This is a genomic window from Halobellus rufus (genome assembly GCF_000739575.1).
Classification (GTDB): Archaea; Halobacteriota; Halobacteria; order Halobacteriales; family Haloferacaceae; genus Haloquadratum; species Haloquadratum rufum.
On sequence record NZ_BBJO01000022.1, the window covers coordinates 1 to 57,671 of the forward strand.

Below are 57,671 nucleotides of genomic sequence, written 5' to 3' on the forward strand. Positions count from 1 at the left end.
ACACCGCCCCTCCAATTTTTTGACTGACTGCAAGCACCGCTGAAGGGCCCTATCTTCACTTCCGAGCAAGGGGGTCCCGACCGCTTCAGCTCAGGTGGTCAATCTGTGCGGACAGATACTCTTGAAGAGTGGTGACCGTCTCTTCTGAGACAGCTGAAGCCCCGAAGTCACTCCGATACCCGTGCTTGAGTTCGTCGCTCTCTGTGATCTCCAGTCCACGCTCCAGCTGCTCCCGTAGCGCATCGTCGTCCCCTCGCCGAAGGTGAGGCGTGACAGTGTCGAGATCGATTTCTTCTGCCACTGCCAGGACGTCCCGAAGGTCCGTTTCGCGACCGCTGTGGAGCTTTGCCGCGACGAGGACTGCCCCATCGATGACTCTAGCCGTCGTCGTCACTGTGCCCCCGCTCACCTCCTGTTGGTGGCTGTGGTCGTACAGGTAGTCGAACGACCACTGTGCCTCCGTCTGGCGACACCCGAGTCCGTTTACCAGGAGATCGAAGCCGATCGGCTGCTGCGGTGTGAGCCGCTTCTCGTACTCGATTACTTCGGTGTCGTAGAACCATTTCTTGGCGTGACTGTCCGTTTCCTCGAAGTCCCGACGTTCGAGGAATTGGACGAACTCGGCCTTGGAGTCCGGCGCGACGACGATATCGAGGTCCGTGGAGAAGCGAGCATTGAACGCTGAGACAGCGTAACCGCCGACAAGGACGTACTCATGGCCCTCTTGGGTGAGTTCCTCGAGCAGTTCGATGAGCGCGTCACTTCGGTTGTTGAAGCTTATGGCTGCGCCCGTTCGGTCTCTCGATACGTGACGCCGAGGTCGACGTCCTCGTACATCCGGTCGAGCATCGCCAGCCCCGACTGGAACTGGGCGTAGTTTTCGCGCATATACTCGATTGTCTCTGCTCTCGGGATCACCGGGTACCCTTCGACGTGCTCAATATCGAGTGACACGCGTGGCTCGAGGACGATCTGCAGCGGTCCGTCCAACTCGTCTCGGGGCTGTCGTTCGAATGCGGTCGGGAGGTCGAACCACTCGAAAAATGTCTCCCAGGCGTCGACGTCCTGCTCACGAACAGCGAGGAACAGTGGATAGTCGTTGGGCTCGCGACCGACCTGGTAGCCGCCCTGGGTCCACACGTAGACGGCGTCGATCCGCGTGAACGCGAACGGCCAGTCACTGAACTGTGGGATGACGTACGTTTCCTCGATGGAGGGTGGACTGACGCCGGCGCTGGCAGCGACGAGCTCGAGCGCTGCGTCGTGTACGCGCTCGTCGACTACAGTGAGGCCGTCATCATAGGAAACGTAGCCTGCGTCTTCCAGCCGATTGACGGCCTGTCTCACTGTTTCGTAGGGCGTGTGGAGGTGTTGGGCGACACGGCGGATGGAGTCACCACTCTCGATGGCGAGGATAGTCTGTGCCGCCGTGTCGTCGAGCACCTCATACATCTGGTGGTTACCAATAATCCGGTAACAGTTAAAAGTCTTACTCGACTGGCCGTAAAGCACGATCTCCCCACTTGTTTCGAAGGTAGTCCAGATCCCCACTGAAAACACGCGGAACGACTATAACGAATTCAACGAGCAAAACGAATAGAACGAAAAAAAATGAATGGATTGAACGCATTCTGAGGAACGAACTGGTTGGGGATGAGCTGGCCGGCTTCTACTCGATGAACAGAACGAGTGAAACGAACGTAACGAATAGAACGAATGCATTGATGGTAACGATAGTATTTGCCTCAACGAGCGAAACGAACAATTGGTTTTAACATCGTAGTATTCCTCTCACCGAGTGAAACACCCTCACCGAACCAAACGAACAGAACGACCAAAACGAACGGAATGAACACAACGAGGCAAACGAAAGAAATGACCGACACCAACACCGCACGAATCACCGTGGCGAATCAGAAGGGAGGCGCGGGGAAGACAACCGACGTCATTCATACTGGCGGCGCACTCGCTGCCCGAGACCACGACGTCCTCCTGGTCGACATCGACTACCACGGAGGGCTCACCTGCTCGCTTGGCTACAACGATCTGTACTACGATACCGACCGCACAACGCTGTTCGACGTCCTCGACTTCGACCAGATGGAGTCGGTGAACGACATCATCGTCGAGCACGAGGAATTCGACATCCTTCCCGCCAGCGAGAAACTCGCGAACAACAAGAACATCCAGACGCTGCTTGAGGCGCCGAAGAGTCGCGAGCGGTTGGAGATGACTCTCGACGAGCTCGACAAGGACTACGACTACATCATTGTCGACACGCCGCCATCCCTGAACGTCCTCACCGACAACGCCCTGGTCGCGACCGGCAACGTCGTCATCCCCGTCATTCCCGAGAAGCTCAACGCCAACAGCCTCCAGATTTTCGCGAAGCAGCTGAGTTCCCTCGAACAGGCGTACGGAGACATCAATCGGCTCGCCATCGTCTGTAACCGTGTCGAGCAGAACGCCGAGCACCGTGACACCATCGAGGAGATCAAGTCGGCATATTCTCTCCCGGTGTTCGAGATCCCGAAGCGGACCGACCTCTCTCAGTCGATTGGCGAGGGTGTGTCCGTCTTCGGCTTCGGCAAGGAGAACCAGCGCGTCGAGGATGCACGCGATTTGTTCAACGAGATTGCCGACCTGTTTGACGAGACGTTTGAGAAGACCGCACCTGAGGAGGTGGAAGCATGACCGACGGCTGGGGCGATGCTTCCGGCATCGAGGGCAACTACGAAGAGGAGGACGACGAGGCTGATTCCAGCGAAACGAGTGAGGTGAGTGAAACGGTGGAAACCAGTTCATCGACCGAAACGACCGAATCGACTTCAACGAGTGAAACGAACGGAACGAGCAAAACGAAGACGAACATCAAGGACGAGTGGAATGGGCGGACGATCTACATTCCCGACGATGTCCTCGACGAGATGGAGGACACTTACCTCGAGTCCCAGCTGAAGCTCCGCAAGGCGGGCCAGGACGAGTTCAAGAAGAACCGCCACTTCTACCCGCTACTCGTCCAGTTCGGTATCGAGGCGCTCTCTGATGCGGATTCTGAGGAAATTCAAGCTCGGCTTTCGGAACTCGGAGACGAATGACCTCGCGCAGAAAGAGGACCGACAGTAGTTGCGACTGGTCGTCTCAATGCATATAGTTCTCAAACCGCTTTGTGGCTAGAGGTGAAGTATCCCCTTCGGTATTTTCGTGTCTTTCACACCTAACACTCTTCACAGTGGAAGTCGTATCTCTGTTCAACGATGTCCATCGACCGAGATACCTTCGAAAACACGAGCGAGGGGGAACTCGCCGATCTTTCCGTCCCTGATCAAGTCCTGGGATTTCTCGCTATCAACGAGGATCGGGCGTTCAAGGCCCGCGAAATCGCCTCTCAGATCGACATTGACGAGGGCGCAGTCAGTACCGCACTCTCGCGGCTGAAAGATCGCGGCCTCGTTGAACACAAGGCGACATACTGGGCAATAACCGACGATACTGATCGACTTGAAGGATACAGTGGCTACGAGCGAGCGACTGCCCTGTTCAACGAACAGTTCGGCAAGGAGGATAAAGAGTCTTGGCGGGAGCACGCGCCCGGCGAACCACATCCGAGTGTGGAGAACGAACAGTGACCGATGGCGAGACACCAATTTTCGAACGTGGCGATGTCGTCTACGGCGATGACCCGTTCAAAGGTGAAGAGGACACTCGGCCCTGGCTCATTCTTTCGAATCACCAGGGACGTCTGTTCTACGGCGAGCAGTATATCGCAGTAACACTAACGTCGAAGTCTTGGATGGATGGTCTCATCGCCATTCCTGAGGAGAGCTGGCTTCGTGGCGGGACACCGGACGAGAGTTGGATCGTCCCGTGGGGTATCCAATCCGTTGACCACGAGGATATTGACTTCTGGCAAGGCCGTCTTGACAGCGATCTTGTTGACCAAGCGGTGGCTGCCCTCATCAAAGAACTACAATAGCTTCTCAGAGATTTCGTTCAACTAGCGATTTGGTAAATGGCTGTTAGATAGAGCACGCAGACTGAGCAATCACAGCCAGTCATTGGGAAACTCGTCGGCAGAGTTTCGCACCGCCTCAAGGAGCGGACGGATTTCGTCGAACTTCGGCCCTTTTGCCACTTCGTCAGTATCTCGGTTCAAGCGGATGAGTCCCGCTTCTTTCAATTGAGGCAGATGCGAGTGGTAGAATTCTGTCTGAAGGACCTCTAACGGCTTTTCTCCCTCATAAACGTCCTCTGGTACGGTTACGGTTACATCATTCCGCTGTGGGTTGTGGTCAAGTAAGGCGACGAGTAGTCTGCGACGGTGAATATTCGCCAACGCCTCGAAATACTCGTCCATCGCAGGCATCAATTCAACTTATTAACATATATATGAGGTGTCTCTGTTGAACGATAGACGTACTACCACCCATACGCTCCGCAGAAGTTAAGACTGGCCGTCTCAATGTATACGGTTCTCAAACCGCTTTGTGGCTAGAGATGAAGTATCTCCTTCGATATTTTCGTGTCTTTCACTCCTAACACTCTTCACAGTAGAAGTCGTATCTCTGTTTAACGATATCCATCGACCGAGATACCTTCGAAAACACGAGCGAGGGGGGACTCGCCCTCGAATGTTGTTTAGAGCCCAAGGTTCTATCCATACAACTTGACGTCGCTTCAGTTATTGCCCGGATTTTCTGGCGGCCCTCTCCCGGGATTATCAGTCGTATGACCTCTTCCAGGTGTGTCTGATGGTATCTCAGGGATTACGAGATGAGAGGGAGTATTACCTCCAGTGTGAATCGTATGCTCCCCCTCATTGATTGTTTCCCAGGCGTACGGAGTTTGGCCTGGTTCTCTTGCGGGGTATTGGACTTCCAGATCCTCTTTGCCAAGGTACGTGCCCGAGATCTCTAACTGGAGTGTCTCACCTTCGCTGTAATGGGTGGATGAAGGTCGGATCGGTATATGACACTCCACCATTTCACCAGGATCTACTTCTCTGGGTTCAGCCTCGTAATCAAGGTACGGTTCCCAGATGGTGGACTTCTCTTCGTTCAGCTTTCTACGAGAGAGTCGTAACCATCCGAGGGCGACCGGATACTGCAATGGAGCCCCATAACCAGTGAATTTTACTTCCTCACCATCGGTATCGAATTTCCGGATTGTGACGAAGAGATCGCCATCAGGGGCGTCTTCAGGCGTCACCCACAGTTTAAGACTCTGATATCCAATCAGCGAAGTGTCTTCTTCGAAGGTGAAATCGAAGATCACGCTATCCTGTTCTGTCGAATCGTAACTGATCGAACTCTGACTGTTGGTTGGATCGTCACCCAGTCGGGCATCTCCAGCATCCAGGTAGAGTTTCTTGTACTCCGTTCGAGGAATGGGGAAGTCTTCCTCTTGACTTACAGTCCAGTTTTGTAGAGTCTCACGCGTTTCTATCCTCACCGGTGGGACATTTAGAATTCTATCGTCTGTGCCTTTCAAGAAATGGTCAAAGAACATTTTGCGAAATACCTGGGCTTCCGACTGATAGAATGTCGCCCATTTACCTCGGCCGTGAGTGAACAACCACTTCTGGTCCGACGAGATGTTACGGAATGCCCTCATATCGCGGCGAGTAAACACCCCCTGACTTGACCACGTACCGCAGACAAGGGCGGGTGTTGAAACACCGGCGAAATATTCATCCTCCTTTTTTTCCATTGGCTCCGGGGGATTCTCAGCCTCCGGAGCCCCCCAAGCTGGATTGCTGGGGGCAGGGAAGGTACCCGTGATATCAGGTGAGGTTTGCGGACCTACCCCCTCGTGGGTCGGGTAGTCAGTGAACGGACCACCTTCCCACGGACAAATAGCCTCCAGGTGTGGTGGATTCAGGTTGGCAGCATAGTATTGCGATGTCGATAAAATTGAAACACCACTCAGGCCCACGTTTCCGTTACTCCAGTCCTGCTGTGCAGCCCACTCGATTGCATCGTACATATCCCGTCCCCAGGAAGAAAAGCCGGTAAATGTTCCCGGGGATCGACCAAACCCACGCGGATCGACAACGATGACGACGTACCCAGATGGTACCCAATATTCTGGGTTCTCAGCTTCAAATGTACAAGCCCCCGTGATCGGCGGGCCCCACGGTTCGTACGCGACTCCATCACCAGGCCAAGGGATCCCGAATTCATCCTCACCCTCCGTCCAGTAGATATCCTTGCCATATGCAGTAAACGCTAGCAGTACCGGATATTCTCCGGAGTCTTCTGGCCGGTGAATATTTGCTGCAAGTTCTAGATCGTCCCGCATAGGAATAGCTACGTCTGTTTCACTCACGATCGAATGGGCTACCCCATCCTCCCGATATTCCCATACTTGCTCAACGTCCGGGTCGGTAGGGTCGCCTTGGTTTGATGCAACCACTGTGCTGCTCCCTAATGAGGGGACGAGCGCTGCACCGATACCGATACCTCCAGCTTTGAGCATCTCCCTCCGTGAGGGAGAAACTCCATTGCTATGGTTAGACATAGCAATATAATTATTAATTGAAATACACTTCAATCCATCGGTTACTCAAGTAACGGACCCCGCGATCCCACGCAGGTTGACGTCCATATAGTCTGTACCACCAAAACGTTCATTATCTATAGACTAGTATGTTACCCTATGCCTCACTGTATCCGATTCAATGATGAGGATTGTCACTCTGAGGCCGTCGACTTAGTGGGTGGCAAAAACGCATCCCTCGGCGAACTCAGAGCCGCAGGCGTCCGTGTTCCTCCAGGCTTCGCCGTAACGACCGACTTTTATACTCGATTTCTCGCAAGTGCCGGCTTGGAGGACATAATTCAGGACGAATTGAACGCCAGCGACCTCACAGACGCTGCTGCGGCAGAAGATGCCGGTGAGGACATTCGGTCAGCCATCAAATCGGAGCCGTTCCCGGAGGACCTAGACGAAGCGCTTGAAGTTGCGTGGAATAAATTAGAGGAAGCTGTCGACGGTCAATCCCTTGAGGTTGCCGTACGATCTAGTGCGACCGCCGAGGATCTGCCGGATGCAAGTTTTGCCGGACAACAGGACACATATCTCCACGTTAGCGGATTCGAAGACGTCAAAGAACGTGTACGCGACTGCATAGCGAGCTTGTTTACGGCAAGGGCGATTTCGTACCGCGAGGAAAACGGCTTCGATCACGACATCGTCCAGATTAGTGTCGGCATTCAAAAGATGGTGGACGCGCGGGCGTCGGGCGTAATGTTTACTGTAAACCCCGCAAACGGAGACCGGTCGAAGGTTCGGATCGAATCGAACTGGGGACTCGGGGAATCCGTCGTTGCCGGGGAAGTCACCCCCGATAGTTTTCTGGTCGACAAACCGCCTGGAATTGTCGTCGAGCGAAATATCTCGACGAAGCAGGTGATGACGAAGAAGACTGACTCTGAAGTGGAGAACGTCCCGGTCCCCGAAGCAAAGCGCGAGGAAGCGAGTATCTCGAACGCTGAAATCGAACGGTTGAACGAATATGCGAAGAAAATCGAGAAGCACTATGGACAGCCCCAGGACATTGAGTGGGCAATCGAAGGCGGTCTCGACGACGATTCCACGATTTACATCCTTCAGAGTCGCCCAGAAACGACCTGGAACGACGGTGAGTCTGGAACCGAGAGCTCCGATTCAGAGACAACCGAAGCCACCTCGAATACGACCAACGCTGTCGATCAGATGGTGAACGTTCTCACCGACAGTCAGTAAGCGACACGAACCATCTACTACGCAAATTTCATATTACCTTCCTCAATAACGATTACTATGAAAATTGGTCTAATAAGCGACGTCCACGCGAATCTCCCCGCGCTAGAGGCAGTTCTAGATGCTGCTCCCGAGATCGATGTCTGGATTCATGCCGGGGATATCGTCGGCTATGGACCGTGGCCATCAGAGACGATCTCGGTCTTCCAGAAGGAAGGCATCGTATCCATTCAGGGAAACCACGATCGGGCCGCGATTGGCGATTTCCACGATGGATTCGTGGGAATCCCGAGACTGATGGCAGAATGGACCGCGTCCCAACTGTCCGACGAAGAATGCCAGTATCTCGAATCGCTGCCGGTAGAAACCAATTACGCGGACGGCCAGATACACGTCGTTCACGGTGCTCCTGACGCACCAAACAGGCGCCTGACACTGGATGACATCGAACCATCACTACTTGATGGTGGGGATGTTCTCGTCTTGGGCCATACCCACGACCAGATCGTACGCGAGTTCGACGCCGGCACCGTTGTGAACCCCGGGAGTGTCGGTCAACCGCGTGATGGCGACTGGCGGTCCGCATTCGCCATTTTATCCCTCGATACGATGGACGTGGAAACACACCGAATACCGTATCCTTACGAGCGCGTCCAGGAGACGGCCCGGTCGTACGGTTTCCCAGACCCGATCGTTACTGCGTACGAACGAGGGAGCATCTCTTCCTCTGAACTCGCTAGCTGGACTGAGGACGTGGACCCGCAGGATCTCGGCCTGGACTGACCGACCGAGTTCGTTCCGATCTCTGGTTCGGCATTAACCGCTTCCGGCGTGAAGAACGGAGAAATAGACAATGAGGCTAGTCCGCCCGCTCTACGATTTCGACAGTTCCCTCTTCGCCATCGACACGGATACGATCGCCAGTTTCGATTTCGGACGTTGCTGCACCCGTTCCAGTAACAGCGGGCACGCCGTACTCTCGACAGACGACCGCAGCGTGGCTGGTGATGCCGCCGTCGTCAGTAACGGCGGCGTTGATACGCGGGAAGACGGGAGCCCACGCTGGGTTGGTGTAGTGAGCGACGAGGATTTCTCCGTCTTCGAGTTTATCGAGTTCCTCTGTACTTGACAGCACGCGGGCGTTCCCCTCGACGACACCCGACGAGGATCCGAACCCGTCAAGGGAGTCCCGCGGCCCTTCCTGCGATTCCGCCTTCAGTTCGTTGTACACTCTGTCTGTCGTGATCCCCCAACTCATAATGAGGGTTGGATCGGTGATCTGTTCCGGCGGCTCACCTAGGAACGATGGTGGCGTCCATTCCTGCGCCGCTTCTAGGATTTCTCGCCGTTTTTCAGCCATCTTCTTCCACTTCGTTGGGGTGAATCCGTCCGGACCGAGCGCCCACGTTTCACAGACCTCTTCCAGGAGTTCTGCCACCTCGAACTTGGTGAACATAAAGATGTCATCGGGTTCTTCGATGAGCCCTTCATTTGCGGCGAGTTGGCCGAACTCCCGCATCTTGGCGAAGATCTCCGTTCCGAGCCAATGTTCGATCCAGAATTGATGATCCTCAGCATACTCATAAATGCTGAGGCAGGTTTCGAGCGCCTGGTTGAACTGTTGGAGTTCCTCCTCGGAGTCGCAGTAGGTCCGGTACTCGTCGATCAATTCGTTCCGCTCCTCGCGTAGTTTTTCGAAGTCGCGGCCGACGTCCTTGCCTTCCTCAAGGCGTTGAACCTTAGCTCGAAGGTGTTCGAACGGTGCGACCAGGTCATCGATCCACGACCCGTCCTTGTGGCTTAGGCCGTCCCCGTAGGAGAGATGGAACCAGGGGTCTTTGGCCTCATTGAATGCTTCCACGAACTCCCGACCATTCTCGGATTCCTCCAACCGCGATAGTTTCGCCTCGGGTTCGAGATCCGATTTCAGCACGGACACCACGTCGTCTCCAAGTTCTACTGCCAGTTCCGCGAGGTCGTTCAGTTCTTCGTCGGGGCGAATGAGATCCGGTTCGAACCCGGATACCATCTTACCGATGGTGTCTTCGGAGATTCCGGGGAATAAGTTCTCGCAGGTCTCCCGAAACGTCAAATACGCTAGGAAAGACAGATGGAGGAACTCGAAGTGGCGCTGATACCCCTCGAACACCAGTTCGGTCAACCGGTTGTAGTTCTCGACGATAGCGAGGGTGTCCTGACTCTGCCCTTTTGCTTGAATGACGGTTTCCTCGGGTACGTACCTCGGGAGCTCCTCGGGGACGTGGAGGTCACGGATTTCGTGACCTAGCTCTCTGACCGCTGGCTTCCAGACGCCTTTCGCTAGTCCGTCGTAATTCTCGTAGACGTATTCGCTCCGTTCGGCGAAGATCTGTTGACGCTCTTCAAGGAGTTCCGGATCGTCGCACTCGATCGCTGCCCAGAACATATACCCACCTAGTACCCGAATTTCGATCGACATCGCCGGTGGGACGGCGAATACTCGACTCGGATTCTGTCCCATTGTCATCTGCCACGCTTCCGCATTGACGGCCATATCCCACGGGGCAACTGGTTCGTTGCAGTGCGTCTTATCCCAGAACCAGAAGAACTCGTGTTCGTAGTCCGATCGTTCTTCCGTTCGATCGAATTGGAAGTAATCTGGGAAGAGGTCTTCCCATCCCTCCAGTTCCTCCGGTATCTCCACTTCGTCCGGCCATTTAAATCGCTCGCGGTCTTCGGTGTCTCCACCTGTGACATTCGATGCCATAGTACACCAGTATGTGAATAATGATAGAAGATTATAAATTTAGTATAATACAGATTTCATCTTCGAGGGCGCTGTGTAAAGAAACGTATAAACGAAAAATGCTCCATTGGCCTCTCGAAGCGTCGAATATAGGAAAATAGATGGACGAAGAGGTGGCCGAGTCGGAGAAATACTCGGCCAATTAGATAGGACTACTTACCGTTCGGCCGTTCCGACCTGTCTACGATAACATCATAGGTCTCGCCGACCGCCTTGAACGTACGGCGCGGGAGCGACCGTGGCGCGGACTTCTTTCTCGACGTGACGCTCTACCTTCCGCTTCTTCGAGTTCTCCTCGCCCCAGGTGATCGTCACCTCGGTCCCAGGCTCTGCGTGCTCGGTATCGATGAGCCCGACTGCCAGCATCTCGCGCTCGTTGTAGAGGTAGCCTTGCCAGTTCGTCACGCCGACGAGCTCGCCATCCTTTTCGACTCGGTCGTAGTGGGCCTTCGACCAGTGCCGAACGTTGTCCGGCATATCGATGAACTTGTACGTCTCGCCCTCCCGGAAGAGCGACGCATAGATGTCGATGACGTCCTCCTCGTTCCAGACGAAGGTGACGCGCTCACGGGTCTGGTTCTCCGCGCGTTCCTTGAGCGCCTCCTTTCCGATGAAGTCCGTGTCGAAATCGACGACGCGGCCGTGACCCCGCTCGAACGGGTCCATATAGTACTCCGAGATATCGTCGGGTTGGAAGCTGCCGCCTATCGACATATTCGCCTCGATCTTGTCCATATCGAGCCACTCGCGGTACTCCTTCATTTCGGGGCTGTCGTAGATGGCGGGCACCGGGAACGGAATCCACCCCGATTCGAGCGGCGTCATCTTGTACCCCTTCGAGCCGAGCGCGCGGATGCCGTACTCCTCGCCGGCTTCCATAATAGTCTCCTTGACCTCGTCGTGGATCTCGTAGGGTCCGAAAATCTCGAGACCCGGCGTGCCGCCCATCCCGTGACCGAGCGCGTACACCTCGTGGCCTGCGATCGAGATCATATCCATCTCGAAGAAGCCGATTTCGGGCAGTTCCCCGTCGGTCACCTCTTTCATAATTTTCCGCGCCTCGGGACCCTGCACTTCGAAGCGGAACTGCGGCGGGTCGCCGTCTTCTATCGGACTGTACGGCTTGTCGGCCGTTACGTCGTAGTCGCCCGTCTCGGCGTTGAACTGGATCCAGTGGTTCGCGACCGGGGTGCCGAACGTCACGAACTCCTCCTCGTCGAGGTAGAAGAGGATCAGGTCCCGGACGGAATAGCCCTCTGGCGTGACAACTTCGACGTGTTTCGCCATCGGCGGTTCGCCCTTGCGGAAGTTGTCAAAGCCGTTGACCGTGACCCACTCGTAGAAGTCGATCGAATCGGGTCCCCGGATGTACAACGGTCCCATATGGTAGGACTGGTCGACAATAGAGGCAGTCTCTGCCATCGCCCGCTGCTCCTCGATCCAGTTTGTGAACTCGTCCGGAAAGGAGTACGACTGATCAGGGTGATTCCAGATCGAGTGTTCCAGATCCATATCACGAAACATCTGAGCGATGTTATCAGCATCGCTCACCATCTCCTCAACGTTCTCATACGTCATACTTCATAGGAAAAGTGAGCGGCCGAATACAAATAAATTATGGTGATGAAAACGCGTTCAACCCCATTGGTGACTTCGACAGATAATGATTCCCTCAGATGAGGGAGTCCATTTTCGGAGTCTCAGTCTGATGTCCTGGAGGGAGAACCTCGTCCCTGATTCTCGGACGGGGGGCCTCTACCTGGGACGTCGTCTTCCGGCGGAACCTCAGGAATCACAAGGTAGGAGCCGTAATCTCCTCCTGTGTGAATTGTGTGTTCGCCTTCATTTACTGACTCCCACTCAAACGGGGTCTGTCCCTTCTCTTCCGCAGGATACGTCACTTCCAGTTCCTCCTGTCCAAGGAATGAACCAGAAACCTCCACCTGCAGCGTCTCTCCTTCGCTGAACCAGGTGCCGGAGGGTAGTATTGGTACGTGGCACTCGACGGGATCACCTGGGTCCACTTCGTCCGGGGAGTCGCCGTACGAGAGATACGGCTCCCAGTCGGTGGACTTCTCCTTGTCGAGTTCTCTTTCGGAGAGTCGTAACCATCCGAGTGCGACGGGATAATGTAACGGGGCACCGTATCCGGTGAATTCCACCTCATCACCATCACGATCTAACTTCCGCACGGTGACAAAGAGGTCGGCGTCGCTCGCATCCTCCGGGGTGATCCAAAGTTTCAGACTCTGATAGCCGATCAGCGCAGTATCTTCTTGGAACGTAAACTCGAAGATTCCGCTTTCCGGTTCGGTCGAGTCGTAGCTTACCTCGCTTTCGTCCTCTGGAGCCTCGTCGACCAACTCACCGCCTTCTGCATCGAGGTACAGTCTCCGGTACTCCGTTCGCGGAATCGGAAAGTCGTCTTCGCCGTGCACAGACCAGTTCCGAAGGGTATCACGGACCTCTACTCTGACCGGCGGAACGTCGAGTATCCTGTCGTCGGTACCCTTCAGGAAATGGTCGAAGAACAGTTTCCGGAAGGCTTGCGCCTCCGTCTCGTAGAACGAGGCCCACTTCTCCCGACCGTGGTTATAGAGCCACTTGTGTTCCGAGGAGATCTGTCGGAAGGCCCTGAAGTCGCCACGACCGAAGAGTCCGTGGCTCGACCACGATCCGCAGATAAGCGCCGGTTGTGTGACCTGTTCAAACAGCTCGTCCTCCGTTCTGTCCATGCCCTCTGGAGGATTAGTATCACTCGGCGCATCCCAGGCAGGCTCGTGCGGGGGCGTGAATATCTGGAAGATGGGCGGCGATGTCTGCGGACCGACGCCGCCGTGTCGAACGTATCCGAATGGCGATCCCTCCCACGGGCAGATGGCTTTCAAGTGTGGCGGATCCAGCCGGGTCACGTTGTACTGGTATATGGACAGCGCAGAAACGCCACTTAGTCCCACGTTCCCGTTACTCCACTCTTGCTCTCCGGCCCACTCGATGGCGTCGTACATATCCCGGCCCACCGCTCCTCCTTCGCCCGGTGACCGCCAGCTTCCTCTCGCGTCGACAACCACGACGACGTATCCCTGCGGAACCCAGTAGTTGTGATCCTCCGCTTCGAACGCGCACGATTCCGCGACTGGGGGACTCCACGGTGAATATCCCACGCCGTGTCCCGGCCAGTTGGCAGGGTTCCCGTCGAGATCAGTAAAAATCTCTGGGGCGTCTCCCCGGTCGTGTTTAGTTTGGAGCATTGAACCAGGCGGCAAATGCTTGAAGCCACTTTTCGGCGGTTTGCAGCTCAACGTGGCTGAAACAGTTTGAGAACGAGGACGTTCGACGCTTGAGCTCTCGAAAGATTCGCTCGATGGCATTCCGATTTCCATTCCGTTCAGTTTGAAATCGGAGTGCTGCTCTGGCCAGCGCAGTTTGGAGGTGTTGAGCGCCATCGACCAGAAACACGGCGGATTCGACATCGTGTTTCTGGCGAAGTTCACGTAGGAAGATCTCGGTCAATACAGTCGTTGTCGTTGAAAACAGTCGCAGATGCAGCAGATCGTTTGTGTCGGGATCGGCTGCAGCGTACAGCCAGAATTGCTGATCGTTGATTCGAATCACAGTTTCGTCGACCGCAACGTGATTCGGGCTTCGACCCTCTGTGGGCTGTAGATCAGCCTTTTGGACCCAGTCGTGAATTGCTTTGCGCGATCGCTTGACACCCAACTCTTCGAGGATTGAGACGGTATTCGACAGCGACAGGCCCGCTAACTGCAATTGAATACCAAGTTTCATCGCTCGCTCGGGTGTCCGCTGTCGTTCCACAAAATCCAAATCAATCCAGTCCGTGCGTCCACTGAGGCGGGCGATTTCTGGCATAGATCACCAAGAAATCATCCCGCCTCACTCTTCATCCTTAACTAAACACGACCGTCTCCCCAGTAGATGTCTTTTCCGTACGGGGTAAATCCCATTATTACTGGATATTCACCGGCTTCCTCTGGACGGTACACGTTGGCAGCTAGATCCAGTCCGTTACGCATCGGGACTCGCCCGTCGACTTCTTTCACGATGTTGTAAGCGATCTGTTGTCTTGGGGATCCCCACACTTCACCTTCTTCTCCCATAACCTCGTCGTGTACAGAGGCCGTTGCGCTGCTTCCGAGACATCCCACTAGTGCCGCTCCCACTCCAACACCGGTTGCTTTCAGTACACTACGTCGCGTCGACCGTCTATCAGTGCTATGACTAACTATAGCACACAAAGTGACTATATGAAAGAGTAAAATAATTTCGGGAATGGAAGCAAGTATGTATAATCGGTAATCGGATCGCATCGTCGGGAGCATTTACCCTCGCCATCTACACTATCGCTGATTACCCCGAACAGGAGATCGACGAGGAAGATAGAGGGCCGCTTCAGTTCCGTTCGAGGATCTCTACCGTCCCCTCGTTGCCGTCGACGCGAATGTAGTCCCCGGTTTCGATCTGCTGAGTCGCCTGTCCCGTTCCCGTCACCGCAGGGACTCCGTACTCTCGACAAACGATGGCGGCGTGGCTCGTGATGCCACCGTCGTCGGTGACGGCGCCGGCGATCTGTGGGAAGACAGGGGCCCACGCCGGATTCGTGTAGGGCGCGACGAGGATGTCATCCTCCTCGATTTCGTCCAGTTCCTCCGTGGTGGAGAGGACACGAGCGGTGCCCTCGACCGCCCCTTTCGAGGATGCAAATCCTTCGAGCGAGTCCACTTCCTCGTCTGAACCCTCGAGGTCAAGCCAGTTGTCCACCTTGTCGGTCGTGATCCCCCAGAGCATAATGACCAGAGGATCCGATACTTCCTCCGGAGGGATTCCCATAGCCGGCGGCGGATTCCACTCTCGTGCAGCGTCCATAATTTGCCGTCGCTTCTGCGCTTTCGCCTTCCAGCGCGAGGGGACGTATCCGTCTGGTCCGAGACCCCACGTCTTGCAGAGTTCCTCGAGGAGTTCCTTGACTTGATGTTCGGTGAACAGGAAGATGTCGTCCGGGTCGTCGAGTACATCCTCGTTGACCAGCAGCTGTCCGAACTCCCGCATCTTGTCGAATATCTTCGTAGTCAGCCAGTGCTCAATCCAGAACTGGTGGTCCTCGGTGTACTCGTAGATCTCTTTGCACGTCGCGTAGGCCTGGTCGAACCGTTCACGTTCCTCGTCCGAGTCTAGATAACTCCGATATTCGTCGACGAGTTCCTTGCGTTCGGACTCGACCTGCTCGAAGTTGCGGCCGATCTCTTCACCTGCTTCAAGGCGTTCGATTTTCGTCTGCAGGTGATCGAACGGCGCTTCGAGGTCGTCGATCCACGAGTTGTCGACGCTGTGGTTGCCGTCACCGTAGGAGATGTGGAACCAGGGATCTTTCGCCTCGTCGAACGCTTCCTTGAACTCACGACCGGCCTCCGTCTCGTCCAGACGTGCTAGTTTCTCAGATGGACCGTCGTCCGATTTCAGAACCGTTGTCACGTCGTCGCCGAGCGAGACGGCGAGTTCCGCCAGTTCGGTGAGTTCGAGGTCAGGTCGGAACAGGTCCGGTTGAATCCCCGAAACCATCTTCCCGATGACGTCCTCGGAGATGCCCGGGAAGAACTCTTCGCAGGTCTCCCTGAAGGTGAGGTACGCGAGATACGCGAGATGGAGGTATTCGAAGTGCCGCTGGTAGCCTTCCAGAGCCAAGTCCGTGAGTCGATCGTAGTTGTTGACGATCGCCAGCGTATCCTGGCTTTGTCCCTTCGCCTCGATGATCGTCTCCTCTGGGGCGTATCTCGGTAACTCCTGCGGTACTTCGAGGTCCATTACCTCCCGACCGAGACGTTTGACTTCGGGCTTCCACTTGGCCTCGAACAACCCGTCATAGTTTTCGTAAACGTACTCGCTGCGTTCGGCGAACACTCCACCGCGTTCTTCGAGAAGGTCTTGGTCTTCGACGGGGTGCGCGGTCCAGTAGAGGTACCCGGCAAACGTCCGGATCTCTACGGACATCGCAGGCGGGATCGCGAACACCCGGCTCGGGTTCTGGCCGATGCCGATCTGCCACGCACGTACGAGCGTCGTTAATTCCCAAGGTCGCAGCGGTCTGTTCGAGTGGTTTTTGTCGTAAAACCAGAACTGATCTCGCTCGTAATCAGTGCGATCCTCACTCTGGTTGTAGAGGAAAAATTCCGTGTACATCTCCTCCCATCCGTCAAGTTCCTCCGGAACGTCAACCTCGTCCGCGAAGGGGAACCGTTCACTTCGACCATCGGGTCCCTCTACTGGGGACTCTTGCGTGTCATCAGTTGCCATTGTTTCGACCGATATGTAACGATAGATAAAACTTAAATGTACCGGCGATTTTGCACTGTAACCGACGGAATTGACGTGAGAGCGTGGCGACCCCAAAAGTGATGATTGAATACACTGGATGTAGGTTGTATGTCAGACCCAACAGGCGTCGCGTTCTTTCCGGTTACGACGTTCGACGAGGACGGTGAACTCGACGAGCGTCAGCTCAGAGATCACGTCTCTTCGACGGTGGAACGCGCCGAATTTAGTTGCGTCATTCCGCTCGGGAGCGTGGGCGAGTTCGCGTACCTGACGCTGGCCGAACGCAAGCGCGTCATCGAAGTCGTCGTCGATGAGGTTTCCGACGATATTCCCGTGGTTCCGGGTACGTCGGCGATTCCGACGAGAGAGTCCGTAGACGTGACTATGTTCGCACAGCGCGCCGGAGCACACAGCGTTCTTGTGACGCCGCAGTCGTACTTTCCTCCAACCGAAGAGACCGTCTTCGAATATTATCGCTCTCTCAGCGAGAAAACGGACATTCCGATCTGGGTGTACAACAATCCGAGCACGACGAACATCGATATGGGTACCGATCTCGTATCGCGGCTTCTGGAACTGGAGGGCATCGACTACGTGAAATCGGGAACGGGCGATATGCGGTCGTTCCGAAATCTGCACTGCCGAGTCGGGGACGACGTGCCACTATTCGCTGCCCCACCGAATATGTTCGAGAAGCTCGCGTTCGGTGCACACGGCTGGTCGGGGCCGATCGCCACGATAGATCCGGAGGCATCCGTCGAGATGTTCACCGCCTTTCGGAACGGTGACATCGTAGAGGCCAGAGAGCAGTTTAAACCGTGGCAGCCGCTCCTCGATTTCTTCGATGAGTATCCCTACGTTGCGACTATGAAAGCCATCCTCAACGAACAGGGTCGGGACGTCGGTTATCCCCGGGCACCGGTACAACCCCTTGATGGGGCTCCCCGAGAGAGGCTTCGGACTACCCTAGACGAACTTGACCTTCGCTGAAGCTTCGATATCGTCGACTATTCAGTAAAGCACCGCCGCATATCCTATGAACAAAAGGTCCGAAGCTGAGTTCTCTGAACCGTCAGTCGTCGGCTTCGATTTCTTCGTCCGGCTCTGGGTTCATTCCCTTGTAGCGGTCGCGGAGGTGGTCACACCCTTCTTCGGACCAGTCCTTCTCGTCCGTTGGGACGTAGTCGTACTGGCGGCGGGCGTGCTGTCCGGCCTTTCCACCCCACCAGACGAATCCGTCGGATCCGTCTTCGGGCGTCCAAGTGACCGTCTCCCACTCAGGATCGAAGATTAGATAACCGCCGGCGAAGATTTCGACCTTGTTTCCGGACGGTTCCAGGTAGTAGTTGAAGTGTGCCTGACTGATGCCGTGGCGGGCGGGCCCACCGACGAACTCGATGTCTCGCTCTCGCAGCATATCTGCTGCTCGCTCGAGTTCGCCACGGTAGCCGCCATCCATATAGTACGCGACGTGGTCAATCTTATCGACGACGTTCGCGTCCGGCGGCGGTGTGATAAATGCGACCTCGTGGACGAGTGGACTGACGCTCATCCATGCACCGACCTGATTGCCGTCGGGATCAAGCCCTTGCTCACGGAGATCGAACCCGAGGACGTCCTCGAACCACTCGACGCATTCAGGTACGTTGCTCACGTTGAAATTAACGTGGTCGATACGGCGGAAGCCGGCGCCACGTTCCGGCTTTCTTGCAGGCTGGTTCTTTAGCCGTGCTTTATTTTCATCCTCGACGGTTTCAAACGCCCGGTCAACGTCGTAGACGAGTTCCATATATTCGGGCGTGGCGCCCGGATAATCGAACTTGAGTGCACGCCCTTGTCCGGGCTCCTCACCTGCATCGACCCATTCGGTGTCGTATCCCGACTCTTGGATGCGCTCTTCGAACTCCTCGAAGTCATCTTCATCTTCGAGCATCCACGCGACATGCTTACAGCCCCACGTGTCGCCCTCCCGAATGATCAGCGTGTAATCCTGCCAGTCACCGAAGGCTGCCAGGTAGTAGGCATCGTCCTCCTCATGGCGGACGTACATACCCATTGTGTCGCGGAAGTGTTCGAGCGACGCTTCTAGGTCTGGACAGTACAACTCGGCGTGTGCAATCGTTGCAATCCCCATAATCTCCATTATCTATTCATATATAATAAATCTATGGCCAATGGTCTTTCTCAACTGATTAGCAGTGGAAGATATGGCAACTCTAAGTCATTCCAAGTGAGTAATATCGGTAATCTGATTGTATCTACGTATCCGGGATATTTACATAATATTTATTTTGCAATAACGCAGCGAACGGCTCTATTATTACAATACTAGTATTGTAATCCCCTACCAGATTGTCCTCAGTAGTTATTAGTGAACAATTCACGTACTTACTGTCTTTTACGGGAAATCGGTCAAAATTCAGAGGAGGAACTTCCGTGAAGAGGTTACAACTCCCGAGCCGAATATATGGGAGATATAAATAATCATTTTTGACTTGGAAGTACTGCAACGGAAGAATTCGAAGTTATTCTGACTCGCACGATCATTCGCGGGTAACCACTTTCAAAAAGCGCCTCAATCCTTCAGCTCTCGTTGCTATCCCTTTCTTCAATAGCGCAAAACATATTTCAAATCTCTCTGATCTCCCCTTCCCGAAAAGCAGTATCGCTGTACTTTACGACGGTCTAGCCGTGGCTGCCTCCACACCTAGTCGAGATTATTTTTGAAACCGACCCAGAAGAATTTAATATCAAACTGATCAGTAATAGAGAATCCGAATATGCGGTATCTTTAACTGTTTATCAGGAGAGGTATTAAATATGACGTCAAAGCAAGATCGAAAGGTGGTGAAAACGACCGAGACATCCATTCGGCTTATCAAGATAATGCGTGAGCGCGGTGGAGCAACAATAAAGGAACTAGCCGAAGAGATGGAGATGTCAACTAGTACCGTCCATCGGCACTTAGTGACGCTGGAGAAATATGGGTACGTGCGTCGGTATGGTGACGCGTTTCAGCCAGGGCTAAAGCTATTAGACCTCAGCGAGTACGTTCGCAGCCAGTGGCCGTTAACGGCGATCACTGACGCCGTCGCAGATCTCAGCGAACGGACTGAAGAGGAAGTAGATTTCTTCACCGTAGACCGTGGTCGACTGATCACTATCGACAGGACGTACCGGAAGTACCACCGGTTGATAAAATACGGAGAAGACGACACCAAAGAGACAGGCGACTACCACACGCAGGTCGGGAACTACTACCATATGCACGTGCTCGGAGCGGGCAAAGCTATCCTAGCGGAATATCCAGAAGGTCGAGTTAAACGCGTCATCGACCAGTGGGGACTCCCCGCGAAAACAGAGAATACGTTAACGAGCAAGACACAGCTCCTCGATGAGCTGGAACAGATCCGGGAGCAAGGGTACGCTATCGACAACGAAGAGTACACACGCGGGCTCCGGACAGTTGGTAAGGTGGTTCGTAATCCGAACGGGGGCGTCTTCGGTGCATTAAACGTAGCCGGACCGAGGTATCGAATGGACGGTGTCGTGTTGGAACAAGAGATTCCACGCGCGCTGGAGAAAGCGAGCTCAGAACTCGAAGAGGCGATAGCGGATGAAGCAATGATGGTGCAACAACAGCCGCTCAATCCGTATTAAGCACTTTATTGATCATTGCACCGCGTTGGCACTGTCTAGTTAGCGGAGTTTGAAGAATGAGCAGGTCGTTGAGGATCTTGTCCAGAGATGCTCGCAGACCTGCCCAACGAGAACTTAGACGGTGAATTAGATGAATGTTGGGAGCGTGAGCGGACGGCGACGTTGACGAGACGCGAAGCGTCTTGTTCGCACACCAGAAATCTCTGATTTCTGGGGACGCCCGTCAGGGCGTTCGCCGTCCGCCTCCACGCGACCGGTTGTTCGCTCAGGGAGACAATAACGATTCTCGCTGAATTAGGCGTTGAACGCTCACATCAAGCAGTTTGGCAGTGGGTACATCGGCTGGCTGACAGCGTTCCTGACCCGCCGTCGGCGCGGGTCGCGGTCGACGAGACCGCTGTCCGCATCAACGGTGAATTGTCTTGGGTATACGCTGCAATAGACCTCGACTCAAAGCTGTTGCTTGGCGTCGATCTCTTTGAACGACGAGGTACTGACCCAGCGACTGAGTTTCTTCAGCAACTCGCCGAGAAACACAATCTTTCAGACGCTGAGTTGCTGGTTGATGGCTATGGGTATTTGACTGCCCTCTTTCGAGTTAACTTGAGCGGTCATCTGGGCTATGTAGACCGAAACCTCATTGAAAAGTGGTTTCAGACCCTCAAAATGAGGATCGACCGCTTTCATCACTCGTGGGTCGGCAGTCGGCCTGCCGTCGCTCAGTGACTTGCACAGTTTGCGTACTACTATAACTTTCAACGACCGCACCAAGCGTTAGATAACCGAACACCAGCGGAGGCTGTTAACTAGACAGTGCCCAGAATCAGATAGTGTTTGAAATGGTGCAATAAGGGAGAAAATCAATATTGATGTGTGTCTGGTTTGGAAGAGTGGATTTTTCGTCTCTTAGATGACTCGACTCCACACATTAGAAATCGGCACTGTGCTTTCCGAGGGTGCACATTTATTATAGGCCCTGCTATGCGTAGAATATATGATCAACAATACCGACGGCGGCGACTCGTCGGAATCCATTGACCCCCGCAACGACTTGACAGCCATCGTGGACGACTATATTACCGCGCTGGTGGCGCACAATCCTGGTGCAGCACCAATTGCACCGGATGCTGACTTTGTCGAGAACATAGAACCGAAGACACTAGGTGAGGGACTGTGGCAAACAGCCTCGGAAGAACCGACCAGCTTCGAGATTTACGTTCCAGATCCAGTGGCTGGACAAGTCGGGTATCTGGGTCTCCTCAAAGAAGACGGCGATCCAGTACTGCTAGGGCTGCGCCTAAACGTCAAAGACGGCACAATAACCGAAATGGAGCATATGATCACACGGGATCTGAGTCCAGGTAGAGACGGCTACAACAATCTCAACAATCTAGATGCGCCGCGTCAGGTCTTTCGCCAACCCGTCCCAAAGGCCGAGCGCAACACCCGCGAGGAACTGCTGAAGATCACCGATACCTACTACGACGCCGTGGCCGAAGATGACGGTTGCTTGGCTCCATTCGCCGCGAACTGCGTGCGTATCGAAAACGGGTTCCAGACCACGTGTAAAACACCACCGCCGAATCCGGAGCCTGGTGATATCCTCTTGACGCTCGACGCTGCAGAACAACTCGACGCCGGGACCTTCAGCAATATCACGCGGATTGAGCCCCGGCGAGTCGAGATCGCCGACGTGGAGACCGGCCTTGTGTGTGGGCTCTCGCACTTACGGCACCCAATGGAGGAAACGACCCTCGACATCGAAGGTGTGCCCGAAGTTGAGACGGTCGAACGCGACTGGGATCCCTTTGATACGGTGGCTCTGCATATTTTCAAGATCAGCAGAGGCAAAATCCGTACTATCGAGGCTGTAGGATTCCGTGCCCCCTATAACTCGCCTACTGGCTGGGAATAACTATGGACAGAAAGTGTTGCCTTCGTGCCGCTTGCTTGACGAGGCGGTTGAACCCCTCGTCGACGACGCTTCAAGTACCTTTCGTATTGACGGCCTCGTTGAGTTCGGGTTCGTCGTCGCGAGTCACACGGTCTGTGGAATACCGAAGCCACATAAATCCGGGGCGCTCTCGGGACATCGCTTGTAGGCAGAGAGTGTCAATTGTACCCAATTAACGGATAAACCGTCACTGTAGGAGCTGAAGGACGAGGTTTGAATTGAATTGACCTCTCAAAAATGCATTCTGCATCTGATGGTCTGTCGATATCCATCCTCCGACTTGCTGCAACTTCTAGCTCCGCAGAAGCTGAGACCGGCGTTCTCAATGCATATGGAACTATCTTCCTTCGATGGCCCCAGCTGGAGTGTCTGCTCGACAAACTGCGACACAATACGGTCCTCGGCAGTCCGAAGCCGATACGCTCCGTCGCGTTCCAGTTGCCGGCACTGGTGATGTGTGACACCGAGGGTGATACACTATCACGAGGATGTGATTCCATCATATCGTACACATCCCTGATCGGAGAGTCACCAGTACTGAGCGGAGAATGGAACAACGAGAGGTTGGTGGGGTTACCCCCCGTAGCCCTCACCCTCAATTGGGCCGCTAAACACGCCGTAGAGGAATTTGAAGTACCACAGTACCAGCAGCAGGACCGGAAACCCGAGGACGGTCACGAGGTTCAGCGCTAGTGGCGACACGACCGCTTCTCTAACCAACAGCCCGGTCGGCGGATAAATCGTCGGGTACAGCAGAATTGCGACCAAGATCGTCAACAGTGTGGGCAGCGCCAGCGCGTTCGCGAGCCAGGCTCGGTACCGGCCGCGTCTGGCCAGTACGCTCCCACCCAGCCCAACTGCAACCGAGAGAGCGACGACTGCAGCGACGGGCAGCGAGAGCACCGCGTCGGCAGCGCCGCCCGCATCGGTCAGGACGACGGTTCCCAGCAGCACGACCACACCGCCAAGGTACGCCAGTGTCGCACCGATGCCGTACGGTCGCAGTTCCGATGCCAGACCGGGCTCGGTCTTGGCTGCGAGGAACGCCGCCCCCGTGACTATCGAGACGGCGACCAGGCCGACGCCAGTCAACGCCACTGGTAGCGTCGCCCCGCCGAACAGCCAGCGACCCGCGAGCATCCCCAACAGGAGCGGCGCAAACACGCTCCCGCCGATGAACGCGTAGTCGGTGTAGCGCTTCCAGCGCTCGTCGTCGCGCTGCTCGCGGAGTTCCGGACCAAGGCCGCGGAACACCAACGCGACGACGAACCCAAGCGCGAGCAGATAGTTGTCCGCCAGCAGGCGCGAGTACACGCGCGGGAACGCCGCCAGCAGCATCGTCCCGAAGGCGACGACCCACACTTCATTCGCGTCCCAGACCGGTCCGAACGCCGCTAGGAATGTCTCCCGCTCGCGTTCGTCCGTCCGGGTCGCGTAAAGCATCCCGATACCGAAGTCGAACCCGTCGAGGACGACGTACATCCCCAACGAGAACAGCACGGCGCCGAACCAGATCTCCGGCAGGGACTCAACGAGGTACGCATCGACGGGCAACAGCGGGTCAGTCATCGCTACTCACCCACGGAATCGGGCCGTGCCAGCGGTCGCCACTCGACTCTCGGAGGCCGAGTGACCGGAGTTCCTCCCGGACCAGCCACTTCAGGATGTACAGCGCAGTCAGTATCAGCCCAACGTAGAGCACGACGAACGCAACCAGGGTCAGTGTCGCCTCGGCCCCGGTGAGCGTCGATGACACCGCCTCGCTCGTCTTGAGCTCGCCTTGGATGACCCACGGCTGCCGGCCGATCTCCGTAACGTACCAGCCGGTGAGCAACGCAGCGTAGCCGAACGGCGATGCAGCGATCATCGCCTTCAGGTAGCGTGTGCTGTCGGACAGCCGCCCGCGGTACGTGAGGTAACCGCCCCACAGTGCCAACCCGATGAACAGGAATCCGAGCCCGACCATGAAGCGGAACGACCAGAACACGAGTGCTACCGGGGGGTTCTCCTCGTACTCGTTCAGTCCGATGACCTCGGCGTCGAAGTCCCCGCCACTGGCGAGGAACGACCCGACTGCGGGAAGGCTCACGGTGACGAGGTTCTCGGCTCGCGGGTCGGTGAGTGCCACAGGTGACTTCGGAAACGCGAGCAGGTGTAGGTCAGCCTGCCCCGTCTCGTAGTGAGCCTCCATCGCGGCAAACTTCTGTGGCTGGGTGTCCTCAACGTGGCGGCCATAGGCGTCGCCGTGGACCGCTTGGAACGGTGCGGAGATGATTAGGAGTACGACAGCCAGCTTGAGTGCGGTGTTCCAGGCTTCAGTGTCGGGCTTTTTCCAGACGATGTACGCCGAGACGCCCGCGACCAGCAGTGCGACCGCGATCACCGACGCGTTCATCATATGGACGTACATCCAGGGCATTCGCGGAGTGAGGAACGCGGCGAACGGATCAGTTAGTTTGGCGACATCCATCCCGTTGCGGGTGACCATCTCGTAGCCCCGTGGGGTCTGCATCCAAGCGTTAACGATCAGGATCCAGAACCCCGACAGCCAGGCACCGAAGCCGACGAGTACCGACGAGATTACGTATATTCGGTCTCCGACGCGGTCGCGGCCGTACAGCAACACACCGAGGAAGACGGCCTCGAGGAAGAATGCCATCTTCGCTTCGAAGGCTAACGGGCCGCCGATCAGTTCACCGGCCACCTCGGAGAACTGTGGGAAGTTCGTGCCGAACTGGAAGCTCATCGGGATTCCAGTGACAGTACCCATCACGAAGCCGGCGGCGAACACCCTCACCCAGAACGAGCGCAATCGCACATACTGCTGCTCGTTCGTCCGCACGTCTTTCCAAGTAAAGTAGATAATAAACGGTGCGAGCCCGATCGAAAGGGACGCGAAGATGATGTGAACGGAGATTGTCCACCCGAACTGCATCCGGCTCGCGAGTTCCGGAGAGAGGAACGCCACCCATACTGGATCGACGGCACCCAGTAGTGTGATTGGACCCATTCACCTTACGCTACGGCAGAATAGCTTATGAGTAGCCCAACGGTTCCCACTTTGGAGCATTCACCACAACAGTATTGTATTATTGGAATCATATTTTTTGTACACCTTAATCGCCGTATCAGTATACGATAACTGATCGATAGAGTTGACCGATCCCAGCGACGATCATCACAACGTCAGCGAGCCGCTCGAGCCATCTGGCACGAGCCATTACGCGATTTGCGTTACTGATGATACCGACTCCGGTTGCGACGGTTGTTGCAGCCATTAGTACAGCAACAACACCGGCATAGACTCCTAATACGAGCATCGCTGCTTCGGGTCGAGAAGGTGATAGCCCGGGCTACAACTGCGAGGAAGACTGGGGCGACGCATCCGGCACCAGCTAATGCGTATCCCGCGCCAAAAAGGCCGAAGCCGAGAAGCTTGATCGGCGCTTTGGAAGTGATAACGGCAGTGACGGAGCGCGGTCGAATGCAACAAGTAATCCGAAGATGATGAGCAATCCACCGACCAGCGTCTCGAAAATGGTGATATTTGACAGTGCCTCGTGGCCGACCCACGCCGTTGCCCCGCCTAGCAACGCAAACGTCGCAAGTACGCCCAAAGCGGCTGCCACACCTAGAACCCCGGCGCCTGCGACAGAAGCGCTTTCGGTGTCAGTAGAGTTTACGTAGAAGCCAACGTAGCCCGGTAGCAGAGGGGTAGGCACAAGGTGGAAAGAACGTTGCTACACCCGCTGTGAGCGCGAACGAGACATTTGTTAGAAGCGTCTCGCTGATCATGCGATCGACTGCTAGCTCCGTGGAAGATGAGACCAGCCTTCTCAATGCATACAGTTCTCGGACTGGTTTGTGGCTATGGACAAGGTGATCTTCGACATTTTCGTCGATTTTACTTCTAACTGCTTTGTTGAATCCGATGACGGCGTGGGGATCATTGTTTGAGAGCCTGTTCGAGGTTGTAGACTGTGGCGGTCAACACGAGCTCGCGGAACTCGCGGTACCACGCGCGAGGATGGACAGCGGGGCCAAACCGACGCTTGATGGCTGAAAAGGCGGTTTCGGCCATCCAACGCTGGCCGTATAGCCCGCTGTCCAACCGTGCGTTGTGGGCGTGATCGTACGCAGCGAACAGCCGGTGACGCAGCAGTGGCCGGACGCCCTCTGACCGGAGGGCGTCCCGGAGAGATTGGTCGTCATAGCCTTTGTCGCCGGCGAGACTTTCGATTTTCTCGGTGTTACGAAGGGCAACTCGACGGCCAGTTTGGGTGTCGTGAGGCCAGTGTGCCGAGCAGTGAAGATCGAGGATGGCACACGAGTTTGTATCGACGAGCGCCGTCGTTTTGAGCGTGCGTATGTGGCGATCCGAGCGGTGTTGGTAGTGTCTCGATGCCGTTTCGCGGTCGAAGAATGTGGCATCGATGGCACCGTGCGATCCCGGATCGCAGATGGTCGCTGACTCACGAAGGAAGCCGCGCCACACAGACATGGGCACCCTCTCAAACGACCGGTACAGCGTTGAGGGTGCGGGAAATGCCGTTCGAGCGAGCTGTAACAGCCCACGAACCCGATCCATCTCACTCGCCCAATCGACGATCTCGCGGTACGTCGCATCCATGTGAATCCGCAAAAAGTGAAGCGTGACATGCTTCCAACCGGGAAATCCGTGGCCAGTCGGATCACTCACCGCCGTTGGACTGGCGGCACAGCGCTTTTGAGCCAGCGACGCGGCTTGCTTAACGAAGCGGAAGAGGAGGTTAGGCACATTCGACTCTTCCGCTTCGCTACTGTCTTCAGAGCGACGCTATCCTGTCGCCTTCTGCGGATTCAACAGAGCACTTCTAACCACAGACAAGCCGGGAGGGCTACCCATTCCAAGGCGACCAGTACATCGCGCTGACGTTGATAGTAAAGTCGTAAACGTGCTGATACTGGTCCAACCGCCGAAATGTTCGCTACTCACTCCACGTAAGCTGGCCAACGGTTGGAAACTCAACCTTCGCTGTTTGGGGTGGGTTGTAGTATCGGGACTTGATGTCGTAGTATCCGAATTCGGGAGGGATACGAGCGCACGCCTTTGCCAGATTTTCGTCCGCTGTGTGAGTGATTACACGGATCCGAGCATTTGCGTCGAACAATCGAACTGCCAACGCGACCACCGCCGCATCCTGCCAGTTGTTCGTCTCCGGATACTTGCTCTGCTGGTTGAGAAACCAATCCGCAACGAACCGTGCTTTCTCAACCGGTCCAGCACTACTCTCAAATCCCTCTGTACGATCACCCGGGAGCGGTGGGGCTACCCGAAGCCATCCTTCCTCGATAGCCGTATCGAGGTACGGATTCGTCGGTGAGTCGGCACTCCCAGTATCCGCCAACTCGTGGTAGACCGCTGCTGGCACCCAAACTTCAGTTCCAGCCTCATATACGGCTGACTTGAGATTCTGTACGTCTGGACTGGGGTGCTTCCCCAAATTCCGAAACATCACCGTGTCCGCAATGTTCGCCGTATACATCCTCGCTCAGTTCACTTATCGGCGTATTCCTCGAGGAGATCGTCCTCGTCCGCATCGAACTCATCCGGTGTGTACGTCGTCGGAGTCGAATCGCCGTCACCGAGGTCGAGAACCGAGTAAAGCGCTTCGACGAGGTCATACGTAGTTCCAGGAGAGAGATCTGTGAGGCTCGCAATTTGCCGGATCGTAACATCGCCCTCACTGTGTGCTTTCACGAGATCGTATGCGAGCGCGAACGTGACGATGCCGTAGTCTTCAAGGACTCGTTCGATCGCTTCGTACTCGTTTTTCTGGGCGATTACCTCGATGATTTTGGGAGTGATCGAGACTTCCGTCTCACGAACCGCCAACGTTAGTTCGAACTCCTGAGCAGTGTATACGGCAGTCCCGGTTTCGTCGCCAACCTTGTTGATCAGGCCCGCCTGCTCCAGTTTATGCAAGTAGTCGTACACCGTCTTTTTGGAGACGGTCGTTGTTTCGACGAGTTCGGGACCTGTTGCAGTCTCTGCCCGTTTAATCGACGTATAGAGGTCAGCGAGAGACGGGTTCTCAAGTAATTCTGCGAACGTCGGAATTCCAGTGATGGTTCCCGGAGTATCCCCCGCGTTTCGCACGTGTTCTGTATCGTAGCTCATCTTGTATAGAGTTACGAAACTAGAAACCATAAACGTTTGCCACGGATATAAGCCACTGTCCTGTTCATAACCGGGCACAACTGCGGAGAATAGTTTTGATACATATCTTAATTACACGATATAAACATCCACAACGGCCATTGAGTAGATACACGAATCTATCAGTTGGGAAGGGATGGTGGCAGGAAGCTATTTAATCCAGACGAATCCACTTGCACGCTGAGTTCGTATGTTATAGTTCCGGTCCAAGTGATGACGAGTCCAAATCTTGCAAGTGCTGGATCGCGGTTGACTGCTTCTACCGAGATAGAGTCTCCAACCTTCAGGGTATTTTACGGTGCATCTTCCTCTGAGGGCAGAGACAAAATGTGTGTTTGTGAGGGAGAATCCACAGGGGAGAAGAGATTAGATACTTATATCAAGAGCTGGTAAATTTTCACAAGATGCCTTCTCGTCGGGCCGTACTCGCTGGAGCGTCAACGTCTGCCCTCCTCTTCTCAGGATGTACGAGCGTAGTTCGAGTCCAGCCAAAGATTGACAGAGGAATCGGGTTCCGAAGGGAGAATGTATTCTATCCTGAGCAACCAGATATTCAAGCAGAAAAACCGCTTGCGCGGGCCTACATTCTCAATAGTAAAGGCCAGGTATCTGCCCTCAACTGGGATATGCTGTTAGATCCGGCAGAATACAGGCAGACAAACTTTGATACACACAGCCTCGTATTAGTTGTCGGTCTCTCAGAAGACGGGACAAAAGTTGTTCTTGATGACCAAGAAGCGAGCAGACAGGCTATCACCTACAGACTGAGCGTTACTGAGGCGGACCACGAACCAGACCAGCCCAAATTCTCGTACCGCCTTCAGAAATGGCGGCACGGAACCTTATCTAATATCAAGTCTACTAATGTAGAACTATCAAGCGGAAATTAGTTTGTTTACATCTAACGATTAGCTGCACCAGTCTTGTTCGCGATTGAGGGATTCAACAGAGTCACAGAACTCTCTATACTGGTCGGTTGGACGAACTCTTGAGCGTCTCCGGATTATTCTTTTGTAGTGGTTGCGACTCGCGAGTCTCGGCGCAGCGTCTTTCCACGAATCGCACGCCAGCACGTCGAGTGGCCCGCATATGACTCGACACCGCTGTACGATCGCTCCTCACTCGGTGGGTTAGAATCGGACGTTCGAGTCGTCTCGGGTGTCTGGTTTACGCATCTAAATCATAACTCACTCGAACAGTTCGTTTGCTCGATTCCTCTGGCCTACTTCCGTTTTGAGGCCCACGACTGCTATGGAAGTTCGACATGCTACGAGATGGATATTCTCTTTCGCGTGTTCATGCTGAAAGAACTCCACGGATGGCAGCACGAAACATCTCTCGTCGAGTACCTCGATAGCCACCCCGAACTTTGTGAACGCCTGGGATTGGAGTCAGCCCCTAATCAATCGACACTGCGGCGCACCTAGAACGAGCGCTTCACGGGAAATATTCGGGAAACGATCCAGAAAGCGGCTCGCACGATCCTCATCAAAGCGCAGAACGCGGATGTCGCCGTGCCACGCGAACCAGAACGAGACCTCCCGGATCGAGGCGACGACGCTACTGAATCGGACCCAAACGACCAAGCCATCCTCGATAAGACAGGGACGATTACCAAGCACGTCAGTCGCGTTGTGTTCCCCGCGTTCTCGCTCGATCGTGGCGAGGGCTGTGAGATTCCTGAGAACGCCTACCGGGACTTACAGACCTATCTGGGGCTCCGTGAGAACTTGGCCGCCAACGAGGGCGCTCGCAGTTTCATCCACGAGTCGACGCGTGATCGAACGCCACTCGGGCACGGCCATCGCGACCAGATTCGAGATCTCTCCATCAAGCAAATCCGCGAGATGTACCGACAGACACTCCGACAGCTCATCAACGAACTCGCGGAGACGGAGGAGTTCTTCCGAGCTGGAATCGTCGCGATCGACATCACCGAGGACGATCCCTTTTCCGGCGACCGTACCGGCCACGAGGACGAGATAATCGGAACGAAGGAGAAGAATGATGAATACGCCTACCAGTGGGCGACAGTCCAGCTCGTGGGAAACGCTGTTCCACTCGTGCTTGATGCTCGCCCCGTACGGAAAGGCGAGTCACGGAAGGAGATTGTCGAAGACTTGCTCAAATCCGCTGAGGACCTCGTTCACGTCGATAACGTCCTGATGGACCGGGAATTCGATAGCCAGCACATCTTGAAGATGATCAGCCAACGTGGGCTCTCCTACGTTGTCCCGAAGCGGATGCAGACCAGCGAGAAAGCCCAGGCAAAACGATTGCTCCAGCGGGGGCAGACCGGTACAAGACCGACCGCAAACTCCATCTCGGGAAGAACGAGTGGCACGAGACGACGCTGATCTACCGCCGGAAAGACGATTCTGAGCATGACGACCACCGACAGTACTCGGTGTTCATGTCCAACCGTGGCGGTGGATTTCTCAGCGAGTATGGGTATCGGTGGGAGATCGAGAGTGGCTATCGATCGATTAAGCGGTTCATGGCCGCGACGACGTCCACGGATTTCGGACTGCGGTTCTTCTACTTCGCGTTCGCCTGTTTGTTGTACTCGATCTGGCGAGCGGTCGACCTACTCGTCCAAGTCGAGTTGACCGGTGAGTACGAACACGCACCGATGGTGACGGCCGATAATACGCTCACGCTGTTGAAGAAGGAGACCGGAATCGGGTAGCACGGTGCTCTACCCGTGATAGAGCGTCGCCTGAGTGGCAACGCTACCGAAAGTTGCAAAAAATCGCCCATATGGTAGGAACTTCAACAAGAAGGGTCGTTTAGAGAGGGTTCTGAACCAGTCTCCACTTATCGATTCGGCCAAAACCATACATCACAGGCCCGCTAAACCCACTGTAGTCTCAACTTCCCAAGCTCCGCAGTAGTTGAGACCGGTCGTCTCAATGCATATGGCAGTCTGGCGCAGTTCATAAATAGTATGAAGACGTAGTCTCGGATAGAACGATGGCACGAATTACCGGCTCCTACCCAGATGATCTTGACCTCCTCATTGAGGGGGCTGTCGAGGCTGGTGTGTTCGGGGGTAAGAGCGATGCGTTGCGCGAGTTCGTGCGTGAATACTTCAAGGACCACGAAAACGAGCGCATTGCAGCTGCAGTTGCTCTCTACGAACGCGAACGAATCACGCTCGGCGAGGCCGCGAGGCTCGCTGATGTCGACCGTTGGACGATGCGTGATATTCTCCGCGAGCATAGTATTGAACTTCGCCTCGGCCTCGTTGACGAAGACGACGCAGCCTACGAGCTAGAGGCAGCACGCGAACTCGAATTCGATGATGAAGATTCGGATGACGAGGAGTCTCCTGCAAAATGACAGGTGACGGAATTCCAGCGAATCCGAGCGTCCTGAATACGACTGTTCTCTCGAATTTTGCGTATATTGACCAGCTGTGGGTGGTTGTAGGACTCTCTGGAATCTGCGCAGTTCCGGTCGTTCGCGAGGAACTCGAAAACGGCGTTGATGATCATCCGTATCTTCAGCCAGCGCTCAATATACTTGACGACGAGATCCCAGTCGCGACGATTTCGGATACTGTCGCAAACAGAGAAGCCGTTGTTGGTGGGCATCTCGATCCCGGGGAAGCACAGGCGTTTGCCTTGGCGGACGCACACGACGGTCGACTGCTGACAGACGACGGAGATGCCCGGTCGTTTGCGAAAGACCAGGGGGTGACCGTTGTCGGGTCGGTTGGCGTTCTGTTGGCTGCAATCGATGCTGGGAAGATCGATGAAGCCACTGCTGACGAGTGGCTGTCGACGTGGATCGATGAGATCGGCTACTATGTCCCGTATCGAACGATCTCAGAGTATCGATGACAGATTGGAGTTCGAAACGCCTGATTAGTGTGCTCGTGAACACGTCTCTTACCGATGAGTGAAACCAGCAGACGGCTGTCCGAAGAGAGCGAACAACGGTTTCTGGACCTGTACGCCCATCTATTGGTGTATGTCAACGACCGATTCGATGTCATCGAAGACATCGAAACGGTTGCTGATCTTGAACAGCACTATACTGACGAGCTTCTCCCGCTCCGAAACACGCTGTACAACGAGTCGCGACGGACCTGATAGAAGACTTCGTTGAAGAGAATCCTCCCGACCTGTCGGAGGCTGATCTCGAGCAGGTCGCAGCGTGGACTGACTTCGTCGCCGGAGAGTTCGTTGTCGTCCGCTTTCGAGAGGACGACGCGATCTTCCTCGATTGGACAGAACCACCGAAAGCATACGCAGTCCGTCCAGCTCGGCTTCCGTTCGCCGAACTGTGGGATGAATCCACACTTCCAGTCCCGGTTTCGAGTGTCGTCCTGTTGCCATTCGAGGATCAGATCGTCTACGATGGGTGGATCGGGGTCAAGAACATCATCTTCGGGGGCTCGCTCAGCACTGACATCGACGACGAGTACGAAGAGGCCAAACATCGCTTCGGCATCATCGACTCGCTTCCAGTTCCCGAGGAAGCCGAAAAGACGGACGCCGAGGAGTTGCGCTTCTACATGAAGAACAAGCGCAACCGAGAGCGATACGCGTCGGAGATCGAGCAGTTGCGGGAGAAAACCGACGAACTGGAGCAGATTTACCATCAGGAGATGGGGAAGGCTCGAGCCCGCAGCTTGGGTCGCGAACTGCGCGAGTTGGGACTCAACGAAGCCTATGTAGCGATCTACGATGATCGGATCATCACCAGTGCCCCCTCCGAATCCGAGGTTCGTGAGCTACTCGAAGAGATTATGCCCGCTGGGAAGGCTGACCACCCCTACATCTACCACTTCGATCCATAAACGAGAGTCCACAGTCTACGACTGGAGTTGCGTGGCAGTCGAGGCTATTTCGCTTTTGCTCGGTTCGCTTGAGAACTCGAATACTCTGTTTCCGACACCGAAGGCGTATCTCCGGTGGGAGACGTCGACGTGAATCCAGCATTCGACATCGCTGTCTGTCGCCTCATACTCGGCTTCACCTGTATTCTCTCCGTGCTTCAGCACGTCGAGCAGGTACTCTTCGATACGTGGCGCATTCGCGATCCGCAAGAGATGGTCGGCAGCGACGTTGTCTAACACGTCTGCTGGGGTTCCGTATCCGTCGCCGACGAGATAGAATTCGCCGTCGTACTCATGTGACTCGACCTGAACACGGAGTGCGTACGTATCAGCCATATCGGTAATCTCGAAGAGCCACGTATCAGAGTGTCTGTTACAGAGACTGTCTGCCAGTAGCCGCGTCGTGAACAAGATTTAGTCGGAATGGATCACAACCATCGTATATGTCTTTCACCGCCAGCTGGCACACGCTTCTCGACGAACTCGACGACCTTCCCGAGAGCGCGACGCTCATCACGCCGCTCTCCCATCAGCGATTTCGTATTACTGACGTGCAGGACGCTCGCGTCATCATTCAGTTCGAAGACAGAGACGAGACGCGGCCGCTCCAGCGCGACCAGTTCGAAACGCTCTATCGACGAATCGAGGACGCCCCTGACGGGTTTAACCTTGACCGTCTCCCGCCGGATGCCGACCCATACCCGGCGGTGTGGAGTGTCCATCCACGGTTCGAGGTTGATGAGGATGCTGGTGTCATCACACAATCGGAAGTTTCGACGGCAACACAGGTGGTGGGTGTAGAGCAGGAACCAACGGACGAGGAACGAACTGAACCCGACGGACTTGATGTCTACTCTGACGCACTCCTCCTCATCGACGCACTCGAACGCCACGATGTGACTGCTCTTTCTGAACTGGAGACGGACGCGTTGGTGAATCTCTACACCCTGCTTTCGGATGTCCAGCGAGATGCTAACGAATTCCGCAAGGAGATCGCGGATGTCCTCCTCGCTCGGCTTCATCACGACCGCCCGGTTTCCGGGCAGTATGGCTCCATCCAACGGACGAGTCGCCGAAATCGCTCGCTCAAAGACGACGAGGAGGTGCTGGAACGCCTCGAGAGCGCTGGCATCGACCGCGAACGTGTGCTGAGCGTCGACCGCTCGAAAGTCGATGAAGCGCTTGAAGTCACCACGCTCTCCGAATCCGATGTGTACGAAGTCGAAGAAAGCGAATACGTTCGCAAAGCGGAGGTTGATGAAGACGTGAAAGAGTCCCGATTGCAGGGGTTGAAAGACCGCCTTGCTGCCAGCGAGGACGATGAGGCGAACCAGCTACGAGCGGAGATCGAGGAGCTAGAGCAGCGTATCGACGACCTCACGAGCTTCCGCACGGGTACGGAGATGCAAGGATGACTGCCTACCGATTTCGCGTCAAGTTCGACCCCGATCCGACATCTCTGTGGCGAGATATCGTCGTCGGCGCAGACAGAACGATCGCTGAGTTGCAGTCGGCGATCAACCCCGCAGTCGGGCTCGATCAGGGCCATCTCTGGTTTGTCGGTGATGACGAGGACTACTGGGACAGCGCTGTCAAATACCAGTGTCCGCAGGAGTATGAAGAATCGCTTGGTGGCGATCCGGTATTGCGTACGGAACGGATCGAGAACGCAGGAGACGTGACGATCGGCGAGATGACCCGCCAGCTCGGCCTCGAACAGTACGACCGCATCTGCTATCTCTATGACTACGGCGACGAGTGGCGCTTCTACGGTATCCTGAAAGAGATTCTCAGCGATGAGCCGAGGGACACAGAGCCAGCAGTCGTGAACGAGAAGGGCGATCCGATCAACGACCAGTACGATCCACCGAGAACCGATGAGGGCGACCCGCCGCTCCCGGATCCACTCTATCCTGTACTTCCAGAGACCGCTGTTCCCGTTGCGGACCTCCGTGAACTGGAGGAGCACGAGGATATTGTCCACGTCCTTCCGTTACTCAGCATCGAAACCGGGTTCGGAGCAGTCTGTGAGCGGTTCGCGATTCAGTTCGAGGAGACAGGATACGTCCTCGAAAATTTCCAGCCAGGATGGCAGATCGTCGAGGAGATCGACGGCGCAAACAAGACCGAAGAAGAACTTCTCGCCGCGCTTGCGGACGCAGTCCGCGAGTGGCACGCTGAAATCGCGGAGATCTCGGGAGCGATGACGGGACAGCACTTCGGCGAGGAAACTGTCGAAGCGATGCACGTCGAACTGGAAGCCGAACTCGAACGCAAAGGGTACGGCCACCTATTGTAGTAGTCGTCCACCCCTCTGTTGATCTGGACGAATTCTTGTGCGTGTCCTACTGACTCTCCCGTAGTGGCTTCGACTCCTGTCTCTCGTCGGTCGGTCTTTCGAAGCATCGCTCGACGATCATACGTCGAGTGGCCAGCGTATCATTCGACACCGCTGTACGACCGGACATCGCTTGCGGGATTGAAATCGGATATCCGAACGGTTTCGGGCGCGTGGTTCGCCCACGAGAGCCACGACTCAATCGAGCAGTTCGTCTGTTCGCTACCGCTGGCCTACTTCAGATTCGAATCCCATGACCGCTACGCGAAGTCGACCCGGTATGAGATGAACACGCTCTTTTGCATCTTCGTGCTGAAAGAGATCCACGGATGGAATCACGAGATGGCACTCGTCGAATACCTCGATAGCCACCCTGAACTTTGTAAGCAGTTCGAATTTGAGGCCGTTCCAAACCAGTCAACACTGTGGCGAAGTTGGCACCAGCGCTTCACCGCCGATTTGCGGGAAACAGTCGAGACTGCCGCACGAACGGTTCTCATTACTGCTCAGAACGAAGGTGTCACTGTTCCACGTCATCCGGAGCGGAGGTCCCCACAGCGAGAGGACGACGGTAGGGGATCCGATTCCGACGATCAGACCGTCTTGGAACGAGCGGAACAGATCATCGACCACGTCAGCCGGATCGTCTTTCCGGTGTTCTCGTTAGATCGTGGTGAGGGCTGTAAGATTCACGAGAATGCCTACTGGGGGTTACAGACCTATCTCGGACTGCGTGAGAACCTCGCTGCTAACGAGGGCGCTCGTAGCTTCATCCACGAGTCGACACGTTATCGGACGCCGCTTGGCCACGCCCACCGCGACCAGATTCGTGACCTCTCCATTGGGGAGATTCGCGAGATGTACCGACAGGCCGTCACACGGCTACTGGATGAGGTCGGCCGAACAGAGGAGTTCTTTCGGGCGGGTATCGTCGCCATAGACATCACCGAAGCTGACCCGTTTACTGGCGATAGGACGGGCCACGAAGACGAGATCATCGGCACGAAAGAGAAGACCGACGAATACGCGTACCAGTGGGCGACGGTTCAGTTAGTCGGGAATGCTGTCCCGATTGTACTCGATGCGCGACCTGTGCGGCGGGGTGAGTCACGGAGGGAGATCGTTGAGGATCTCTTGGACTCTGCTGAAGCGGCCGTTCACGTCGACAACGTCCTGATGGACCGGGAGTTCGACAGCCAGCACGTTCTGGAGATGATCAGCCAGCGGGGACTGTCGTATGTCGTGCCCAAGCGGATGCAGACCAGCGAGAAAGCCCAAGCAAAGCGGTTGCTTCGACGTGATCAAGACCGGTACGAGACCGACAGGAAGCTCCACCTCGGAAAGAACGAGTGGCACGAGACAACGCTGATCTACCGTCAAAAAGAGAACTCAGAGCACGACGATCACCGGCAGTATTCGGTGTTCATGACGAATCGGGGGAGCGGGCATCTCACTGAGTACGGCTATCGGTGGGAGATAGAGAGCGGCTACAAGTCGATCAAGCGATTTATGGCCGCCACCACGTCGAAGAATTTCGGGCTGCGGTTCTTCTACTTCGCGTTCGCTTGCCTGCTGTTCTCGATTTGGCGAGCGGTGGATCTACTCGTCCAGGTCGAATTAACCGGGGAGTACGAGCACGCACCGATTGTGACGGCCGATAATACGCTGACGCTGTTGAAAAAGGAGACAGGAATCGGATAGTAGGACTTTCGGTCTGGGTCAGCGCAGATTTCTGAGTGGCAACGCTATCGAGAGTCTCGGAAAGATGATAATCTGGTTGTCAGTGCGACAGGAAGAAGCGAACGAGGGGAGATTTGAATCAGTGCCCGCTCCCTAGTCCGTCGGAAACCACGCATCACAGGCTCCCTAAAGCCAGTGTAGTCTCAACTTCCACAGGCTCCGGAATAGTTGAGGCCGACGCTCCCAATGCATAGCCTCAAGTTCCGTCTGCTCAGTATTTCGAATTTGGTCGGTTGGCTTGTCGGTTATCTCGAAGACACCGTTCGCTCGGTAGACCCAATTTCGCGTTCACCGACAACGCCGCGGACCGCCGTCTCAGTAGGCTCGTTGACAGCGAGATCCCACGGTCGCTCGTGGATGGTCTTGATCGCTCTTCGATCCAGACGCCGACGTTGACGAACCACCTGTTCACTGATCCGGCGGGCCTAGGGCTCAGCTGACCGGTCCTGGCTCCCCTCCTGTGACTGACGGGAAGTGTATGAGAGACCTGCTTTTCTGGGTCGAGATGGGGAGTCAACACCGAGATACCGAAGGCGACAACGTCTTTGGTCACGCTACCGAGTAGTGTCCGTTGGATGTCCGTCCGATCGTGAGTCCACATAACGACTACGTCGATATTTCCCGTTATTTGGCGGACGCGAGAATGCCGTCGTTCGGGGTTCCCGCCGGACGACACTCGTCGGTTCAACGCCACGGTCGGCCGCCCACCGGCGACGTCGCCGGTGGCTTCCTCTCATCCTACGCTACTGCGTCTAAGCGAGTATCCAACCCGGGAACACCTTCGCTGCCGCCCGTCTGAAAAAGTATGCGGTCGCATAGACGCTCTCGACTCGCCTCTAAGAATTCGTGAATAGCGTAGTAAGCCACAAGTGACATTTTTAGTATGATAATCTATGGGAATAAGTATAAATTATATTATAAATAAACGTCCGACGAACAGTTATGCTGCCACCTGTGCAGACGCCGGACCGGTACTACCGAGTCGATTTTCGACTGCTGCCAGAATCAGATCGAGTGAGATCGCGAGCACGGCACCGGAGATCGCGCCGGCGAAGACTTGGGGCATATTGAATAAGTTGATGCCGCTGATGACCCACGCACCGAGGCCCCCACCGCCGATGAAGAACGCCAGATAGGCTGTTCCCACGTTGATAACGGTACTGGTCCGGATGCCGGCGAATATCACGGGGAGAGCCAGCGGGAACCTGATTTTCGTCAACCGTTCGTTCTGTGTCATACCCATTCCCTTGGCGGCGTCAATCGTACCTTCTTCCACGCTTTCCAACCCCGTGATCGTGTTTACCATAACGGGAAGCAGCGCGTAGATGAACAGGGCGACAAATGAGGGCAGGAAGCCGAGCCCCAGAATCGGGAACATCAGCGCGATCACGGCCAGCGGCGGGATCGTTTGAGCCACATTTCCAACTGAGAGGATGGGGCTCTTCAGCTTCTCGTGGCGAGCTGCAATAACTCCGAGAGGAATGGCGATCGAGACTGCTAACATTTCCGATACGATGACCAGAACCATATGCTCTGCGAGTAGTTCCCAGAACTCGGGGAGGTGATTGAGCAGGTATCTGATGCCGCTCAGGGTGGTGGAGACGACTCCAGCCATCTTACTGCTCCCCCGCCGAATCGAAGTAGGACCGGACGTGATCTTCGGTGAGATATCCGATTACTTCGCCGTCTTCGACGACCGGGAGTGTCGTGTGCTCGATGCTCAGTAACCGCGTCAGGCCGAGTTGAAGCGAGTTGTCGGGCGAAATGCTGTAGTACTCGCCACCGTCGGCTGCGGGGGCTACTTCGGCACTGGCTGACTCGTGGTCTTGTGGCTCGTCCATTACCTCTCGGACCCGGGTGATCGACAGTTGCTTGAACGCCTGGTTTTCCCCGATGAAGTTCTCCACGAACTCGTTTTTCGGGTTTGAGAGAATTTCCGCCGGCGTGTCGTACTGGACGATCTCGCCGACGTCGAAGATGGCGATTCGATCCCCCATCTTGAGTGCCTCGTCGATGCTGTGTGTGACGAACAGAATCGTCGTGTTGATCCGCTCTTGGATCTGCAGGAACTCGTCCTGCAGATTCTCCCGTGTGATCGGGTCCAAGGCACCGAACGGCTCATCCATCAGGAGGATGTCCGGATCGGCCGCGAGTGCCCGGGCGACGCCGATCCGCTGTCGTTGGCCGCCGGACAGTTCCCGCGGATACTGATTCCGGTAGTCGGACGAAAGGTCCATCAGCTCCAGCAGTTCATCGACGCGGTCGTCGATTCTGGATTGGTCCCACCCGACCAGTTCCGGGACAGTCGCGATGTTCTCGCCCACGGTCATATGATCGAACAAACCGATCTCCTGGATCACGTACCCGATCGTCCGCCGGAGGTCGATCTTGTCGAGTTCTTGATTGTCGGTTCCGTTGACGTACACTGTTCCCTCGGTTGGTTCTTCCAGCCGATTCACCAGTTTCATACTGGTGGTCTTTCCACACCCCGACGGACCGACGAGTACCGTCGTCGTTCCCTCTTCGACGGTGAAACTGATGTCTTCGATGGCCTTTGTCCCGTCCGGGTATACTTTCGTCACGTCCTCGAATTCTATCATTATACTGCCCTCTCTATGAGCTGTGTGCTGACCCGTTGTTCGACTTCTTCGCCGTTGTGGATCCGGAGTAGCTGTTCGACAGTGGCGATCCCATAATCTGCGGCGAGCGCGAGCAGCGAGACGACAACCGTCGCGACGACGATCATCACGGAGTCGCCCTGTCGGATGCCGTTGAAGATGAACTCTCCGAGGCCACCTGCGCCGATGTAAGCCCCGACTGCGGCGACGCCGACCACGATCACGACCGCGTTGCGGACGCCGGCGAGAATGATCGGCAGCGCCATCGGAATCTGAATGCGACGGAGACGCTGGCGGCGTGTCATTCCCAGGCCCCTCCCGGCCTCCTTCATCGCCTCTTCGACCCCTGTCAATCCGACGTACGTATTCCGTATGACTGGGAGTTGCGAGTACAGGACCAGCGTGAACACGACCGGATCGCTGCCGATCCCCAAGAACGGAACGAGCAGCCCGAACGCCGCGAGGCTGGGGATCGTCATCGCGATCCCAGCCGCCCAGAGCACCGCCGTCGCTGCCCGATCGTTGTACGTGATGAGGACGCCGAGTCCGACGGCGATCGGGACCGCGATGAGCACCGTCTCTGCTGTGATCAGGATGTGTTCGACCAGACGGGCGACCAACTGATCGAAGTTCTCTGTGACGAACTCAATGTACGGGGATATGAACAACGGTTCCATAGATACGTTCCCGGTGGTCATCAGTCAGATGATTCCCTCGCTCTCCAGGAAGTCGATGGCGACGTCTTGGACGTCTTCGTCGTCAAGGGCGATGCGGGCGTTCAGTTCGATGACCTGCTCTTCGCTGCTGAGCGCCTCCATCGGCGCATTGAGCGCGTCTTCTATCGCGGATCCGGATGCAACATCGTCCGGACGAGCGAGCGGTGCTGGATTGTACGGGGCAAAGAAGTTCTGATCATCCTCTAGGACGACCAAGTCGTACTGTTGGATCTGTGGATTGGTAGTGAATACCATCCCGATGTCCGCTTCACTTTCCCCGAGTACCTGATAAGTGAGGTTCGCGCCGATCTCTCTGATGTTCAGTTCAGCCGCTCCGTCGGCGAATCCGTACGCCTCGATGAGTCCCGGCCATCCGTCTTCTCGCTCCGCGAATTCAGGACCCAGGACCACCGTGATGTCGGTGTTACCGCTGTTGATGTGCTCTGCCAAGTCACTTATCGTCTCGACACCCGTGTCCTCTTGCCATCCCGGACGGGTCGCGAGGGCATACGTATTATTGAAATTGGCGCGTTGTAGGTACCTGAGGTCGTGCTCTTCCTTCATTTCCTGCTTGGCTTGTTGGTATACCTCCTCCGGATCGCTCGGAATTTCGTCATGTTCCGGGGGAATCGTGGCGTACGCACCCGCGGTGTACAGGTGGTAGAAACTGATATCTCCGCTGTTGAGCGCTTGGAAACACTGCATCGATCCACCCAGCGCCAGTTCGTTTTCAGTTTGGACATCGGTATTCGCTTTAATCGACTCAAATCCGAGATATCCCATCAGCTCGGCTTCGGTCCACTGCATCGACGCTGCTGTCACTGTGGTGCTTGATCCACCGCCAGTGAAGGTACCTGTGCATCCGGCCAGAGACCCCAGCACGGTCGCTCCGGAGGCCGCAAGGCCTCGTTTGAGGACATCCCGGCGTGTGTTAGCCATACACTCGCTAATACTTACAACACTAATTAAATCTTTTCCTGATTGAAATGATATATGACTAACCGCCGAGAGTTCGGCCGACGAATCAGGAGGTGATTCGATAGTCCGACTCCACGCTCCGAACGGAGCCTCGGCCTTCAGCTACAGTGACACCACAACGTCGCCGTCTTCCACTCGCACCGGGTGCGAGGGCAGTTTCGCTCCCTCCTTCGAGAGACAATCCCCCGTCGGAATATCGTACTCCCACCCGTGCCACGGGCAATTGAGCACCTCTCCTTCTTTGGACCACTGGAGTTCCGTCTGGAGTTCGTCGCGATCGAATTCCGCGTCACTGGTGCCGGTGATGCTGCCCTCGCAGGCGGGTCCACCCTGATGGATACACCAGTTTGTATATGCCCGAAACTCGCCGTCGAGCCGGAACAGTGCGATTTCACGTCCTTCGATTTCGATCAGCTTCCGATCGCCATCTTCCAGTTCGCTGACTGTTGCAACGGTGTGTTCACTCATTGTTGGAATGGGAGGCGGAACGCCTCCACCGGCGTCTCGTACAGTATCTTCTGTCGCTCTTCCTCGGTGAAATAGTGCTGCAGGTACTTGTCGAGCTCTTCGAGATGATCAAAGTCCCAGTGTGGATAGTCAGTGGCGAACATCAACATATCCGCCCCGAGCGTCTCGATCATCCGTTTCATATCCTCGGATCGATTGGGCTCGCCGAGCGGTTGTGAGCCGATGTAGAACCGGTCACGGATGTACTCCTCAGGGGACTGGTCGAGTAGCGGGACTTCGCTCCGCCGCATTCGGTAGATCTTGTTCATCCGATGCATCAGATACGGGACCCATCCGATTCCAGCTTCGAGGAAGACGAAGTCGAGGTCCGGAAACTTCGCCGGGACGCCCTCTCCAATGACGCTGGCCATCGTCGCCATCTGTTGCCACGGATGGCCGAGCGATTGCACCTCAAAGTAGTTGTTGAACCCCTTGTTATGCAGCGGGAAATCGAACATAAACTCCTCGCCGTTACCGTGGAAGACGATCGGCAAGTCGTGGTCCTCAGCCGCTTTGTAAATCGGATCGTTCGATGGATCGCCGAGCGGCGGGTACTCGCCGCTCGTCCCGAGATAGAGACCGACGATCTGCTCGTTGTCCCCGATTCGGTCGATTTCTGCGGCAGCTTCCTCCGGTCGCTGTGTCGCCACGGCCCCCAGCCCTAGGAAGTCGTAGTCGTCGAGGAACTTGTCCAGAAGGAGATCGTTGTACGCCCGCATCAAGCTCATCGCCAGGTCGGGCTGTGAGAACTTTCCGAGCGGTTCGAAGGTGTTGATGATCGGATAGTCGATCTGGAAGTCCTCTTGGAACTGTCTGATGTCCTCGGGGCCGGTGAATTCCGAGAAGTAGTCGTCGATTTTACCGCCCATCCGTTGATCCCAGCTGCTGGAGGGGAACATCGGGTGCGGCGAGTCGGTGATGCTCGATCGGTGTGGTTCTTCGAGATACTTTGCGATCATCTCTTCTTCTACCGTGATGTGGACGTCCGTGTCCACGACGGTAGTCTCCGCTAACGCGTGGGCGGCTGTCTGTGACATCATCTCACCGTTCCACGAGCGAATATATAACGCTTTTTCCGAGTTGCTGATGGTTCACTGATAACCGTGGCGCGCTCGAGAACGCTCAGCGGTCGGACGAGATGAGTAATCTCCCGATTTCCGGGAGTAGAGCAACGGATCCGATTTTTGTGAGGCGGTCGAAAGCCGGTGAGAGTGTCGCTGTCGCCGCACAGACGCTCTTCGATCGATTACAGGCACGCCGAAAAAGCTACTTGGACGGCTCTACAACCGAGGGTCGTGATGTCATCTGACCGCCCCGAGTGGTGGGACCAGAACTCCGAACTTCGGGAGGAACTGGGCCTTCCGGAGTACGAACCCTCGCGATTCACCGACGGGACATACGTGCACGAAGTCGTCGAAGAGATCGAATCCGAGTACGGGATGTCGGTCGACCTCGTGAGTGAGGATCCGAGCTACCCGAGCCAATGGGTGATCCGCCTCGGTGGGACAGCGTGTGTGAGTGTAGTGCGCCGCCGCGACGATCGAGGAAACAACGTCTATCAGATCAGCGCTGACGAAGTGCGTCGACAGATCGACGCCGAGATGGCATAGTCTGGCGGTCGGATGCCGTATCTGATGACGAGTCTGTCGGACGTGCCCTGCCGATCGCCGTATGATCAGCCACCGCTGTTTACCGCTCACTCATCCGCGGGCTTCCAACAACGTCGGATATACCACGGTTTTCGGTGAACTGTCGGTAAGGCGATGCCGGCGGACACCAAGCGGGGTTCAGTACGCGTCCTGCGCGACTTCGAGCAGATCATCGGCGTCGGCGTCGCGCGGGTTGTCGTGGATCTCGATCGTCTCCAGGGATTTCTCGGCGATATCCCGGAGGTCCTCCTCGGCCACGTCGAGTTCGCTGAGACTCGACGGCAGATTGACCTCCGCGATGAGCGATTCGACCGCCGCCACGGCCTCTTGGGCCGCTTCCCGTTCCGAGAGCCCTGACACGTCGACGCCCATCGACTCTGCCACGTCCGCGTACCGCCCGGGATACTCCTCGAGGTTGTACCGCATCACCGCCGGCGTGAACGCCGCGATCGCCTCCCCGTGGGGGATCTCAGGATACATCCCGCCGGTCACCTCCGCTAGTGAGTGGATCGCGCCGAACCCCGCGAAGTTCTCGCAGAAGCCCGCCATATGCGACCCGAACAGGAGTTGCTCGCGGGCCTCCATCGCTCCCGACTCGTAGGCTTCGGGGAGGTACTCCGGGACGAGCCCCATCACGTGCCGCGTGTAGGGCTTGACCAGTTCGGGGGCTCCCGCCGCGACGTGGTTCTCCAGAGCGTGGGAGAACGCGTCGAAGCCCGTCGCGGCAGTCTGTCGTGGCGGCAGCGACGCGGTCAACTCCGGATCGACCAACGACACGTCCGCGCCGAGGTACGGGCCACCGGGGTACAGCGGGGGTTGGCCGATCGCCATCTTGAACGCCCGGTCCGGCGCCGTGATCACCGCCCAGTAGTCTACTTCACTGCCGGTCCCCGCGGTCGTCGGAATCGTGATCAACGGGTGTGTGTGGTTCTCGATGCTCCCGGCAGTCACGTCTTCGGGCACGTTCACTTCGTAGTCGGAGAGCTCGCCCGAGTTGGTCTTCAACAGCGTCGCGCACTTCGCCGTGTCGATGACGCTGCCCCCGCCGACTGCGACCACCACGTCGAACTCGCCCGCTTCCAAGGTCTCCAGGGCGTCGTGGACCATCTCGGTCGTCGGATTGGGTTCGATATCGTCGTAGATCTCGTAGGCGATTCCCTCGGCCTCCAGCGAGGCCTCGATCCCCTCAAGGATACCGGCCGCGCGGATCCCCTGATCTGTGACGACCAGCGCCGTTTCCCAGCCCTTCGCGGCGATCACCTCGCCCGTTCGCTCGCTCTTGCCGTTCCCGAACTCCACTGTGATCGGGAACGATAGCGTGTGTTCGCCCAGACTCATCGTCCCGAAGTTCGCGTCGATCTGTCTGTCGTAGCTGTACCTGGCCGGTAGTTGTCGCTGTGTCGGGGCATCCGTGTACAAATCGAAGAAGTCATTTGATAAATAAGAACGTAGGAGAAATATTTGCCAGTAGAGCCGGGCGAACTCGAGGGCCGTAAGAAGATTTTTACCCCCTTGACAGAGAGTGGCACTATGAGCAGTTCCCGATCAGACGAGAGTCCAGTCGTCGAGCGGCACCGCTCGAAACACCGCGATGCGACCGCCGACGTCGAGTTCGGCACGTGGATCGACGGCGAACTCCAGACTCAAGGCCCGAAGGCGGGCGTCGTCGATCCCGTGACCGGCGACTCGATCGTCGAGGTGCCCCAGGGCGACGCCGCGACCGTCGACGCCGCGGTCGGGGCCGCCTGGGACGCCTTCGACCGCGAGTGGGACGCCGCCACCGTCCGCGAGCGCTCCGCTCGCCTCTTCGAATGGGCCGACGTCTTGGAAGACCACCTCGAGGAACTCACCCTCCTGGAGTGTCTGGACTGCGGCAAGCCGCTCTCGCAGGCCCGCGGCGAGGTTGAGGGCGCGATCGACACGCTAGAGTTCTACGCGTCGGTCTGTCGCGCCCAGCGCGGCAGCGAGGTCCCCGGCGGCGAGGACTTGCACCTCTACACGACGCAAGAGCCCTACGGCGTCGTCGGTCAGATCGTCCCTTGGAACTATCCCTTGTGGGCCGCCGCCTGGAAGCTCGGCCCCGCTTTGGCCGCCGGCAATGCCTGTGTCCTAAAACCCGCCAACGACACGCCTCTGTCGACGGTTCGTGCTGCTCAACTCTCCGAGAGGATTTTCCCCGACGGCGTCCTCAACGTCGTTCCCGGCCCGGGCAGCCAGGTCGGTCAGGCCATCGCCGAACACGACGACGTCCGGAAAGTCTCCTTCACCGGAAGTACGGCGGTCGGCAGCGGCGTGATGCGCGCCGCTGCCGACCGGGTCGCGCCCGTCACCCTCGAACTCGGCGGCAAATCACCCTTTATCGTCTTCCCCGATGCGGATCTCGACAAAGTCGTCGACGCGGTCGCCGACGGCATCTTCTACAGCACGGGCGAGATCTGCGACGCCTTCTCGCGCGCGCTGGTCCACGAATCGATCGCCGACGAATTCACCGAGCGTTTCGTGGAAAAAGCCGAATCGTACGTCCTCGGCGATCCTCTCGACGAGAAGACCACGATGGGCCCGCTGACCTCCCAAAGCCAGTTCGAGACCGTCACGGAGTATATCGAGACCGGCAAGCAGGAAGCAGAGTTACTCTGCGGCGGCGGGACGCCCGACGACTCGGAACTCGCCGACGGCTGGTACGTCGAACCCACGGTCTTCGGCGGCGTCACCAACCAGATGACGATCGGCCGCGAGGAGATCTTCGGCCCCGTCCAGACTATCCAGATCTTCTCCGAGTACGAAGAGGCGATCGAACTCGCCAACGACACCCAGTACGGCCTCGCCGCCGGCATCGGTACCGAGAAGACGTCGCTCGTCCACCAGACCGCCGATGACCTTGAGGCCGGCCTCGTCTACGTCAACGAGTACGGCCCGATTATGCCCGACGCCCCCTACGGCGGCTTCAAACAATCCGGCCACGGCAAAGACCTCGGCCTGGAAGCCCTTGACCACTACCAGCGACAAAAAAGCGTCTACGTCAACCTCGACGAACCCGAACTCTGAATCGAATGGACGGCGAGGGTCGACGCTGACTGTCGGATTCTTTCTCGGAATCGACAAGGCTGGAATCCATTTTTGGAAAACCTTTATTTGATACCCCAGGCCACTCGGTCACGTGTATGACTAGCAGTAGCAACCCGAACGTGGTGTGTTTCGTCGCCGATCAGTTGCGATACGACCACCTCGAATGCAACGGGAACGATGTCGTCGACACCCCAAATATCAACGCGCTAGCTGAAACGGGCGTCACGTTCGATCGGACCTATACGAACAATCCGATGTGTATGCCTGCCCGCGCGACGATGTTCACCGGGCGGAACCCACACCGGCACGGTGTACGGTCTAACGGAGTACACCTTCGCGAAGAGCTCCCCTCGATTCCCCAGCAGCTCTCGGAGGCGGGCTACCGGACCCACTCAGCGGGGAAACTGCACCTCCATCTCTACACGCTACCGGCCCCACAGCAAGTGTCGCACATCGCCGCGGAACTCCCCGAACGGGCGGAGTCCGAGTTCGGTCGGCGGCTCGGGATGGTTCTGGACGACGTCCTCCGCGACCTGCTTGAGTGTCCCGATGATCTGTCTGCGGGACGGGAGTCGGCAGGCTACCATAAGGGGTTCTCGAACCGCGGCGACAACGCCCTCCTTCGGACCCTCGAGCGAATCCACGTCCCGAAGTGGTCCGACGGGGCGCTGCTCTTCCAGGAAGTCGCCGAAGAAGCCGTCTCTGCGTGGCCCACAGACGACCTCTCGGAAGCCGATTGGGAGGAGTTCGCCGGCGAGTTGAAGAAGCGTCTCGCAGGAATGTTCGATACTATTGATGCGACCACGTACGAGGATCTGTCGTTCGATCCGGCCGAGTTCCCCGAGGCCCGCGAGGTCTGGGAATCAGGCCTGATCTCGGAGCTCCCTGAACCGTACTACGGGTTCGAGACAACCGACTTCACCGGAGGCCACGTCAACGAGAGCTACGGCGAGTACAAGCGGTGGCTGGAGTCGAACTATCCGGACGCGTACGACCGGATTTCCTTCGATCACCCCGACAACGTCCGCGGCGATACCTTCCAGGTGCTCAGGGAATGGACGCTGCCGGAGGAGGCCCACTATAACCGCTGGATCAGCGATCGCAGCATCGAGTTCCTGAACGAACAGGAAGACGACGACGATCCGTTCTTCCTGTGGTGCTCCTATCCGGACCCGCACAATCCGTACGCTGCCCCCGAGCCCTGGGGATCGATGTATGATCCTGCGGACGTCGAACTGCCCACGCGGAGCGAAGCGGAGCTCGACGAATTGCCGGAGTTCTACCGCGATGTCTACGAGGGCGACTTCTTCCAACTGCAGGGCCTCTACACGGAACCGGGTCCGGAAGTCCAAGACGAGACGATCAGGGAGATCATCGCCGTCACTTACGGAATGGTCAGCTATCTCGACCACGAAGTCGGGCGAGTCGTCGACGCACTGGAGCGTAACGGCCTCCGAGAGGACACGGTCATAATCTTCCTCTCGGACCACGGCGAGATGATGGGCGATCACTGGATGATCCGGAAAGGGCCCTTCCAGTTCGAGGGGCTCCTCCGCGTGCCGATGATCTGGAATTGGCCCGGCGAGTTCCAGGAGGGCAAGCGTGTCGAGACAGTCACCAGTCACGAGGATCTGATGCCGACGATGCTAGACCTCTGTGGCGTCACGTCGCCACACGCGGTCTATGAGCCGTCATACCGTCACGGGCCGGATACGTGGCCCGGCGAATCGCTGGTGTCACTGCTCACGAGTGAGAACGACCCCCGAGACCGCTCGACTGTCGTTGAGACCGACGAGGATTACCTCGGCATCTGGCCCCGTACGCTGATCAACGACCAGTACAAACTCACTGTGTATCCCGACCAGGAGTACGGTGAGCTGTTCGATCTCCACGATGATCCCGAGGAGTTGCACAACCTTTGGAACGACGACGCCGCCGAGCCACTCAAGAACCGTCTCTATCGTGAATTGATTGATCAGCTCGTGCTGCAGGAAGGCGCCGTACCCAGCCGTCGCAACGTCGCCTGATATTCTACGAAAGGTCGAACCTCGAGAATAGATATTCGGTATCACAGAATAATACTTTTCTTTCTTCGGGTTATGTGACCACACGACAATGGGAAACGACGACGGAATCCGGGTCAACGCTCTCGAGACGACCAACGACATCATAGAGGCGCTAGACGAGTTTAACGGCGCCCGCGTCACCGAACTCGCCGAGTATCTCGATCGGCCACAGAGCGTCGTCCACAATCATCTGACGACGCTCAAACAGTTGGAGTATATCGTGCAGGAGGGTAACGAGTACCGGCTCAGCCTGCGGTTCCTGAAGTTCGGCGAACGCGTCCGCCACCGCTCAACACTGTATAATTTCGCTAAATCCGAGGTCCAGCAGCTCGCTGAAGAGTCGGGCGAACTGATTACTCTGCTCGTGGAAGAGCACGGGCGTGGAATCTATCTCGACATCGGCCAGGGGAGTCAGGACATCGAGTATCCCGCAATCACGGGCGCACGGACGTACCTTCACTGTTCTGCGACTGGCAAATCGATCCTGGCACATCTTTCTGATGAAGAAGTCGACACGATCATCGACAAACACGGCTTACCTGCTCAAAGTTCGAATACGATTACCGATCGAAACGAACTCGACGAGGAGTTAGAGACGATCCGCGAACGTGGTTTAGCCTTCGATATGGAAGAGTTCCGCGAGGGGATGCGATCCGTCGGAAAGCCGATTCTCTTGCAGGACGGGACGCCTATCGGCGCACTGAGTATCGCCGGCCCGGCACATCGGATGAAGGCTGACCGCCTCGAAAAAGAGATGCCGGAATTGCTTCGCCAGTCGGTCAACGTTATCGAGTTGAATCTCAACGATCCCAACATTCAGTAACGCCATACGAGATTTGCTCCATCACATTCTGTCTTACTGAATCGTGGTATGTCTGTAAATCCGCATAGTCCACGTGTATATTGGAAACTTTCGAAGATTTCTGTAGCAACTAGGCTGATATGTACTTATTCACTATGGTAGAATACTCTCTATCGGATTTTTCCCTCGGAACTATAGATCTGAAGTCGTCACCGCATTCTATAACAAGTGTACCTCTGTTATTTTGAGCGATGCCGCTATTTAATCTCGGATCGCTCTGTTGAAAACAGCTACCGAACACACAATAGCTATAGTTTGGTATAGCAAGTGGGTGTCATACGAGAGTTCTCACACCGTGATTATAGTACTCTTTGAATTGTCTCCGCGTTCGTAGTTGGTAATTGCGACGACGGGAGGAAGGCACAGCGCGAGGAACACCACCGCTTATGCGTGGACACGGCCTCAAGCGTGCTGATACTCCAGATAACTTTTGAAAATCAAGGAATCCGACAGACCATTTTTTTACCGTAGCTGACTCGTTGTGTTGTCTGATAATATATATTTGACGAGGTCGTGGAACTCTTCTTCGTCTTCGACGATAATCGGCGACACCGTCCACCTCAACTGTTTCCAGACCTTTCGATTGGGTTGAGATGCGGTGAACCCGACGGGAGAAAGATGAGATGGATTCCAAGTTGGTGGGCTCGGTTACGCGAGTACTCACAGGTGTGTGACCCGTGCTTGTCCAAGACGAGCAGAATCCGCTGCCCCGGATTCTGCTTGCGGACCGTCTCTAACACCGCGCAGATATGCTCCTTCTCTTTGTTTTCAGTCCATCTGACTACGCTCCCGCTGTTGAGTGCGTAGAACCCAACTGCCGAGTCCTCGGTCTTGATACTGTTGGACACAACTATTTCAAGATATTCGCCGCCTCGGCGGCGAAATTCTTCACAGACTTGTGTCTGACAGTATGACCAACGGCCGTTCGACGTGGTGATCATTGACGTACCACATCCGCCGCGAATTGTCGTACGGTTGCGGTTGTGACGCGTCGAAAAAGCCGACGACAGTACCACCATCTGTGCATACGTTCTCATCAACGATCCACCCCTCTTCGTCCTCACCCTCCTGCTTGTTGTGTGGCTCATCGTCACTCTCGTCGAGAATCTCCTCGGGGTTCTCTGGCCGATGTGGCCGTTTCGGCCGTGGTTTCGCGTACGATAACCCGAGCTTTCGGAGGAATGTACCGAGGTAATCTGGGTGGTACTCAACATCAAACTCCTCTTTGAGAAGATGCTGGATCTCCTGTGATTTCCAGGGTTGTCCCTCGCGGAGGAGTTTGAGCAACTCTTCTTGCTCGTCTTCGTCGAGTTTCGGGGGCCGCCCGCCCCCGAAACTCGGCATCAGTGCTTCGAGTCCACCGTCGTTCCAGGCATCTGCCCAGCGTCCGCCGGTGGCTGCCGACCGCCCTTCCCGGTCGGCAGCCTCCGCAATCGTGTCGCCCTTGTAGAGATTCTTCACGAAGCCGAGTCGCCGGAGTCTGTGTTCGTCCTCGGCGTCGCGGAGGAGTTCATCGAGCTTCTCCTCTGCGAGATGATACGTGATCTCTTTTCTTCGACTTCGTCCCATTAGAAGTACATCGTTCTCACCCCTCAAAAGTTTCCTCACTCATTAGTTCGCCCGAGGCCACAGTCCTTCACTGATTCGTTTGTTCGTTCGACTCCAGGACGGCGATTGTACGTCTCATCCAACGTGGACTGCTTCAGCTGCAATTCCTCGCTGTGCTGTTCGATGGTCTTCGACCCTGTACTCGATGTCTTTCCGATCGTCGGTGTTTCGCGCGTTGTATGGGGCGACTGGCACGATCCCTGCGGCCATCAGGTGGTCGTGCCAGTCGAGCGTGTCGTAGGCGCTGTCACCAACCATCCAGATCGGCTTGGCGATGGGAAGGCTGTCTGTGAACGATCCCGGAACTGAGGGAACCTGAGTATATCGTGAGCGTCGGAGAGAACGTCATATCATTGGCCGAGAACGGCAGAAGTGTCTCCAATGGCACCGACTTCTGTCTCTCGACGCGATGTCTTCCGTTCGATAGCTACAACACAGTATTTCGACTGGCCGGCCTACGACTCGACGCCACTGTACGACCAGAGCTCACTGACGGCTCTCATTGAGGACTTCCGGACCGTCTCTGAAATCTGGTTCGAGCACAACGCCCACGACTCGGTTGAGGGGTTCGTCTGTCAGTATCCACTGTCCTACGTGGAGTTCAGTCCCCACGACCAGTACTCCGGTCCGACTCGATACGAGATGCCGCAACTCTTCAGAGCGTTCCTGCTGAAAGAAGTGTACGGCTGGAGCCACGAAACCGCGCTCGTCGAGTATCTCCGGCAGCACGCAGACACCCGTCACTCGCTCGGGTTCGATTCCGTTCCCGACCAGTCGACACTTTGGCGCAGTTGGAACAAGCGCTTCAGCGCCGACCTCCGTGAGGCAATCGAGAGAACGGCTCGGACGACCCTCATCAACGCACAGAATGCCAGTGTTGCGGTGCCTCGTGACCCAGACCGGAAGCTCCAGTCCGATGCTGACGAGTCTGGGCCGACCGATCTTGACGACCAGACTGTTTTGGAAGAAGCAACGAAGATCAGCGATCACGTCAGCCAGGTTGTCTTTCCGGCGTTCTCGTTGGACCGTGGCGAGGGCTGTGAGATCCACGAGAACGCCTACTGGGGCCTGCAGACATATCTCGGACTTCGCGAACGGCTGGCTGCGAACGAAGGGGCTCGCAGTTTCGTCTACGAATCGACTCGGGATCGGACACCGCTGGGGCACGCCCATCGGGAGCACATTCGTGATCTCTCGATTGGACAGGTGCGAGCGATGTACCGTCAGGCCATCACTCGGCTCCTGAACGAAGTTGCGGAGACAGAGCAGTTCTTTCGAGCGGGGGTCGTAGCAATCGACATTACCGAAGCTGACCCGTTCACCGGCGATAGAACGGGCCACGAAGACGAGATCATTGGGACGAAGGAGAAGACCGACGAGTATGCCTATCAGTGGGCGACCGTCCAGTTAGTCGGCAACGCCGTCCCGCTGGTCCTCGATGCCCGCCCGGTACGGAAAGGCGAGTCACGACTAGAAATCGTCGAGGACTTACTCGATTCGGCTGAAGAGCTCGTTCACGTCGATAACGTGCTGATGGACCGGGAGTTCGATAGCCAGCACGTCCTGGAGATGATCAGCCAGCGCGGGCTCTCCTACGTCGTGCCGAAACGGATGCAGACCAGCGAGAAAGCCCAGGCCAAGCGATTGCTCCAGGGCGATCAAGACCGATATGAAACCGACCGGAAGCTCCACCTCGGCAAGAACGAGTGGCACGAGACGACGCTGATCTATCGGCGGAAAGAGGACTCAGAGCACGACGATCATCGACAGTACTCGGTGTTCATGACGAATAGAGGGAGTGGACACCTTACGGAGTACGGCTACAGGTGGGAGATCGAGAGTGGGTACAGGTCGATCAAACGGTTCATGGCGGCGACAACGTCGAAGAATTTTGGGCTGCGATTCTTCTACTTCGCGTTTGCGTGTCTGCTGTACTCGATCTGGCGAGCTGTCGATCTCCTCGTCCAAGCCGAATTGACTGGCGAGTATGAGCACTCACCGGTGATTACAGCGGACAACACGCTGACGCTGTTGAAGAAAGAAACTGGAATCGGGTAGAGAGACACTCTGTCTGGGTTAGCGCGCCGTCTGAGTGGCTACACTATTGGACATCTGAAAAATCTGCCCATAGGGTTAACGGTTTGATAAGAATGGCCGCTTGGAGAGTGATCTGGAGCAGTTTCCGCTGACGGAATCGGTCAAATTCACGCATCACAGCCCTGCTAAACCCTCTGTAGTCTCAACTTCCACGGTCGCGGTTTTGGTATAGCGGTATATGATTTATGCCGTTGCCCAAATCCGAATTTCGGGGGATAGAACCCTTCTATCAGAGGAAAAATGGTTATGAGACTTCTGTCACCGGTGGTCCTGATTATGCTCGTAATCACGACCACTTTCAAGTACCCCGCCGCCGTCGGGGAAGCACGAATGCTGCAATCGGCTCGGCACGGCGCTTCCCCCAGGGTAGAGCCGCCTAGACCGGCCTTCGAGTTTTTGTGGTTCCGCTCAGCTACGTCGAAGAATAAGCGGAATCCAGCAGTTCGATATGGAACGAATGCCCTCAACCTATATGGAGATAGAGTGTGAACGGTACCGTATGACCGAAGACGAATCGAACTCCAAGGGGCTGATGGAGCGCCAGACCACGGGTGAAGATCGAGTGAGGATGGCCGCCCGGCAGCTGTCGGAGCCCCGGACGGCCAACTGGATCGCCTCCGAAGCGGGCTGGTCACACGAGCCGACCAAGCGGGTCCTCGAACGTCTCGTCGACGATGGTATCCTCCACCGTGACGAGAACGGGACGCACACGACGTACTACCCCGATTACCGCCGCCAGGCGATGCAGGAAGCGATGCGCCTCCGGGATAGCGGGCACACTGTCGAGGAACTCACGGACCGGCTCGCCGATATGAAGGCGCAGATCCGCGACTGGGAGGACGAATTCGACGTCGAGTCACCGAATCAGCTTCGCGGAACGCTCGCCGAGGAGGGTCTCGACGCCGACGAAGAAGACCGTCGCCGTGAGATCGCCCGCGAGTGGGAACACCTCCAGCGGCGCATCGACATCGTCGGCTTCGCCATCCGCGAATGGGACTTCCTCACTCCGACGAACGAGCCTGCCGAGGCCAGTAGCTGACGGATGTCGGTCCCGCATCCCGGTGGCGACCCGAACGCAAACCTCTACGCCCAGCTGAAGCGGGATGTCCTCGACCGCGTGCCACAGATCACGACGGTCGAGTTCGTTCCTGATGATATCGAGGCCAAGCAGCTGCGGGCCCGTTTTGATCCGGCCCGCCTTTCTCCTTCGACAGGGCCTGAGTCGCCGGAACTGTCTATCAAGTGGTATCGACAGGACCCACACGATTGGTTCCGTATCAACTACACCGACCCGAACACGGGATTTCACGCTGGCTGGCACCAGGACGAAGACCATCCAGATCTCGGACGAACGCATTTCCAGTACTCAGCCGACGATGAGGAAGATCGCTGGGGAATCACGTTCGAACACGAGACCCCCTCGCTGGTCCTCTGGGAGATCATCGAAGCGCTCCTCGAGGATGTCCGTCCGATCTACCAGTACGGGAACGAGGACTCATGACACCACGAGAACGCACTGATCGGTCGCTCGCGAGCTCCTTCGAACGGTATCTCCAGGACAAGGGGAAGGGTCGTGGTGGCGACGGCGGGAACTATCGACGGAACGCAGCGCGTGAGCTGGAGCGGTTTGCCGAGTGGGCCGCCGGCGACCGTGGTGACGACGACTGGACCGGGATCGTTCCCGACGATGTCGACCGGGAGCCCGCTTTCGAGGACCTCGACGAACGAGTCTTCCGGGAGTACGCCCGGCATCTCAGTGGTGATCGCGGACTCAAGCAGAATACCGTACAAACCTACTACCGCTATATCTCCGCGTGGTGCGGCTGGTGTGTCAACGAGGGCTATCTCGAAGCACACTACGCGCAGCGGGCGAGCGCGATGGCGCCGCTACCCGAAGACGACGGTCGTAAACCCGGCGACCAGCAGGCTTGGACGTCCGAACAGCGCCACGCTCTCACCCGACACGTCGACGAGCGAGCCCGTGACGCTATCGAGACGTACACGACACTCCCGGAGGACACTGACCCCCTCGACAAGCAGCGAGCGCACTACGCGGCGCTGAAGGTGACTCGCGACCGTGCTCTGGTGTTCGTCCTCGCGTATACTGCCGTTCGCGTCGGTGAGCTTCTCCGTGACCCGAACGACCCGCGCCGGCGCGGTGTCCGCTGGGAGGACCTCTCCCTCGACGACGGGAGTATGGATGTCTACCGGAAGAAACAGCAGTGGGACGCTGCCAGTCTCCCCGACCCGGTGATCTCACCGCTTCGAAGCTATCGCAAGCTGATGGACCCACCGACGGAGCGCTGGCCGGTGTTTCCGACGTTTGACCAACGGACGCTCGCAGGACACATCCAGGATGAGCTAGCTGATCGAGGGAACCGTCCTGGGGAGATTACTGACTGTCGTGAGGCGTACGCTCGTGACCTCCTGCTGGCGCTCGATGAGGATATTCAGCCGCCGTCGATCACGACGGACGGCGCACGGTCGATTCTTCAGCGGCTCTCGGAAGCTGCGGACATCGACATCGACCACCCGAAACACGATTACCTTGCTCCACATGGTGGCCGACGTGGGATGGGTGAGGTGCTTGTCCGCGCGTTTGGATACACCGTGGCGGCCCGGTATCTCGACAATTCAGAGGAAATGGTGCGAGAGCGGTACTCGCACATCGAAGCCGGCGAACTCGGTGATGTAGCGACAGAAGCACTCAACGAGGTCGACTCTCTGAACCGTACGTGAACGAGTACACGAGACGATCTTGATTGAGTGCTGATCTCTCGTTTATGGAGGAATCCAGCTCGTATGGTCGCGAAGAGTTGTATCGGGGGTCTCCATCGTCGCACCGCACTTCGGGCAGTAATCTTCGATCGCGTCTTCGTCGTAGAGATAGTGATTGCACTCGGGAGGACTGGCCTGAAAGTACACGTCATCCCAGTCGAAATCTGGCTCTCGACCATAGAGACAGAAGGTACTGTGTCCTGAACGGCCTCGGTGGTTCGTCACTAACCGAACGGGGCAGTACATACACTCCCGGAGTTCGATTAACGGCTGGTCAGAATGGTTCTTCCAGAGCGTTTCTCGGCGACCCCATTCGTGAAACCCCTTCGGACCCCAGCATCGCTCAATCTCAGGTCGTGTCGCAAGCAGTTTCTCCACCTGCGCGGAATGATACCGGCTTCCTGCCCACTTCCAGAACGGGTCTCGACCGTCTTCACGGACGATCGCATTCCTGAGCGCTTTCAGGGGAAAGTCGGGGCCATACTCGTCGCTCACGGTGTAGGTGTAACTGCCGTCGGGTTCGTGGATGCGGCGTAGCTCGCAACCCTGGCTGGCACAGATATCGTACGTGATTAGGTCGTCCTGCCCGCGGGGATGAGCATAGGGCGGCACGCGCTCCCACGCGTGCTCGCCGTCGTAGAGGAGAGCTTGGCAGTTCGTGAGATGATGCGCTTTGTCCGTCCGTTGGGCGTAACCAGAGCCGTCGTCTTTCTCAAACTCGGCCCCGATCATATCGTAGTCGAACGTATCGAGCAGCACTGTTGCCGCGGGTATCCAGACGACGGAGTATCCAGCGGCCAAGTAGTCATGCGTCACCTGCTGAACATCCTTGTCCTCGTGGCTGTGCTGCACCTCAACGGCAAGCCCTTTCCCAAAGTAAGGGTTCCAATCGTCGAACGTCGCGAGAGCGTCAGCGCGGCGTTCAGTCACGGGTGTCGGTACTTCAGATACGTCGACGTCTACCTCTGTCTCGACGTCGGCATGTTCTCCGAACTGCTGGTGAAGAGCGACCTCGACTCGAGCAACTGCGCGTTCGTGGGTCTCAGATTCGCCGCCGTTCGAACAGCGCTGTCCGGCATCGTCTGACACGTGGTAGAAGTGTCGATACTTACCTGGCGCGGATCGCAG

At 56.5% G+C, this 57,671-nt stretch carries 49 protein-coding genes and 8 pseudogenes (1 of these 57 running past the window's edge); 27 read left to right on the forward strand and 30 right to left on the reverse strand.

Translation table 11 applies throughout. The features are described from left to right. Window positions 1-85: 85 nt before the first annotated feature. Window positions 86-781, reverse strand: coding sequence for a nucleotidyltransferase family protein (locus ACP99_RS21400; protein WP_049986417.1), 696 nt, complete (start codon window positions 779-781; stop codon window positions 86-88). Further along, window positions 778-1,452: a helix-turn-helix domain-containing protein gene (locus ACP99_RS09705; RefSeq protein ID WP_049986418.1), complete on the reverse strand. Its 675-nt coding sequence runs from the start codon at window positions 1,450-1,452 to the stop codon at window positions 778-780. The genes ACP99_RS21400 and ACP99_RS09705 overlap by 4 nt, the downstream gene beginning before the upstream one ends. Window positions 1,453-1,875: 423 nt before the next feature. Between ACP99_RS09705 and ACP99_RS09710 the strand changes: the two genes are divergently transcribed. From ACP99_RS09710 to ACP99_RS09725, 4 genes are all read left to right on the forward strand, one after another. Further along, the gene (locus tag ACP99_RS09710; protein ID WP_049986419.1) at window positions 1,876-2,694 is read left to right on the forward strand and encodes a ParA family protein; all 819 of its coding nucleotides are present in this window, start codon (window positions 1,876-1,878) and stop codon (window positions 2,692-2,694) included. Continuing rightward, entirely contained in the window at window positions 2,691-3,098 is a 408-nt protein-coding gene (locus ACP99_RS09715) for a hypothetical protein (protein WP_049986420.1), read from the forward strand. Before ACP99_RS09710 ends, ACP99_RS09715 begins: the two co-directional genes overlap by 4 nt. A 159-nt stretch (window positions 3,099-3,257) precedes the next feature. Next, complete coding sequence (locus ACP99_RS09720) at window positions 3,258-3,629, forward strand: MarR family transcriptional regulator (protein WP_049986421.1); 372 nt, start codon at window positions 3,258-3,260, stop codon at window positions 3,627-3,629. Next, window positions 3,626-3,976, forward strand: coding sequence for a type II toxin-antitoxin system PemK/MazF family toxin (locus ACP99_RS09725; protein WP_049986422.1), 351 nt, complete (start codon window positions 3,626-3,628; stop codon window positions 3,974-3,976). The genes ACP99_RS09720 and ACP99_RS09725 overlap by 4 nt, the downstream gene beginning before the upstream one ends. Before the next feature lie 69 nt (window positions 3,977-4,045). On the opposite strand, the gene ACP99_RS09730 is transcribed toward ACP99_RS09725, so the two are convergent. Together ACP99_RS09730 and ACP99_RS19180 are read right to left on the reverse strand one after the other, a co-directional pair. Further along, a complete protein-coding gene (locus ACP99_RS09730) occupies window positions 4,046-4,357 on the reverse strand; it encodes a DUF7344 domain-containing protein (protein ID WP_049986479.1) in 312 nt (103 codons plus the stop codon). Window positions 4,358-4,677: 320 nt separating this feature from the next. Continuing rightward, on the reverse strand, window positions 4,678-6,477 hold the full coding sequence (locus ACP99_RS19180) for a CocE/NonD family hydrolase (RefSeq protein WP_197052422.1): 1,800 nt from the start codon (window positions 6,475-6,477) through the stop codon (window positions 4,678-4,680). Window positions 6,478-6,657: 180 nt separating this feature from the next. Between ACP99_RS19180 and ACP99_RS09735 the strand changes: the two genes are divergently transcribed. Both ACP99_RS09735 and ACP99_RS09740 read left to right on the forward strand, forming a co-directional pair. After that, window positions 6,658-7,746, forward strand: a complete 1,089-nt coding sequence (locus ACP99_RS09735; protein ID WP_049986423.1) for a PEP/pyruvate-binding domain-containing protein — start codon at window positions 6,658-6,660, stop codon at window positions 7,744-7,746. A gap of 57 nt (window positions 7,747-7,803) precedes the next feature. Beyond that, window positions 7,804-8,526 (forward strand): metallophosphoesterase family protein, encoded by a 723-nt coding sequence (locus tag ACP99_RS09740; RefSeq protein WP_049986424.1) that lies wholly within the window; start codon window positions 7,804-7,806, stop codon window positions 8,524-8,526. 76 nt (window positions 8,527-8,602) lie between these two features. Here the strand turns inward: ACP99_RS09740 and ACP99_RS09745 are convergent, their stop codons facing one another. From ACP99_RS09745 to ACP99_RS09765, 7 genes and pseudogenes are all read right to left on the reverse strand, one after another. Beyond that, entirely contained in the window at window positions 8,603-10,489 is a 1,887-nt protein-coding gene (locus ACP99_RS09745) for a PEP-utilizing enzyme (protein WP_081927383.1), read from the reverse strand. A gap of 231 nt (window positions 10,490-10,720) precedes the next feature. Beyond that, entirely contained in the window at window positions 10,721-12,040 is a 1,320-nt protein-coding gene (locus ACP99_RS09750) for an aminomethyltransferase family protein (RefSeq protein ID WP_197052423.1), read from the reverse strand. Between the two features lie 188 nt (window positions 12,041-12,228). Continuing rightward, a complete protein-coding gene (locus tag ACP99_RS09755) occupies window positions 12,229-13,779 on the reverse strand; it encodes a CocE/NonD family hydrolase (protein ID WP_081927387.1) in 1,551 nt (516 codons plus the stop codon). Then, window positions 13,766-14,401, reverse strand: coding sequence for an IS6 family transposase (locus tag ACP99_RS09760; RefSeq protein ID WP_049986427.1), 636 nt, complete (start codon window positions 14,399-14,401; stop codon window positions 13,766-13,768). The genes ACP99_RS09755 and ACP99_RS09760 overlap by 14 nt, the downstream gene beginning before the upstream one ends. Before the next feature lie 41 nt (window positions 14,402-14,442). Further along, window positions 14,443-14,649: a hypothetical protein gene (locus ACP99_RS20515; protein WP_231554268.1), complete on the reverse strand. Its 207-nt coding sequence runs from the start codon at window positions 14,647-14,649 to the stop codon at window positions 14,443-14,445. 30 nt (window positions 14,650-14,679) lie between these two features. Beyond that, window positions 14,680-14,871: pseudogene (locus tag ACP99_RS21530) on the reverse strand (twin-arginine translocation signal domain-containing protein); the annotation flags it as partial. Window positions 14,872-14,941: 70 nt separating this feature from the next. Further along, window positions 14,942-16,840 (reverse strand): PEP-utilizing enzyme, encoded by a 1,899-nt coding sequence (locus ACP99_RS09765; protein WP_081927389.1) that lies wholly within the window; start codon window positions 16,838-16,840, stop codon window positions 14,942-14,944. Between the two features lie 105 nt (window positions 16,841-16,945). Between ACP99_RS09765 and ACP99_RS09770 the strand changes: the two genes are divergently transcribed. Further along, complete coding sequence (locus ACP99_RS09770; RefSeq protein WP_156105647.1) at window positions 16,946-17,851, forward strand: dihydrodipicolinate synthase family protein; 906 nt, start codon at window positions 16,946-16,948, stop codon at window positions 17,849-17,851. A gap of 82 nt (window positions 17,852-17,933) precedes the next feature. Here ACP99_RS09770 and ACP99_RS09775 read toward each other — a convergent pair whose 3' ends face one another. Then, window positions 17,934-18,995: a VOC family protein gene (locus ACP99_RS09775; RefSeq protein WP_197052425.1), complete on the reverse strand. Its 1,062-nt coding sequence runs from the start codon at window positions 18,993-18,995 to the stop codon at window positions 17,934-17,936. Between the two features lie 686 nt (window positions 18,996-19,681). Between ACP99_RS09775 and ACP99_RS09780 the strand changes: the two genes are divergently transcribed. From ACP99_RS09780 to ACP99_RS09790, 3 genes and pseudogenes are all read left to right on the forward strand, one after another. After that, on the forward strand, window positions 19,682-20,521 hold the full coding sequence (locus ACP99_RS09780) for an IclR family transcriptional regulator (RefSeq protein ID WP_081927393.1): 840 nt from the start codon (window positions 19,682-19,684) through the stop codon (window positions 20,519-20,521). 87 nt (window positions 20,522-20,608) lie between these two features. Beyond that, window positions 20,609-21,331, forward strand: a pseudogene (locus ACP99_RS19185) (IS6 family transposase). Between the two features lie 184 nt (window positions 21,332-21,515). Next, on the forward strand, window positions 21,516-22,436 hold the full coding sequence (locus ACP99_RS09790; protein WP_049986432.1) for a hypothetical protein: 921 nt from the start codon (window positions 21,516-21,518) through the stop codon (window positions 22,434-22,436). A 402-nt stretch (window positions 22,437-22,838) separates the two neighbouring features. Here the strand turns inward: ACP99_RS09790 and ACP99_RS21405 are convergent. From ACP99_RS21405 to ACP99_RS09815, 6 genes and pseudogenes are all read right to left on the reverse strand, one after another. Continuing rightward, window positions 22,839-23,017 (reverse strand): annotated as a pseudogene (locus ACP99_RS21405) (helix-turn-helix domain-containing protein); the annotation flags it as partial. A gap of 31 nt (window positions 23,018-23,048) precedes the next feature. Then, the gene (locus tag ACP99_RS09795) at window positions 23,049-24,044 is read right to left on the reverse strand and encodes a cytochrome d ubiquinol oxidase subunit II (RefSeq protein WP_049986433.1); all 996 of its coding nucleotides are present in this window, start codon (window positions 24,042-24,044) and stop codon (window positions 23,049-23,051) included. Then, complete coding sequence (locus tag ACP99_RS09800; protein ID WP_049986434.1) at window positions 24,037-25,485, reverse strand: cytochrome ubiquinol oxidase subunit I; 1,449 nt, start codon at window positions 25,483-25,485, stop codon at window positions 24,037-24,039. The genes ACP99_RS09795 and ACP99_RS09800 overlap by 8 nt, the downstream gene beginning before the upstream one ends. Window positions 25,486-25,603: 118 nt before the next feature. Beyond that, window positions 25,604-26,270 (reverse strand): annotated as a pseudogene (locus tag ACP99_RS21410) (cytochrome c biogenesis CcdA family protein). 151 nt (window positions 26,271-26,421) lie between these two features. Continuing rightward, window positions 26,422-27,252 (reverse strand): IS5 family transposase, encoded by an 831-nt coding sequence (locus tag ACP99_RS09805; protein WP_049986435.1) that lies wholly within the window; start codon window positions 27,250-27,252, stop codon window positions 26,422-26,424. Window positions 27,253-28,011: 759 nt separating this feature from the next. After that, the gene (locus ACP99_RS09815) at window positions 28,012-28,665 is read right to left on the reverse strand and encodes a helix-turn-helix domain-containing protein (RefSeq protein ID WP_049986437.1); all 654 of its coding nucleotides are present in this window, start codon (window positions 28,663-28,665) and stop codon (window positions 28,012-28,014) included. Between the two features lie 413 nt (window positions 28,666-29,078). On the opposite strand from ACP99_RS09815, the gene ACP99_RS19965 reads away from it, so the two are divergent. From ACP99_RS19965 to ACP99_RS20920, 6 genes and pseudogenes are all read left to right on the forward strand, one after another. Next, window positions 29,079-29,564: a hypothetical protein gene (locus ACP99_RS19965; protein WP_156105648.1), complete on the forward strand. Its 486-nt coding sequence runs from the start codon at window positions 29,079-29,081 to the stop codon at window positions 29,562-29,564. Between the two features lie 126 nt (window positions 29,565-29,690). After that, window positions 29,691-31,363 (forward strand): annotated as a pseudogene (locus ACP99_RS20910) (transposase). A gap of 284 nt (window positions 31,364-31,647) precedes the next feature. Then, window positions 31,648-32,016 (forward strand): UPF0175 family protein, encoded by a 369-nt coding sequence (locus ACP99_RS09825; RefSeq protein WP_049986438.1) that lies wholly within the window; start codon window positions 31,648-31,650, stop codon window positions 32,014-32,016. Continuing rightward, window positions 32,013-32,519: a twitching motility protein PilT gene (locus tag ACP99_RS09830; protein ID WP_049986439.1), complete on the forward strand. Its 507-nt coding sequence runs from the start codon at window positions 32,013-32,015 to the stop codon at window positions 32,517-32,519. Before ACP99_RS09825 ends, ACP99_RS09830 begins: the two co-directional genes overlap by 4 nt. Before the next feature lie 54 nt (window positions 32,520-32,573). Beyond that, window positions 32,574-32,771 (forward strand): hypothetical protein, encoded by a 198-nt coding sequence (locus tag ACP99_RS20915; protein ID WP_231554270.1) that lies wholly within the window; start codon window positions 32,574-32,576, stop codon window positions 32,769-32,771. A 239-nt stretch (window positions 32,772-33,010) separates the two neighbouring features. Continuing rightward, entirely contained in the window at window positions 33,011-33,481 is a 471-nt protein-coding gene (locus ACP99_RS20920; protein WP_231554271.1) for a hypothetical protein, read from the forward strand. Between the two features lie 15 nt (window positions 33,482-33,496). Here the strand turns inward: ACP99_RS20920 and ACP99_RS09840 are convergent, their stop codons facing one another. After that, window positions 33,497-33,856 (reverse strand): hypothetical protein, encoded by a 360-nt coding sequence (locus ACP99_RS09840; RefSeq protein WP_049986440.1) that lies wholly within the window; start codon window positions 33,854-33,856, stop codon window positions 33,497-33,499. Window positions 33,857-33,963: 107 nt separating this feature from the next. On the opposite strand from ACP99_RS09840, the gene ACP99_RS09845 reads away from it, so the two are divergent. The 3 genes from ACP99_RS09845 (at window position 33,964) to ACP99_RS20925 (ending at window position 37,559) form a co-directional block, all read left to right on the forward strand. Continuing rightward, complete coding sequence (locus ACP99_RS09845; RefSeq protein ID WP_049986441.1) at window positions 33,964-34,935, forward strand: hypothetical protein; 972 nt, start codon at window positions 33,964-33,966, stop codon at window positions 34,933-34,935. Next, on the forward strand, window positions 34,932-35,819 hold the full coding sequence (locus ACP99_RS09850; RefSeq protein WP_049986442.1) for an IS1096 element passenger TnpR family protein: 888 nt from the start codon (window positions 34,932-34,934) through the stop codon (window positions 35,817-35,819). Before ACP99_RS09845 ends, ACP99_RS09850 begins: the two co-directional genes overlap by 4 nt. Window positions 35,820-35,882: 63 nt before the next feature. Then, window positions 35,883-37,559 carry a transposase gene (locus ACP99_RS20925; protein ID WP_049986443.1) on the forward strand — a complete coding sequence of 559 codons (1,677 nt, stop codon included), beginning with the start codon at window positions 35,883-35,885 and terminating at the stop codon, window positions 37,557-37,559. Between the two features lie 979 nt (window positions 37,560-38,538). On the opposite strand, the gene ACP99_RS09860 is transcribed toward ACP99_RS20925, so the two are convergent. The 6 genes from ACP99_RS09860 to ACP99_RS09885 all read right to left on the reverse strand — a co-directional run bounded on the left by ACP99_RS09860 (window position 38,539) and on the right by ACP99_RS09885 (window position 43,454). Beyond that, window positions 38,539-39,213, reverse strand: a complete 675-nt coding sequence (locus ACP99_RS09860; RefSeq protein WP_049986444.1) for an ABC transporter permease — start codon at window positions 39,211-39,213, stop codon at window positions 38,539-38,541. A gap of 1 nt (window position 39,214) precedes the next feature. Further along, window positions 39,215-40,198, reverse strand: a complete 984-nt coding sequence (locus tag ACP99_RS09865) for an ABC transporter ATP-binding protein (protein WP_049986445.1) — start codon at window positions 40,196-40,198, stop codon at window positions 39,215-39,217. Continuing rightward, a complete protein-coding gene (locus tag ACP99_RS09870) occupies window positions 40,198-40,893 on the reverse strand; it encodes an ABC transporter permease (protein ID WP_197052426.1) in 696 nt (231 codons plus the stop codon). The genes ACP99_RS09865 and ACP99_RS09870 overlap by 1 nt, the downstream gene beginning before the upstream one ends. Window positions 40,894-40,917: 24 nt before the next feature. After that, window positions 40,918-41,871 (reverse strand): glycine betaine ABC transporter substrate-binding protein, encoded by a 954-nt coding sequence (locus ACP99_RS09875; protein WP_081927395.1) that lies wholly within the window; start codon window positions 41,869-41,871, stop codon window positions 40,918-40,920. 141 nt (window positions 41,872-42,012) lie between these two features. After that, window positions 42,013-42,378 (reverse strand): Rieske (2Fe-2S) protein, encoded by a 366-nt coding sequence (locus ACP99_RS09880; protein ID WP_049986448.1) that lies wholly within the window; start codon window positions 42,376-42,378, stop codon window positions 42,013-42,015. Beyond that, a complete protein-coding gene (locus tag ACP99_RS09885) occupies window positions 42,375-43,454 on the reverse strand; it encodes an amidohydrolase family protein (protein ID WP_081927405.1) in 1,080 nt (359 codons plus the stop codon). Before ACP99_RS09885 ends, ACP99_RS09880 begins: the two co-directional genes overlap by 4 nt. Before the next feature lie 261 nt (window positions 43,455-43,715). Here ACP99_RS09885 and ACP99_RS09890 point away from each other — a divergent pair, with 261 nt between their 5' ends. Next, window positions 43,716-44,027, forward strand: coding sequence for a hypothetical protein (locus ACP99_RS09890; RefSeq protein ID WP_049986449.1), 312 nt, complete (start codon window positions 43,716-43,718; stop codon window positions 44,025-44,027). A 177-nt stretch (window positions 44,028-44,204) separates the two neighbouring features. Here ACP99_RS09890 and ACP99_RS09895 read toward each other — a convergent pair whose 3' ends face one another. Beyond that, on the reverse strand, window positions 44,205-45,485 hold the full coding sequence (locus tag ACP99_RS09895; protein ID WP_197052427.1) for an iron-containing alcohol dehydrogenase: 1,281 nt from the start codon (window positions 45,483-45,485) through the stop codon (window positions 44,205-44,207). Between the two features lie 111 nt (window positions 45,486-45,596). Here ACP99_RS09895 and ACP99_RS09900 point away from each other — a divergent pair, with 111 nt between their 5' ends. From ACP99_RS09900 to ACP99_RS09910, 3 genes are all read left to right on the forward strand, one after another. Then, on the forward strand, window positions 45,597-47,111 hold the full coding sequence (locus tag ACP99_RS09900) for an aldehyde dehydrogenase family protein (protein ID WP_049986451.1): 1,515 nt from the start codon (window positions 45,597-45,599) through the stop codon (window positions 47,109-47,111). A 116-nt stretch (window positions 47,112-47,227) separates the two neighbouring features. Beyond that, window positions 47,228-49,159, forward strand: a complete 1,932-nt coding sequence (locus ACP99_RS09905) for a sulfatase family protein (RefSeq protein ID WP_081927397.1) — start codon at window positions 47,228-47,230, stop codon at window positions 49,157-49,159. Window positions 49,160-49,247: 88 nt separating this feature from the next. After that, window positions 49,248-50,021 carry an IclR family transcriptional regulator gene (locus ACP99_RS09910; protein ID WP_049986452.1) on the forward strand — a complete coding sequence of 258 codons (774 nt, stop codon included), beginning with the start codon at window positions 49,248-49,250 and terminating at the stop codon, window positions 50,019-50,021. A gap of 327 nt (window positions 50,022-50,348) precedes the next feature. Here ACP99_RS09910 and ACP99_RS19970 read toward each other — a convergent pair. The 3 pseudogenes from ACP99_RS19970 to ACP99_RS19200 all read right to left on the reverse strand — a co-directional run. Beyond that, a pseudogene (locus tag ACP99_RS19970) lies at window positions 50,349-50,462 on the reverse strand (IS5/IS1182 family transposase); the annotation flags it as partial. Window positions 50,463-50,487: 25 nt separating this feature from the next. Further along, window positions 50,488-51,629 (reverse strand): annotated as a pseudogene (locus ACP99_RS09915) (IS630 family transposase); the annotation flags it as partial. Between the two features lie 50 nt (window positions 51,630-51,679). Then, window positions 51,680-51,956: pseudogene (locus tag ACP99_RS19200) on the reverse strand (transposase); the annotation flags it as partial. A 93-nt stretch (window positions 51,957-52,049) separates the two neighbouring features. Here ACP99_RS19200 and ACP99_RS09925 point away from each other — a divergent pair. From ACP99_RS09925 to ACP99_RS09940, 4 genes are all read left to right on the forward strand, one after another. After that, window positions 52,050-53,726 carry a transposase gene (locus ACP99_RS09925; protein WP_049986454.1) on the forward strand — a complete coding sequence of 559 codons (1,677 nt, stop codon included), beginning with the start codon at window positions 52,050-52,052 and terminating at the stop codon, window positions 53,724-53,726. Between the two features lie 538 nt (window positions 53,727-54,264). Further along, a complete protein-coding gene (locus ACP99_RS09930; protein ID WP_394324864.1) occupies window positions 54,265-54,804 on the forward strand; it encodes a DUF7342 family protein in 540 nt (179 codons plus the stop codon). Between the two features lie 3 nt (window positions 54,805-54,807). After that, window positions 54,808-55,266: a hypothetical protein gene (locus ACP99_RS09935; protein WP_049986455.1), complete on the forward strand. Its 459-nt coding sequence runs from the start codon at window positions 54,808-54,810 to the stop codon at window positions 55,264-55,266. Then, the gene (locus tag ACP99_RS09940; RefSeq protein ID WP_049986456.1) at window positions 55,263-56,504 is read left to right on the forward strand and encodes a tyrosine-type recombinase/integrase; all 1,242 of its coding nucleotides are present in this window, start codon (window positions 55,263-55,265) and stop codon (window positions 56,502-56,504) included. Before ACP99_RS09935 ends, ACP99_RS09940 begins: the two co-directional genes overlap by 4 nt. Before the next feature lie 42 nt (window positions 56,505-56,546). On the opposite strand, the gene ACP99_RS09945 is transcribed toward ACP99_RS09940, so the two are convergent. After that, window positions 56,547-57,671, reverse strand: partial view of a competence protein CoiA gene (locus tag ACP99_RS09945; protein WP_049986484.1) — the 3' portion only. It continues 99 nt past the right edge of the window; only the last 1,125 of its 1,224 coding nucleotides appear in the window; its start codon lies off the right edge, out of view — the gene reads right to left on this strand; its stop codon occupies window positions 56,547-56,549.

Excerpts from the sequence above, each read along its gene's own strand:
- ACP99_RS09705 (WP_049986418.1), bottom strand. The coding sequence starts at position 1,452 with ATGTATGAGGTGCTCGACGACACGGCGGCACAGACTATCCTCGCCATC.
- ACP99_RS09710 (WP_049986419.1), top strand. The coding sequence starts at position 1,876 with ATGACCGACACCAACACCGCACGAATCACCGTGGCGAATCAGAAGGGA.
- ACP99_RS09715 (WP_049986420.1), top strand. The coding sequence starts at position 2,691 with ATGACCGACGGCTGGGGCGATGCTTCCGGCATCGAGGGCAACTACGAA.
- ACP99_RS09720 (WP_049986421.1), top strand. The coding sequence starts at position 3,258 with ATGTCCATCGACCGAGATACCTTCGAAAACACGAGCGAGGGGGAACTC.
- ACP99_RS09730 (WP_049986479.1), bottom strand. The coding sequence starts at position 4,357 with ATGGACGAGTATTTCGAGGCGTTGGCGAATATTCACCGTCGCAGACTA.
- ACP99_RS19180 (WP_197052422.1), bottom strand. The coding sequence starts at position 6,477 with ATGCTCAAAGCTGGAGGTATCGGTATCGGTGCAGCGCTCGTCCCCTCA.
- ACP99_RS09735 (WP_049986423.1), top strand. The coding sequence starts at position 6,658 with ATGCCTCACTGTATCCGATTCAATGATGAGGATTGTCACTCTGAGGCC.
- ACP99_RS09740 (WP_049986424.1), top strand. The coding sequence starts at position 7,804 with ATGAAAATTGGTCTAATAAGCGACGTCCACGCGAATCTCCCCGCGCTA.
- ACP99_RS09745 (WP_081927383.1), bottom strand. The coding sequence starts at position 10,489 with ATGGCATCGAATGTCACAGGTGGAGACACCGAAGACCGCGAGCGATTT.
- ACP99_RS09750 (WP_197052423.1), bottom strand. The coding sequence starts at position 12,040 with ATGGATCTGGAACACTCGATCTGGAATCACCCTGATCAGTCGTACTCC.
- ACP99_RS09755 (WP_081927387.1), bottom strand. The coding sequence starts at position 13,779 with ATGCTCCAAACTAAACACGACCGGGGAGACGCCCCAGAGATTTTTACT.
- ACP99_RS09760 (WP_049986427.1), bottom strand. The coding sequence starts at position 14,401 with ATGCCAGAAATCGCCCGCCTCAGTGGACGCACGGACTGGATTGATTTG.
- ACP99_RS20515 (WP_231554268.1), bottom strand. The coding sequence starts at position 14,649 with ATGGGAGAAGAAGGTGAAGTGTGGGGATCCCCAAGACAACAGATCGCT.
- ACP99_RS09765 (WP_081927389.1), bottom strand. The coding sequence starts at position 16,840 with ATGGCAACTGATGACACGCAAGAGTCCCCAGTAGAGGGACCCGATGGT.
- ACP99_RS09775 (WP_197052425.1), bottom strand. The coding sequence starts at position 18,995 with ATGGGGATTGCAACGATTGCACACGCCGAGTTGTACTGTCCAGACCTA.
- ACP99_RS09780 (WP_081927393.1), top strand. The coding sequence starts at position 19,682 with ATGACGTCAAAGCAAGATCGAAAGGTGGTGAAAACGACCGAGACATCC.
- ACP99_RS09790 (WP_049986432.1), top strand. The coding sequence starts at position 21,516 with ATGATCAACAATACCGACGGCGGCGACTCGTCGGAATCCATTGACCCC.
- ACP99_RS09795 (WP_049986433.1), bottom strand. The coding sequence starts at position 24,044 with ATGACTGACCCGCTGTTGCCCGTCGATGCGTACCTCGTTGAGTCCCTG.
- ACP99_RS09800 (WP_049986434.1), bottom strand. The coding sequence starts at position 25,485 with ATGGGTCCAATCACACTACTGGGTGCCGTCGATCCAGTATGGGTGGCG.
- ACP99_RS09815 (WP_049986437.1), bottom strand. The coding sequence starts at position 28,665 with ATGGTTTCTAGTTTCGTAACTCTATACAAGATGAGCTACGATACAGAA.
- ACP99_RS19965 (WP_156105648.1), top strand. The coding sequence starts at position 29,079 with ATGCCTTCTCGTCGGGCCGTACTCGCTGGAGCGTCAACGTCTGCCCTC.
- ACP99_RS09825 (WP_049986438.1), top strand. The coding sequence starts at position 31,648 with ATGGCACGAATTACCGGCTCCTACCCAGATGATCTTGACCTCCTCATT.
- ACP99_RS09830 (WP_049986439.1), top strand. The coding sequence starts at position 32,013 with ATGACAGGTGACGGAATTCCAGCGAATCCGAGCGTCCTGAATACGACT.
- ACP99_RS20915 (WP_231554270.1), top strand. The coding sequence starts at position 32,574 with ATGAGTGAAACCAGCAGACGGCTGTCCGAAGAGAGCGAACAACGGTTT.
- ACP99_RS09840 (WP_049986440.1), bottom strand. The coding sequence starts at position 33,856 with ATGGCTGATACGTACGCACTCCGTGTTCAGGTCGAGTCACATGAGTAC.
- ACP99_RS09845 (WP_049986441.1), top strand. The coding sequence starts at position 33,964 with ATGTCTTTCACCGCCAGCTGGCACACGCTTCTCGACGAACTCGACGAC.
- ACP99_RS09850 (WP_049986442.1), top strand. The coding sequence starts at position 34,932 with ATGACTGCCTACCGATTTCGCGTCAAGTTCGACCCCGATCCGACATCT.
- ACP99_RS09860 (WP_049986444.1), bottom strand. The coding sequence starts at position 39,213 with ATGGCTGGAGTCGTCTCCACCACCCTGAGCGGCATCAGATACCTGCTC.
- ACP99_RS09865 (WP_049986445.1), bottom strand. The coding sequence starts at position 40,198 with ATGATAGAATTCGAGGACGTGACGAAAGTATACCCGGACGGGACAAAG.
- ACP99_RS09870 (WP_197052426.1), bottom strand. The coding sequence starts at position 40,893 with ATGGAACCGTTGTTCATATCCCCGTACATTGAGTTCGTCACAGAGAAC.
- ACP99_RS09875 (WP_081927395.1), bottom strand. The coding sequence starts at position 41,871 with ATGGCTAACACACGCCGGGATGTCCTCAAACGAGGCCTTGCGGCCTCC.
- ACP99_RS09880 (WP_049986448.1), bottom strand. The coding sequence starts at position 42,378 with ATGAGTGAACACACCGTTGCAACAGTCAGCGAACTGGAAGATGGCGAT.
- ACP99_RS09885 (WP_081927405.1), bottom strand. The coding sequence starts at position 43,454 with ATGTCACAGACAGCCGCCCACGCGTTAGCGGAGACTACCGTCGTGGAC.
- ACP99_RS09890 (WP_049986449.1), top strand. The coding sequence starts at position 43,716 with ATGTCATCTGACCGCCCCGAGTGGTGGGACCAGAACTCCGAACTTCGG.
- ACP99_RS09900 (WP_049986451.1), top strand. The coding sequence starts at position 45,597 with ATGAGCAGTTCCCGATCAGACGAGAGTCCAGTCGTCGAGCGGCACCGC.
- ACP99_RS09905 (WP_081927397.1), top strand. The coding sequence starts at position 47,228 with ATGACTAGCAGTAGCAACCCGAACGTGGTGTGTTTCGTCGCCGATCAG.
- ACP99_RS09910 (WP_049986452.1), top strand. The coding sequence starts at position 49,248 with ATGGGAAACGACGACGGAATCCGGGTCAACGCTCTCGAGACGACCAAC.
- ACP99_RS09925 (WP_049986454.1), top strand. The coding sequence starts at position 52,050 with ATGGCACCGACTTCTGTCTCTCGACGCGATGTCTTCCGTTCGATAGCT.
- ACP99_RS09930 (WP_394324864.1), top strand. The coding sequence starts at position 54,265 with ATGACCGAAGACGAATCGAACTCCAAGGGGCTGATGGAGCGCCAGACC.
- ACP99_RS09935 (WP_049986455.1), top strand. The coding sequence starts at position 54,808 with ATGTCGGTCCCGCATCCCGGTGGCGACCCGAACGCAAACCTCTACGCC.
- ACP99_RS09940 (WP_049986456.1), top strand. The coding sequence starts at position 55,263 with ATGACACCACGAGAACGCACTGATCGGTCGCTCGCGAGCTCCTTCGAA.